Source organism: Paenibacillus sp. BT-177 (assembly GCF_025846815.2).
Lineage (GTDB): Bacteria > Bacillota > Bacilli > Paenibacillales > Paenibacillaceae > Paenibacillus > Paenibacillus polymyxa_C.
The window spans coordinates 1-56,654 of record NZ_JAOYTP010000017.1 but is presented as its reverse complement, the minus strand read 5'-3'; the positions used below and the strand labels follow the sequence as shown (position 1 = coordinate 56,654).

Annotated in this window: 69 protein-coding genes, 1 rRNA gene and 1 other annotated feature (1 of these 71 running past the window's edge); all 70 genes read right to left on the bottom strand. The window is 45.2% G+C overall.

The annotated features are described in order from the left end of the window. A protein-coding gene (sat, locus tag OIU26_RS25285; protein ID WP_264218360.1) for a sulfate adenylyltransferase crosses the window boundary here: on the bottom strand, positions 1-775 show its 5' portion. Its footprint begins 395 nt before the window's first position; the window shows 775 of its 1,170 coding nt (coding positions 1-775); it begins with the start codon at positions 773-775; its stop codon lies off the left edge, out of view. A gap of 56 nt (positions 776-831) precedes the next feature. Further along, entirely contained in the window at positions 832-1,524 is a 693-nt protein-coding gene (locus OIU26_RS25280) for a phosphoadenylyl-sulfate reductase (protein ID WP_264218359.1), read from the bottom strand. 1,240 nt (positions 1,525-2,764) lie between these two features. After that, positions 2,765-3,157 carry a 30S ribosomal protein S9 gene (gene rpsI / locus OIU26_RS25275; protein WP_013373250.1) on the bottom strand — a complete coding sequence of 131 codons (393 nt, stop codon included), beginning with the start codon at positions 3,155-3,157 and terminating at the stop codon, positions 2,765-2,767. 20 nt (positions 3,158-3,177) lie between these two features. Further along, positions 3,178-3,615 carry a 50S ribosomal protein L13 gene (rplM, locus tag OIU26_RS25270; protein ID WP_013373251.1) on the bottom strand — a complete coding sequence of 146 codons (438 nt, stop codon included), beginning with the start codon at positions 3,613-3,615 and terminating at the stop codon, positions 3,178-3,180. Positions 3,616-3,798: 183 nt separating this feature from the next. Beyond that, entirely contained in the window at positions 3,799-4,584 is a 786-nt protein-coding gene (truA, locus tag OIU26_RS25265; protein WP_025365929.1) for a tRNA pseudouridine(38-40) synthase TruA, read from the bottom strand. A gap of 151 nt (positions 4,585-4,735) precedes the next feature. Beyond that, the gene (rplQ, locus tag OIU26_RS25260) at positions 4,736-5,101 is read right to left on the bottom strand and encodes a 50S ribosomal protein L17 (RefSeq protein WP_013373253.1); all 366 of its coding nucleotides are present in this window, start codon (positions 5,099-5,101) and stop codon (positions 4,736-4,738) included. A 34-nt stretch (positions 5,102-5,135) separates the two neighbouring features. Then, positions 5,136-6,080 (bottom strand): DNA-directed RNA polymerase subunit alpha, encoded by a 945-nt coding sequence (locus OIU26_RS25255; RefSeq protein ID WP_013373254.1) that lies wholly within the window; start codon positions 6,078-6,080, stop codon positions 5,136-5,138. A gap of 135 nt (positions 6,081-6,215) precedes the next feature. Continuing rightward, positions 6,216-6,611 carry a 30S ribosomal protein S11 gene (rpsK, locus tag OIU26_RS25250; RefSeq protein ID WP_007432559.1) on the bottom strand — a complete coding sequence of 132 codons (396 nt, stop codon included), beginning with the start codon at positions 6,609-6,611 and terminating at the stop codon, positions 6,216-6,218. 19 nt (positions 6,612-6,630) lie between these two features. Next, on the bottom strand, positions 6,631-6,999 hold the full coding sequence (rpsM, locus tag OIU26_RS25245; protein WP_007432560.1) for a 30S ribosomal protein S13: 369 nt from the start codon (positions 6,997-6,999) through the stop codon (positions 6,631-6,633). A 21-nt stretch (positions 7,000-7,020) separates the two neighbouring features. Beyond that, a complete protein-coding gene (gene rpmJ / locus OIU26_RS25240) occupies positions 7,021-7,134 on the bottom strand; it encodes a 50S ribosomal protein L36 (protein WP_003333770.1) in 114 nt (37 codons plus the stop codon). A 118-nt stretch (positions 7,135-7,252) separates the two neighbouring features. Next, on the bottom strand, positions 7,253-7,468 hold the full coding sequence (infA, locus tag OIU26_RS25235) for a translation initiation factor IF-1 (protein ID WP_006212898.1): 216 nt from the start codon (positions 7,466-7,468) through the stop codon (positions 7,253-7,255). A 2-nt stretch (positions 7,469-7,470) separates the two neighbouring features. Then, positions 7,471-7,779, bottom strand: coding sequence for a KOW domain-containing RNA-binding protein (locus OIU26_RS25230; RefSeq protein ID WP_264218358.1), 309 nt, complete (start codon positions 7,777-7,779; stop codon positions 7,471-7,473). Positions 7,780-7,788: 9 nt separating this feature from the next. After that, complete coding sequence (locus OIU26_RS25225) at positions 7,789-8,328, bottom strand: M24 family metallopeptidase (RefSeq protein ID WP_040102792.1); 540 nt, start codon at positions 8,326-8,328, stop codon at positions 7,789-7,791. A gap of 5 nt (positions 8,329-8,333) precedes the next feature. Next, the gene (locus tag OIU26_RS25220; protein ID WP_013373258.1) at positions 8,334-8,978 is read right to left on the bottom strand and encodes an adenylate kinase; all 645 of its coding nucleotides are present in this window, start codon (positions 8,976-8,978) and stop codon (positions 8,334-8,336) included. A 90-nt stretch (positions 8,979-9,068) separates the two neighbouring features. After that, complete coding sequence (secY, locus tag OIU26_RS25215) at positions 9,069-10,367, bottom strand: preprotein translocase subunit SecY (RefSeq protein ID WP_013373259.1); 1,299 nt, start codon at positions 10,365-10,367, stop codon at positions 9,069-9,071. Further along, entirely contained in the window at positions 10,367-10,807 is a 441-nt protein-coding gene (rplO, locus tag OIU26_RS25210) for a 50S ribosomal protein L15 (protein ID WP_013312149.1), read from the bottom strand. Before rplO ends, secY begins: the two co-directional genes overlap by 1 nt. 43 nt (positions 10,808-10,850) lie before the next feature. Further along, a complete protein-coding gene (gene rpmD / locus OIU26_RS25205; protein ID WP_013373260.1) occupies positions 10,851-11,036 on the bottom strand; it encodes a 50S ribosomal protein L30 in 186 nt (61 codons plus the stop codon). Positions 11,037-11,048: 12 nt separating this feature from the next. Further along, a complete protein-coding gene (rpsE, locus tag OIU26_RS25200; protein WP_013373261.1) occupies positions 11,049-11,546 on the bottom strand; it encodes a 30S ribosomal protein S5 in 498 nt (165 codons plus the stop codon). Positions 11,547-11,573: 27 nt separating this feature from the next. Then, positions 11,574-11,942 carry a 50S ribosomal protein L18 gene (rplR, locus tag OIU26_RS25195; RefSeq protein ID WP_007432568.1) on the bottom strand — a complete coding sequence of 123 codons (369 nt, stop codon included), beginning with the start codon at positions 11,940-11,942 and terminating at the stop codon, positions 11,574-11,576. Between the two features lie 115 nt (positions 11,943-12,057). Further along, positions 12,058-12,600: a 50S ribosomal protein L6 gene (gene rplF / locus OIU26_RS25190; protein ID WP_165084284.1), complete on the bottom strand. Its 543-nt coding sequence runs from the start codon at positions 12,598-12,600 to the stop codon at positions 12,058-12,060. A gap of 33 nt (positions 12,601-12,633) precedes the next feature. Then, complete coding sequence (gene rpsH / locus OIU26_RS25185; RefSeq protein WP_007432570.1) at positions 12,634-13,032, bottom strand: 30S ribosomal protein S8; 399 nt, start codon at positions 13,030-13,032, stop codon at positions 12,634-12,636. A gap of 32 nt (positions 13,033-13,064) precedes the next feature. Continuing rightward, positions 13,065-13,250 carry a type Z 30S ribosomal protein S14 gene (locus OIU26_RS25180; RefSeq protein WP_010348808.1) on the bottom strand — a complete coding sequence of 62 codons (186 nt, stop codon included), beginning with the start codon at positions 13,248-13,250 and terminating at the stop codon, positions 13,065-13,067. 75 nt (positions 13,251-13,325) lie between these two features. Continuing rightward, on the bottom strand, positions 13,326-13,871 hold the full coding sequence (rplE, locus tag OIU26_RS25175; RefSeq protein WP_007432571.1) for a 50S ribosomal protein L5: 546 nt from the start codon (positions 13,869-13,871) through the stop codon (positions 13,326-13,328). A 31-nt stretch (positions 13,872-13,902) separates the two neighbouring features. Then, on the bottom strand, positions 13,903-14,256 hold the full coding sequence (gene rplX / locus OIU26_RS25170) for a 50S ribosomal protein L24 (protein ID WP_013312155.1): 354 nt from the start codon (positions 14,254-14,256) through the stop codon (positions 13,903-13,905). A 36-nt stretch (positions 14,257-14,292) separates the two neighbouring features. After that, a complete protein-coding gene (rplN, locus tag OIU26_RS25165) occupies positions 14,293-14,661 on the bottom strand; it encodes a 50S ribosomal protein L14 (protein WP_007432573.1) in 369 nt (122 codons plus the stop codon). Between the two features lie 34 nt (positions 14,662-14,695). Beyond that, positions 14,696-14,959 (bottom strand): 30S ribosomal protein S17, encoded by a 264-nt coding sequence (gene rpsQ, locus OIU26_RS25160; RefSeq protein ID WP_007432574.1) that lies wholly within the window; start codon positions 14,957-14,959, stop codon positions 14,696-14,698. Between the two features lie 50 nt (positions 14,960-15,009). Continuing rightward, a complete protein-coding gene (gene rpmC, locus OIU26_RS25155) occupies positions 15,010-15,207 on the bottom strand; it encodes a 50S ribosomal protein L29 (RefSeq protein WP_007432575.1) in 198 nt (65 codons plus the stop codon). Beyond that, positions 15,197-15,631: a 50S ribosomal protein L16 gene (rplP, locus tag OIU26_RS25150; RefSeq protein WP_007432576.1), complete on the bottom strand. Its 435-nt coding sequence runs from the start codon at positions 15,629-15,631 to the stop codon at positions 15,197-15,199. Before rplP ends, rpmC begins: the two co-directional genes overlap by 11 nt. Positions 15,632-15,633: 2 nt before the next feature. Continuing rightward, on the bottom strand, positions 15,634-16,299 hold the full coding sequence (gene rpsC / locus OIU26_RS25145) for a 30S ribosomal protein S3 (RefSeq protein ID WP_007432577.1): 666 nt from the start codon (positions 16,297-16,299) through the stop codon (positions 15,634-15,636). A 13-nt stretch (positions 16,300-16,312) separates the two neighbouring features. Beyond that, on the bottom strand, positions 16,313-16,645 hold the full coding sequence (gene rplV, locus OIU26_RS25140; protein ID WP_007432578.1) for a 50S ribosomal protein L22: 333 nt from the start codon (positions 16,643-16,645) through the stop codon (positions 16,313-16,315). Between the two features lie 35 nt (positions 16,646-16,680). Continuing rightward, a complete protein-coding gene (gene rpsS, locus OIU26_RS25135) occupies positions 16,681-16,959 on the bottom strand; it encodes a 30S ribosomal protein S19 (RefSeq protein WP_007432579.1) in 279 nt (92 codons plus the stop codon). A 72-nt stretch (positions 16,960-17,031) separates the two neighbouring features. Beyond that, positions 17,032-17,862: a 50S ribosomal protein L2 gene (gene rplB / locus OIU26_RS25130; protein WP_016818651.1), complete on the bottom strand. Its 831-nt coding sequence runs from the start codon at positions 17,860-17,862 to the stop codon at positions 17,032-17,034. Between the two features lie 30 nt (positions 17,863-17,892). Further along, a complete protein-coding gene (rplW, locus tag OIU26_RS25125; RefSeq protein ID WP_013373266.1) occupies positions 17,893-18,183 on the bottom strand; it encodes a 50S ribosomal protein L23 in 291 nt (96 codons plus the stop codon). Next, the gene (gene rplD, locus OIU26_RS25120) at positions 18,183-18,806 is read right to left on the bottom strand and encodes a 50S ribosomal protein L4 (protein ID WP_013312160.1); all 624 of its coding nucleotides are present in this window, start codon (positions 18,804-18,806) and stop codon (positions 18,183-18,185) included. Before rplD ends, rplW begins: the two co-directional genes overlap by 1 nt. A 26-nt stretch (positions 18,807-18,832) precedes the next feature. Continuing rightward, positions 18,833-19,456 carry a 50S ribosomal protein L3 gene (rplC, locus tag OIU26_RS25115; protein ID WP_013312161.1) on the bottom strand — a complete coding sequence of 208 codons (624 nt, stop codon included), beginning with the start codon at positions 19,454-19,456 and terminating at the stop codon, positions 18,833-18,835. Between the two features lie 32 nt (positions 19,457-19,488). Beyond that, the gene (rpsJ, locus tag OIU26_RS25110; protein ID WP_005544556.1) at positions 19,489-19,797 is read right to left on the bottom strand and encodes a 30S ribosomal protein S10; all 309 of its coding nucleotides are present in this window, start codon (positions 19,795-19,797) and stop codon (positions 19,489-19,491) included. Positions 19,798-20,138: 341 nt separating this feature from the next. Beyond that, positions 20,139-21,329, bottom strand: a complete 1,191-nt coding sequence (gene tuf, locus OIU26_RS25105; protein ID WP_013373267.1) for an elongation factor Tu — start codon at positions 21,327-21,329, stop codon at positions 20,139-20,141. Positions 21,330-21,422: 93 nt separating this feature from the next. Then, positions 21,423-23,501 (bottom strand): elongation factor G, encoded by a 2,079-nt coding sequence (fusA, locus tag OIU26_RS25100; RefSeq protein WP_165084286.1) that lies wholly within the window; start codon positions 23,499-23,501, stop codon positions 21,423-21,425. Between the two features lie 48 nt (positions 23,502-23,549). Beyond that, positions 23,550-24,020 (bottom strand): 30S ribosomal protein S7, encoded by a 471-nt coding sequence (gene rpsG, locus OIU26_RS25095; protein ID WP_007432586.1) that lies wholly within the window; start codon positions 24,018-24,020, stop codon positions 23,550-23,552. A gap of 50 nt (positions 24,021-24,070) precedes the next feature. After that, positions 24,071-24,493 (bottom strand): 30S ribosomal protein S12, encoded by a 423-nt coding sequence (rpsL, locus tag OIU26_RS25090; RefSeq protein ID WP_007432587.1) that lies wholly within the window; start codon positions 24,491-24,493, stop codon positions 24,071-24,073. Positions 24,494-24,637: 144 nt separating this feature from the next. Continuing rightward, entirely contained in the window at positions 24,638-24,889 is a 252-nt protein-coding gene (locus tag OIU26_RS25085; RefSeq protein WP_264218357.1) for a ribosomal L7Ae/L30e/S12e/Gadd45 family protein, read from the bottom strand. Positions 24,890-25,109: 220 nt separating this feature from the next. Continuing rightward, the gene (gene rpoC, locus OIU26_RS25080) at positions 25,110-28,724 is read right to left on the bottom strand and encodes a DNA-directed RNA polymerase subunit beta' (protein ID WP_013373272.1); all 3,615 of its coding nucleotides are present in this window, start codon (positions 28,722-28,724) and stop codon (positions 25,110-25,112) included. A gap of 140 nt (positions 28,725-28,864) precedes the next feature. Next, positions 28,865-32,410: a DNA-directed RNA polymerase subunit beta gene (rpoB, locus tag OIU26_RS25075; RefSeq protein ID WP_058831477.1), complete on the bottom strand. Its 3,546-nt coding sequence runs from the start codon at positions 32,408-32,410 to the stop codon at positions 28,865-28,867. 343 nt (positions 32,411-32,753) lie between these two features. Then, the gene (locus tag OIU26_RS25070) at positions 32,754-33,368 is read right to left on the bottom strand and encodes a class I SAM-dependent methyltransferase (protein WP_264218356.1); all 615 of its coding nucleotides are present in this window, start codon (positions 33,366-33,368) and stop codon (positions 32,754-32,756) included. 156 nt (positions 33,369-33,524) lie between these two features. Continuing rightward, positions 33,525-33,890, bottom strand: a complete 366-nt coding sequence (gene rplL, locus OIU26_RS25065; RefSeq protein ID WP_013373275.1) for a 50S ribosomal protein L7/L12 — start codon at positions 33,888-33,890, stop codon at positions 33,525-33,527. Between the two features lie 68 nt (positions 33,891-33,958). Next, positions 33,959-34,462, bottom strand: coding sequence for a 50S ribosomal protein L10 (rplJ, locus tag OIU26_RS25060; RefSeq protein ID WP_058831478.1), 504 nt, complete (start codon positions 34,460-34,462; stop codon positions 33,959-33,961). Between the two features lie 73 nt (positions 34,463-34,535). Beyond that, positions 34,536-34,687: a sequence feature (ribosomal protein L10 leader region), on the bottom strand. Between the two features lie 68 nt (positions 34,688-34,755). Beyond that, positions 34,756-35,448 (bottom strand): 50S ribosomal protein L1, encoded by a 693-nt coding sequence (gene rplA, locus OIU26_RS25055; RefSeq protein WP_007432594.1) that lies wholly within the window; start codon positions 35,446-35,448, stop codon positions 34,756-34,758. Positions 35,449-35,535: 87 nt separating this feature from the next. Continuing rightward, on the bottom strand, positions 35,536-35,961 hold the full coding sequence (gene rplK / locus OIU26_RS25050; RefSeq protein ID WP_007432595.1) for a 50S ribosomal protein L11: 426 nt from the start codon (positions 35,959-35,961) through the stop codon (positions 35,536-35,538). 73 nt (positions 35,962-36,034) lie between these two features. After that, entirely contained in the window at positions 36,035-36,568 is a 534-nt protein-coding gene (gene nusG / locus OIU26_RS25045; protein ID WP_007432596.1) for a transcription termination/antitermination protein NusG, read from the bottom strand. Positions 36,569-36,590: 22 nt separating this feature from the next. Beyond that, entirely contained in the window at positions 36,591-36,782 is a 192-nt protein-coding gene (secE, locus tag OIU26_RS25040) for a preprotein translocase subunit SecE (RefSeq protein ID WP_013312170.1), read from the bottom strand. A 20-nt stretch (positions 36,783-36,802) separates the two neighbouring features. Beyond that, positions 36,803-36,952, bottom strand: coding sequence for a 50S ribosomal protein L33 (gene rpmG / locus OIU26_RS25035; RefSeq protein ID WP_013373278.1), 150 nt, complete (start codon positions 36,950-36,952; stop codon positions 36,803-36,805). A 333-nt stretch (positions 36,953-37,285) separates the two neighbouring features. Further along, entirely contained in the window at positions 37,286-37,930 is a 645-nt protein-coding gene (sigH, locus tag OIU26_RS25030) for an RNA polymerase sporulation sigma factor SigH (protein ID WP_016324748.1), read from the bottom strand. Positions 37,931-38,092: 162 nt separating this feature from the next. Beyond that, entirely contained in the window at positions 38,093-38,614 is a 522-nt protein-coding gene (locus OIU26_RS25025; RefSeq protein ID WP_013373280.1) for an NYN domain-containing protein, read from the bottom strand. Between the two features lie 4 nt (positions 38,615-38,618). Beyond that, positions 38,619-39,365, bottom strand: a complete 747-nt coding sequence (gene rlmB / locus OIU26_RS25020; protein WP_013373281.1) for a 23S rRNA (guanosine(2251)-2'-O)-methyltransferase RlmB — start codon at positions 39,363-39,365, stop codon at positions 38,619-38,621. 56 nt (positions 39,366-39,421) lie between these two features. Continuing rightward, positions 39,422-39,880, bottom strand: coding sequence for a Mini-ribonuclease 3 (locus OIU26_RS25015; protein WP_064795936.1), 459 nt, complete (start codon positions 39,878-39,880; stop codon positions 39,422-39,424). Beyond that, positions 39,877-41,280 carry a cysteine--tRNA ligase gene (gene cysS, locus OIU26_RS25010; RefSeq protein ID WP_264218355.1) on the bottom strand — a complete coding sequence of 468 codons (1,404 nt, stop codon included), beginning with the start codon at positions 41,278-41,280 and terminating at the stop codon, positions 39,877-39,879. Before cysS ends, OIU26_RS25015 begins: the two co-directional genes overlap by 4 nt. A gap of 24 nt (positions 41,281-41,304) precedes the next feature. Continuing rightward, positions 41,305-41,985: a serine O-acetyltransferase gene (gene cysE / locus OIU26_RS25005; protein WP_013373284.1), complete on the bottom strand. Its 681-nt coding sequence runs from the start codon at positions 41,983-41,985 to the stop codon at positions 41,305-41,307. A gap of 481 nt (positions 41,986-42,466) precedes the next feature. Further along, positions 42,467-43,927, bottom strand: coding sequence for a glutamate--tRNA ligase (gltX, locus tag OIU26_RS25000; protein WP_264218354.1), 1,461 nt, complete (start codon positions 43,925-43,927; stop codon positions 42,467-42,469). A gap of 39 nt (positions 43,928-43,966) precedes the next feature. Beyond that, the gene (gene ispF / locus OIU26_RS24995) at positions 43,967-44,443 is read right to left on the bottom strand and encodes a 2-C-methyl-D-erythritol 2,4-cyclodiphosphate synthase (protein WP_013373286.1); all 477 of its coding nucleotides are present in this window, start codon (positions 44,441-44,443) and stop codon (positions 43,967-43,969) included. Then, the gene (gene ispD, locus OIU26_RS24990; RefSeq protein ID WP_025680007.1) at positions 44,440-45,138 is read right to left on the bottom strand and encodes a 2-C-methyl-D-erythritol 4-phosphate cytidylyltransferase; all 699 of its coding nucleotides are present in this window, start codon (positions 45,136-45,138) and stop codon (positions 44,440-44,442) included. The genes ispF and ispD overlap by 4 nt, the downstream gene beginning before the upstream one ends. A gap of 70 nt (positions 45,139-45,208) precedes the next feature. Then, positions 45,209-46,294 carry a PIN/TRAM domain-containing protein gene (locus OIU26_RS24985; protein ID WP_058712142.1) on the bottom strand — a complete coding sequence of 362 codons (1,086 nt, stop codon included), beginning with the start codon at positions 46,292-46,294 and terminating at the stop codon, positions 45,209-45,211. 190 nt (positions 46,295-46,484) lie between these two features. Further along, positions 46,485-47,231, bottom strand: a complete 747-nt coding sequence (gene pssA / locus OIU26_RS24980) for a CDP-diacylglycerol--serine O-phosphatidyltransferase (protein WP_013373289.1) — start codon at positions 47,229-47,231, stop codon at positions 46,485-46,487. Between the two features lie 54 nt (positions 47,232-47,285). Continuing rightward, the gene (gene disA, locus OIU26_RS24975) at positions 47,286-48,362 is read right to left on the bottom strand and encodes a DNA integrity scanning diadenylate cyclase DisA (RefSeq protein WP_013373290.1); all 1,077 of its coding nucleotides are present in this window, start codon (positions 48,360-48,362) and stop codon (positions 47,286-47,288) included. A gap of 12 nt (positions 48,363-48,374) precedes the next feature. Beyond that, positions 48,375-49,748, bottom strand: coding sequence for a DNA repair protein RadA (gene radA, locus OIU26_RS24970; RefSeq protein WP_013373291.1), 1,374 nt, complete (start codon positions 49,746-49,748; stop codon positions 48,375-48,377). Positions 49,749-49,990: 242 nt separating this feature from the next. Further along, positions 49,991-52,435, bottom strand: coding sequence for an ATP-dependent protease ATP-binding subunit ClpC (gene clpC, locus OIU26_RS24965; protein WP_016818634.1), 2,445 nt, complete (start codon positions 52,433-52,435; stop codon positions 49,991-49,993). Positions 52,436-52,479: 44 nt separating this feature from the next. Further along, a complete protein-coding gene (locus OIU26_RS24960) occupies positions 52,480-53,544 on the bottom strand; it encodes a protein arginine kinase (protein ID WP_264218353.1) in 1,065 nt (354 codons plus the stop codon). A 29-nt stretch (positions 53,545-53,573) separates the two neighbouring features. Continuing rightward, a complete protein-coding gene (locus OIU26_RS24955; protein WP_013373294.1) occupies positions 53,574-54,098 on the bottom strand; it encodes a UvrB/UvrC motif-containing protein in 525 nt (174 codons plus the stop codon). An 84-nt stretch (positions 54,099-54,182) separates the two neighbouring features. After that, complete coding sequence (locus tag OIU26_RS24950; RefSeq protein ID WP_013373295.1) at positions 54,183-54,647, bottom strand: CtsR family transcriptional regulator; 465 nt, start codon at positions 54,645-54,647, stop codon at positions 54,183-54,185. 539 nt (positions 54,648-55,186) lie between these two features. Continuing rightward, positions 55,187-56,374, bottom strand: coding sequence for a GNAT family N-acetyltransferase (locus tag OIU26_RS24945; RefSeq protein ID WP_264218352.1), 1,188 nt, complete (start codon positions 56,372-56,374; stop codon positions 55,187-55,189). 163 nt (positions 56,375-56,537) lie between these two features. Next, positions 56,538-56,654: ribosomal RNA gene (gene rrf / locus OIU26_RS24940) — 5S ribosomal RNA — on the bottom strand.

Sequence of the window (56,654 nt, the reverse complement as noted above, 5' to 3'; positions counted from 1 at the left end):
AGACCCCCAGTAAGGCTCGATCAGCCGGATAATAGTTGTCCAGCAACACCAGATAGCTCTTCATACGCACATTTGCTGGAACGTCATCTGACTTGGTCTCTCCAACGAGAGGATTTAGAAATAAAGCATCCACAATTTCCATCGCGCTTTTTTGGATGTACTCATGTGCCCGGTGTACCGGATTTCGTGTTTGAAAACCGACCACTGTCTTCCATCCCTTTTCAGCAAAAAGGCTACGTGTCTGTGCTGGCGTGTAATAAAATTCGCTAAATTGTGTAGGTTCTGGTGGATTCAGCACTTGCACCGTTCCACCTACATAGGTAGCAGGTCGATCTAACAATTTGTTTACGCCAGGATGGGCCGGGTCATCCGTCTTGAATACACATCTGGCTTCCTCTGCCTGGTCAACCTGATAAATACTCTCAATATCAAGTACAGCATAGATGATACCATCTGTTTCCCCCACCAAAGCCACCTGTTGACCTAGTTTCAGTTCACTGGCTATGGTTTCTACTACTGCAAGAGTAATGGGAATACTCCAGACTGTACCATCAGCAAGACGCATATCCGTTACCACCGAACGATAATCCGACTCATTCATAAATCCAGTCAATGGAGAGAAGGCACCTACTCCAATCAAATCCAGATCAGAAATCGTCCATGGGTTTACAGGGATAGGAAACAATTCACCTGCAGCCTGCAAGAGTGCTTCTTGCTCCGGTCCTCTAATATTTCTGTCAACGAGCGTTCCGCCATGCGGAAGAATTGCAGTCATAATGCACTTCCTTTCTATATCATAAATAAAGTCTCAGCGCTACCTATATACCAATTTTATTGATGGAGCCCACACTCCGTTTTCTCATTCCCTGACCAACGACCAGCACGTGGATCTTCACCTGGCAGGACTTCACGTGTGCATTGCTCACAGCCAATACTGGGGAAATTACGGTCATGCAATGGATTATACAATACTTCATGAGTACGAATATAGTTCCATACGTCCTCGGAAGTCCAGCTCGCCAAGGGGTTAAATTTAACGAGACCAAACTTTTCATCATACTCTACCTTTTTTGCATTCGCACGCGTAGGAGCCTGATCGCGGCGAATACCGGTAATCCATGCATCGTATTGAGACAGAATGCGTGTCAGCGGCTCAACTTTGCGTATACCACAGCATGCATTAGGATTTGATTTCCACAGCTCCTCTCCATGCTCCGCAGCTTGCTCTTCTGGAGTGATTAAGGGAGAGACTCTAACAAAATCCAAATTGTATCTAGCTTTCATCTGATCTCGTGTATCGTAAGTTTCTTGAAAATGAAAGTCGGTATCTAAATAAAAAATATCGGTAGAAGGGCTAATTCTTTGAAGCATATCTACTAGTACTACATCTTCTGCTCCGAAGCTACAAGCAAAGGTAAGGTTGGGAAATGTATGAACTGCATACTTGATAATTTCTTCAGGCGTAGCCTCTTCCAGTTCACTTGCCTTGACTCTAATCAACGCTTCTTTCTCCAATAAATTCATTATCAATGCGCCTCCATATGAAGATTCATAAATAAGTGATGCTTCAAAGCCAACTAAACTAATAAGATTAAGTACAGTATAAAACTTTCATATCCATTGTCAATCCAAGCAAAATCGTCATACTGTAAACATTTATTCTCTCGCATGATGCAGGAACGTTGTTCTGTCAGCATTCTTTAACGCTCTCCTGCATATCCAATCAAGTTCATTGGCTTTATATAAAATATTCTTATATCATACGTTTGAAAATTGTCCTTAGGTTGCTTCATAACTAAAAGTAACTATTTATAGCAGAGGGTATGCCTGGACGTAAATATTTTAGGTCAATGAAGATGCTTTCTCTACTCCACCAGTGCCAAAGATATATCCGCTACGCGGTTGCCATCGTATTCCTGACTAGATTTGATTATTATGATCAGATGAAAATAGCTGAGGATAAAAGCGTCGTTCCATAGATCCATGATTATCCTTGAATTTGTACGAGGAGATATATTTAGGGATCGAACATCTTATTTCCATTTTCATTCAAAGATGAAGCGTACGTGGCCGGCATCAGCTCAAGGTAAACCAGCTCTGACACTAATCGTACTTTTATTAAGGAATATTAAAAAGAAATGGCACCCAAATCGCTAATAAGCCTCTATCCACTCCTATAGCGCTCACAGCAGCCCTTGAAGAGGAATTAATACATTGGGGCACAAATAAGCCCTTAACGTAACTGGAGCCCTATTATAGGCTCGTTCTCAATGGTTAGAAAAACTCCTCATCATCGCTGCAATACGGTAGCCGAGGAGATGGGCAGTAGTAGGCTAGAGATTGCTTTACAGCTAGTACGCATAAGCTAAACGATGTATCCCTTGCTGTATCCTGGACGTCACCAAAAAAGCTACACAGGATAGAATAGCCATTGCTCAACCAGAAGATATATAAGCTTTTATCAAATTGGGAAAACAAAAAAAATTCTCTAATCTTTTTAATTAGTCACAGGTTGTGAACATTACAGGATAAACCGTGTTAAAATAGCAAACTATATTTGTGCATAACTATACCTACTTTAGTAACATCGTGGATAACTTACGTATTCCAGACAGTATATGCGCTTATTTATGTATCGCAGAGCAGATGAAGCCATAAAACTCTAGTGCAGATCCATTTATCCACATGTGGTTAATGAGCAGCAAATAATCTAAATAAAAAAGAACCCTTTCCATAAGGAAAAGGTTCTTCTGTATTCGAAATATTAACGTTTCGAGAACTGTGGAGCACGACGAGCGGCTTTGAGGCCGTATTTTTTACGTTCTTTCATACGTGGGTCACGAGTCAAGAATCCTGCTTTTTTCAAAGCTGGACGGAATTCTGGGTCTGCTTTCAACAGAGCACGGGAAATACCGTGGCGGATTGCGCCTGCTTGACCAGAGATACCACCACCATGAGCGATAACGAGTACGTCATAGCTGCCAAGTGTTTCTGTCAGATTCAGTGGTTGTTTTACGATCAGTTTGAGAGTTTCCAAACCGAAATATTCATTAATATCACGCTTATTGATGACAATGCGTCCTTCACCCGGTACGAGACGAACACGAGCTACCGAATGTTTACGACGACCTGTCCCATAGTATTGTACTTGTGCCATGAAACTGTCCTCCCTTTTAATTATCCGCGAAGTTCGTAAACTTCAGGTTTTTGTGCTGCATGTGGATGTTCTGTACCTCTGTAAGCTTTAAGTCTCAGCTTCATTTTGTCGCCTTGACGAGTTTTAGGAAGCATACCGTGAACAGCCAATTCCAACATACGTTCAGGTTTGTTCTTAACCATATCTTGTGCAACTGTTACTTTCAGACCACCTGGGTGCAGGGAGTGACGATAGTATTTCTTGTTCTCCATTTTTTTACCGGTCAATACGATTTTCTCCGCATTGATTACAACAACAAAATCACCTGTGTCCACATGTGGTGTAAACTGTGGCTTGTGTTTGCCGCGAATCAACGCAGCCGCTTCGCTTGCCAGACGGCCGAGCGTTTTGCCTTCGGCATCAATGATGTGCCAGTTGCGCTCAACTTCATTTGGCTTCGCCATATACGTAGTACGCATGAAAAGTATCCTCCTTAAGTTCGTTAACAGAAATCATCATTTATCTTCGTTCGTTAAGTTGCTGCATTATTGATGGATTAGATGTTGCTATAAGGTGATTATCTTAATTGGGGCTGTGGGAAAGCCATTAAGAAAACACAACTTTTATATTACAGGATAACCATCAATTCTGCAAGGGAAAAATCAATGTTTTTTGATGTTTTCTTCGTACTCTACATTCCAGAGCGTTAAAGCGTGTCCAACGGCAGTAGGTCCGGCCTTTGAACGGTTTTTTGCTTCCAAAATGGAAGGAATATCATCCGGCGATTTTTTGCCTTCTCCCACTTCCAGCAAAGTCCCCATTATAATCCGAACCATGTGCTGCAAAAATCCGCTACCTGTAATATACGTATGAATAATTCCCTGATCATCCGACCCTGGACGCGAAAAGGAATGGTCTACCGTTATATAGGCTTCGTAAATAGTGCGAACATGGTTCGTCTTTTGGGAACGTCGAGATGCGAACGAAGTATAGTCAAAGGTGCCCACTAAATGAGCCAACCCCTTTTCCATCGCTCTTACATCCAGACTCGTTGGATGATGGGCCTGTGTACGACGGTGAAAGATGTCTGGAAACCGGTTCGCATTAATACTGTACCGATACGTCTTCCGCTTCGCCATGCGGCGTGCATGAAAGGACAGTGGCACCTCTCTCGCATCCGTAACGATGATATCACGAGGCAGCCAGGCATTAAGTGCCAGACACCAGCGATGTATCGGAATCGGCGATTCAGTATGAAAATTGAATACCTGCCCGTATGCATGCACACCTGCATCTGTCCGTCCTGAGCCCGTAATTTTCAGACGTTCGCCCGTCAATGAGTATATAGCATTTTCAAGGCAGTCCTGAATAGTGTTGCCACTAGGCTGCGTCTGAAAGCCATCATAGTGGGTTCCATCATAGTTCACCTTCATGCACAAGTTCCGCATGCTTCTCACACCTTTGTAGGGGTATTCTCTGGTCTTACAGGAAATAACCGAACATAACAAAGGAGAAGCCCCTCAAGGACTCCTCCAAGAGAAAAAAAGGGTTGTTCAGAATCAAGCCGATTCTGTCCACCCTTCCCTCATCTTCGCCTGTTTACGCGCGGTCAACCAATTCCAGATATACCATTGGAGCGGCGTCGCCACGACGAGGTCCCAGTTTCAGGATACGAGTGTATCCACCTGGACGCTCATTGTAACGTGTAGCCAATTCGCTAAACAGCTTTTGGATTGCATCCTGCTCACCATCCAAAGTTTCACGGCGAACGAACGCAGCCACTTGACGACGTGCGTGCAGATCTCCTTTTTTCGCTTTGGTGATCAGTTTTTCAGCAATAGAACGAACTTCTTTCGCTTTAGCCTCAGTAGTTTGGATACGCTCATACAAGAACAGATCGGTTACCAAATCACGAAACAAAGCTTTACGGGCACTAGAATTACGGCCCAATTTTTGGTATGCCATGTAGTTTCCCCTCCTTCACAAAAACGTTGCTGTGCTATTCTTCCGTACGAAGTCCTAAACCAAGTTCCTCGAGCTTCTCTTGTACTTCTTCCAAAGATTTGCGACCCAAGTTACGGACCTTCATCATATCTTCTTCAGATTTAGTCGTGAGTTCTTGTACCGTATTGATACCAGCGCGCTTAAGGCAGTTATAGGAACGGACGGAGAGATCCAGCTCTTCGATCGTCATTTCAAGAACTTTTTCTTTTTTGTCTTCTTCTTTTTCGACCATAATTTCTGCATCTTTTGCTTCATCCGTGAGACCCACGAATAGCATCACATGCTCGGTCAAAATTTTGGCTCCAAGGCTCACAGCTTCTTCAGGACGAATAGTTCCGTCAGTCCAAACCTCAAGTGTCAGCTTGTCATAATTCGTAACCTGGCCGACACGCGTATTTTCTACGCCGTAGTTCACGCGTGCAATCGGAGTGTAGATGGAGTCGACGGGAATGACGCCGATCGGCTGGTCATCACGTTTATTCCGATCCTGCTTAACGTAACCGCGACCGCGATTGGCAAAAATACGCATGTGAAGTCTCGAACCCGGTCCGAGCGTTGCAATGTGAAGATCCGGATTAAGAATTTCCACATCACTATCCGCACGGATATCACCTGCCGTTACAACTCCTTCGCCTTCCGCATCGATTTCGAGTACTTTCTCTTCATCTGAGTGGATTTTAAGCGATAAAGCTTTCAAGTTCAGAATGATCTCCGTTACGTCTTCCTTCACACCGGGAACCGTTGCAAACTCGTGCAGAACCCCATCGATCTGAACCGATGTGACTGCTGCCCCCGGTAACGAGGATAACAGAATACGGCGAAGCGAGTTCCCAAGCGTCGTACCGTATCCGCGTTCCAGCGGTTCTACTACGAATTTTCCATAGGTGCCATCATCATTGACGTCAACCGTCTCAATTTTCGGCTTTTCGATTTCTATCACTGCAATATCCCTCCTTCAAAACGTCGCTCCTATATGAAACATTCACCTTATCCATAGTCTATCATGCAGTATACCTAAACATCCATTCTTGGCAGTTTGTGCCGGATCTATACTACACGCAGAGGAGAAATCTCATTAGACGCGACGACGTTTTGGAGGACGGCATCCGTTATGAGGTACCGGAGTTACATCTTTGATCAGGTTAACTTCCAGACCAGCAGCTTGCAAAGAGCGGATTGCTGCTTCGCGACCTGCACCAGGTCCTTTAACCATGACTTCGACTGTCTTCATGCCGTGTTCCATAGCAGCTTTAGCAGCAGTTTCTGCGGCCATTTGCGCTGCGAATGGAGTAGATTTACGGGAACCACGGAATCCCATGCCGCCTGAGCTGGCCCAAGAGATTGCGTTACCGTGTGGATCTGTGATCGTAACGATCGTGTTGTTGAACGTGGAACGGATGTGTGCCACGCCACTCTCGATATTTTTACGGTCACGGCGTTTTGTGCGTACAACTTTTTTCGGTTTAGCCATTGAATGTTATCCTCCCTTCTTATTTCTTCTTGTTCGCTACAGTCCGACGAGGACCTTTACGGGTACGAGCATTAGTTTTAGTACGTTGTCCGCGAACAGGCAATCCACGACGGTGACGAACACCACGGTAGCAGCCAATCTCAGTCAGACGTTTAATATTCAAGGAAATTTCACGACGCAGATCGCCTTCTACTTTAACTTCTTTGTCGATCGTTTCACGTAATTTGCTCACTTCATCTTCAGTCAAATCACGAACACGCGTGTTTGCACTGATGCCTGTTTCCTTCAAAATTTTCTGAGAAGTCGTCTTACCGATTCCGAAAATGTAAGTCAAGGCGATCTCAACGCGTTTGTCACGTGGCAAATCCACACCAGCTATACGAGCCATTTTACGCTACACCCCCTTCTATTAACCTTGTTTTTGTTTGTGTTTCGGATTTTCGCAAATAACCATTACATTCCCTTTGCGGCGAATGACTTTGCATTTCTCGCAAATAGGTTTTACAGAAGGTCTTACCTTCATGTTGATTACCTCCTCCAAGCTTTACCCTGGTAAAACTCGCTTCGTGAACATTCACATCGTTTTGCCGAGCAAAACAAGTTTTTTTAAATGACATACGTTTAATAAAAACCTGCATGAATTACTTGCGGTACGTTATACGGCCTTTGGTTAAATCGTAAGGCGATAACTGTACAACCACCTTGTCGCCTGTCAAAATACGGATAAAGTGCATCCGCAGCTTTCCGGAAACATGAGCAAGAATTTGATGACCGTTCTCCAGCTCTACCTTGAACGTAGCGTTCGGCAGTGGCTCGATTACCGTACCTTCAACCTCAATGACATCTTCTTTGGCCAAAGTCAGTCTCCTTTCTCTTCAGCTTGGTATTCGGACGAGTCCAGGAAAGTTTTCACTACATGCCGCAGTTTTCCGTTCGTCACCCGACCGCTTTCGTTTAAACTATTTACAATCTCGCTACTAATCTTTGGCTGAGGCACCAAATGAAGAACATTTTTCTTCTTCGCTTGATCAAACTTTCGTTTATCCCCATCCGCAATATACACAAACCTGCTATCTGCTATTGAAACGACAACCGCAATCTGTCCGGCACCTCTGCCTTTCAGAATCTTCACCAGCTGACCGATTTGCAGGTTTCCTTGCTGATTCATTCCAATCACCTACGCACTCAGTTTCGTGAAAATGTCCATGTCGTCCGCTTCGTCCGTCACCAATTGCTCATAAGGAGCACAAGAGATTACGTTCATCGTAACGACCGTCCAGTTGTCTTCTAGCGTCCCTACAAGGTGAGTACCTATTGGAATCATTGATTCAATAGCCAGCACAATGCCGGTTTTCAGCCTCGGTCCCTGCTCGGAAATACCACGGTTTGGATTCTCAATATATTGCCGAATGGCATGCGACATTGTAAACTGGCGAGTTTTAGTAAGGACATCGCCTTTGTTTAACTTGCGTTTGCCGGGAAATCCGTGCACCAGTTGTTCGTTGACTGAAGCGCAAATGCTAGCAGGAAAACCGTTATAACCTTTAAAAGACGGCACAGCTCCCTGACTGCGAATATACCGATCAGCTAAATGATCAAGTTCACCGGTCGTAATACCGGGCTCGATGTGTCCTGCTAAGAAATGACTCGTTGCCGAATTCATTTTCCTAGCTTTCCTCATAAAGCTTGATTCCGTCCCCGACTTGCAAATGATCATTACAGCTAACCCCGCAACAAGGACACGATATTTTGGGAAACCACATCAATATCCTGTTCTCCGTCAATATGACGCAGAAGATTCTGGTTCTCATAAAACGTGAGGAGTGGTGCTGTTTTATTACTATATTCGTCAAGTCGTGTTCTTACGCTATCTTCGTTATCGTCAGGACGCTGATAGAGTTCACCACCGTCTTTATCGCAAATGCCTTCAACCTTAGGAGGATTAAAGACAATATGATAGCTAGCTCCGCAGCTTTTACAAACTCGCCGTCCTGTGATTCGTGCCAACAAGTTGTCACGATCCACTTTCAGGTTGATGACATCATCCAGCTTCGTGTTCAAACGACCCAAAATTTGATCCAAGGCTTCAGCTTGAGCTAAAGTTCTTGGAAAACCGTCTAGCAAGAAACCTTTCTTGCAATCCGGCTGCTGTAGTCGTTCTTCAACGATACCGATTGTTACATCATCCGGAACAAGTTCACCCTTGTCAATATACTCTTTGGCTTTAATGCCAATAGGTGTTCCCTGTTTCATCGCTAGGCGAAACGCATCACCTGTCGAGATATGAGGAATGCCGAACTCCTTCACAATGACATCTGCTTGTGTACCTTTACCAGCCCCCGGAGGGCCCATGATCAAAATATTCACAATCTGTCACTCCTCAAGACGACCCCTACACAAGAAACAGCACAAAAGGTGCCGGTAAGCATGCGAACATCCTATGCCGGTACCTATTGCCTATTTGTTGATGAAGCCTTTGTAATGGCGTTTGATCAGTTGGCTTTCGATTTGCTTCATCGTATCCAATGCTACACCAATAATGATGAGCAATGAAGTACCGCCAATTTGCACGGAACGAGGCAAGCCCGAAAGCGAACCGAAGAATACCGGCAAAACGGATATGACTGCTAGGAACAAAGCACCTGTCATTGTCAAACGTGACATTACTCGTGTCAAGTATTTCTCCGTAGCTTTACCTGGACGAATACCCGGGATATAACCGCCGTTTTTCTTCATGTTGTCGGCCATTTGCTGCGGATTCATCTGTACAAAGGTATAGAAGAATGTGAAACCGATAATCATTACGACATACAAAACCATGCCCAGCGGCTTGTCATAATACAAGTAAGTGGTAATCCACTTAGCCCAAGCATGATCTGCCCAGAAACTCGCAATAATTGTCGGGAATTGCAGCAATGATACCGCAAAGATTACCGGAATAACGCCTGCCGCATTTATTTTCATCGGAATATGCGTATTCTGGCCACCGTACATCTTGTTGCCAACTACACGTTTTGCGTATTGTACTGGAATTTTCCGAATACCTTGTTGGATGTAGATAACACCCACAATAATCAGAACAACCACCAAGGCAATGATAATTGCCTTCAGGATATTCATAAACAGCTGATCTGCTTGAATAAACTGAGATTCTACAATCGTCCGAATATGTCTTGGAATACCTGCCGCGATCCCTGCAAAGATTACAATAGAGATACCATTACCGATTCCCTTTTCGGTAATTTGCTCACCGAGCCACATAAGGAACGTAGTCCCTGCTGTAAGCACAATGGCAATAACCAGATAATCGGCAAAAGTAGCACCTGGAATCATCGCTGCACCGTACAGTCGATTGAAACCAATCGACGTTCCGAATGCTTGGATTAAGCCTAGTATTACAGTACCATACCGTGTAATTTGAGCCAATTTCTTTTTACCATGCTCTCCTTGTTTAGCCCATTCCGCAAGTTTCGGAATCACGTCCATTGACAGCAACTGTACAATGATGGACGCTGTAATATATGGCATAATCCCGAGGGCGAAGATCGAAAACTGATACAATGCGCCCCCTGAGAAGGTGTTAAGGAGTCCAAACAACTCGCTTCCTGCCTGATCCTGAGAAGTAAAGACTTGCTTATTCACACCGGGAACCGGCACGAAGGAGCCAATACGATATACAAAGAGTATAAACAGGGTAAACAGGATTCGGGTTCTAAGATCCTCAACCCGCCATATATTTTTCAGGGTCTTGAACATTAGATCACCTCGGTTTTACCGCCGGCAGCTTCAATTTTCTCTACCGCAGATTGAGAGAACTTGTTCGCTTTAACTGTCAATTTCACAGTGATTTCACCGTTACCCAGAATTTTAATTCCGGATTTCGCGTTCTTCACAATACCATTGTTCAGCAAAAACTCAGGGCTTACTTCTGTACCCGCTGCAAAACTGTTCAAATCTTCGATATTCAAAACCGCATACTCTTTACGAGTAGGATTTACGAAACCGCGTTTAGGCAAGCGACGATACAGTGGGTTTTGACCACCCTCGAAGCCCGGACGTACACCACCGCCGGAACGAGCGTTTTGACCCTTATGACCACGACCAGAAGTTTTACCCGTACCGCTACTAGGACCACGACCCAAACGTTTACGTTCTTTGCGGGAGCCTGGAGCTGGGGAAAGCTCATGTAACTTCATCGTTCGTTGCACCTCCTTGATTATTGTTAAAATACTTTATTTCTTAAGCCTCGATTTCTTTAACAGAAACCAAATGGCTAACTTGATTAATCATCCCGCGAATCGCTGCATTGTCGGGTTGAACTACTTTATGGTTGATTTTACGCAAGCCGAGCGTTTTAACAGTCGTTCTCTGAGTACCAGGACGGCCGATCAACGAACGAACGAGGGTAATTTCTAATTTCGCCATGATATTCCCTCCTTAGCCCAGCAGCTCTTCGATGGATTTGCCGCGCAATTTAGCAACATCTTCAGCGCGTTTCAAGCGGGACAAACCTTCCAAAGTCGCATTGACCATATTCATGGAATTCGAAGAACCCAAAGATTTTGTCAAGATATCACCTACACCAGCAAGTTCCAGAACAGCACGAACTGGACCACCAGCGATAACCCCAGTACCTTCCGATGCCGGTTTCAACAGAACCCGGCCAGCACCGAACTTACCTGTGACAAGGTGAGGAATTGTTGTGCCTACGAGTGGAACGTGAACCAGGTTTTTCTTAGCATCTTCAATACCTTTGCGAATCGCATCAGGTACTTCGCCCGCTTTACCGATTCCAGCGCCTACCCAGCCGTTGCCGTCGCCCACTACTACCAGAGCACTGAAGCTAAAACGGCGTCCGCCTTTGACAACTTTAGCTACACGATTAATATTTACTACTCTTTCAGTCAGTTCCAAAGTATTCGGATCTACACGCAAGTCGTTAACCTCCTTTTGAGAAATGTCTTAGAATTCAAGGCCTGCTTCGCGAGCTGCATCAGCCAAAGCTTGAATCCGTCCATGATACAAGTATCCACCACGATCAAATACGATGTTAGCATGGCCTTTTTCTTTCGCACGTTTAGCAACGAGTTCGCCAACCTTACGAGCTGCTTCTACACTACCACCGTTTTTGATTTCGCTGCTCAGCTCTTTATCCATAGTGGATGCAGAAACCAATGTTACACCAGCAACATCATCAATCAGTTGTGCGTAGATATGCTTGGAAGAGCGGAATACGTTCAAACGAGGACGTACAGCCGTACCTTCGATTTTCTTACGTACACGCAGATGTCTTCTGACACGCGCTTTATTTTTATCTTGTTTTGTAATCATCTCAAGTTTTCACTCCCTTCAGTTTGCCTTTTAAAACTTTATACTAAGACGCACTGGGTAAAAAAGAAGTACAAGTCTTTCCAGTAGAAAGACCGCACAAAAGTCGGTAAGAAACTTATTTCTTCTTACCGGCTTTACCTTCTTTACGGATGATGCGCTCGCCTTCGTATTTAATCCCTTTACCTTTGTACGGTTCAGGTTCACGAACAGAACGGATTTTAGCAGCATAGGCACCTACACGCTCTTTATCAATTCCGTGGACGATGATTTTAGTGTTCGAAGGAACTTCGAACTCGATGCCCGCTTCCGGTGAAATTTCAACCGGATGAGAGTATCCAACGTTCAGAACGATTTTATCTCCGGATTTGCTTGCACGATATCCGACCCCAACCAGCTCCAGAGATTTTGAAAAGCCTTCAGTTACACCACTTACCATGTTATTGACAACGCTGCGGGTTGTTCCATGCAAAGAGCGGTGAAGTTTGTTGTCCGAAGGACGAACTACATTAATTTCATTATTTTCCACAGTAACGGACATGTCTTTATGAAGCTCACGAGTCAATGTTCCTTTAGGACCTTTAACTGTGATCACTGTGTTGTTCAAAGTCACGTCAACACCACTTGGTACTGTGATTGGTTTACGACCAATACGGGACATATCTGTTGCACCTCCTATCTTTTAAACGTTAAATTACCAAACGTAGCAAACCACTTCTCCGCCGGCTTTGGACTGACGTGCTTCTTTGTCGGTCATGATACCTTTGGATGTTGAAATGATTGCGATCCCGAGTCCACCCAGTACGCGTGGAATCTCATTGCTCTTCGTGTAAACGCGAAGACCTGGTTTACTGATTCTTTTCAAACCTGTGATAACACGCTCGTTGTTCGCACCGTATTTCAAGAAAATACGGATGATCCCTTGTTTGCTATCTTCAACAAATTCCGCATCACGAATGAATCCTTCACGTTTCAGGATGTCGGCGATTTGTTTTTTCATTGTAGATGCAGGCATTTCTACTGTTTCGTGGCGAACAGTGTTCGCGTTACGAATACGAGTAAGCATATCTGCAATTGGATCAGACATAGTCATTGTGTATAAACCTCCTTCCCAAACAGGACTTTTTACCAGCTTGCTTTTTTCACGCCAGGAATCTGGCCTTTATAAGCTAATTCACGGAAGCAAATTCTGCAGATCTTAAACTTTTGCAGCACCGAATGTGGACGACCACAACGTTCGCAACGAGTATAAGCACGAACTTTAAACTTTGGTGCGCGTTGTTGTTTGACTTTCATTGAAGTTTTTGCCACTTAGCCTGACACCTCCTAAATAGTTTCGGAGAACAGGGTGTCTTTAAATCAGACGCCCGAAACGTTATGCCAACATTATTTCGCGAAAGGCATGCCCAGCTGAGTCAGAAGCTCACGGGACTCTTCGTCAGTCTTGGCAGTCGTTACGATAACGATATCCATACCACGAACTTTATCAACTTGATCGTACTCGATTTCCGGGAAGATCAACTGTTCTTTCAAACCAAGCGTGTAGTTACCACGTCCGTCGAAAGCTTTTGTTGATACGCCATGGAAGTCACGTACGCGAGGGAGTGTGATGTTGAACAATTTGTCCAAGAAATAATACATACGCTCGCCACGAAGTGTTACCTTTACACCGATCGGCATGTTTTCACGCAATTTAAAACCTGCAATAGATTTTTTTGCGCGAGTGATAACTGGTTTTTGACCAGCGATCAGCTGCATGTCGTTAAGAGCCGAATCAAGTACTTTGGAGTTTTGGACTGCGTCGCCAACACCCATGTTGATTACAACTTTCTCGATTTTAGGCACTTGCATCACTGTTGTATAGTTGAACTTCTGCATCAAAGCAGGAGTGATTTCTTTCAAGAAACGTTCTTTCATTCTTGTTGTTGCCATGAATCATAGTCCTCCTTTCTTCAAAAAATAATTAGTCGATCACTTCGCCTGAACGTTTTGCAATACGCACTTTTTTTCCGTTGTCCAAAACCTTGTAACCCACACGAGTTACTTTTCCGCTCTTCGGATCAATGTGCATAACGTTGGAAACGTGAATCGGAGCTTCTTTCTCGATGATGCCGCCTTGTGGATTCAGCTGATTAGGCTTTTGGTGTTTTTTAATCATGTTAACACCTTCCACAAGCACACGGTTTTGACGAGGATAAGCAGCGATAACGCGACCTTTTTTACCTTTATCTTTACCTGTAATCACCAGAACAGTGTCGTCTTTTTTGACGTGCAGCTTGTTGTTATGGGATTCCAGAACTTTTTTCACTTTTGGCATTTCGTACACCTCCTACGGGCACATTTTAAGGTGAATTTAGATCACTTCCGGAGCCAAGGAAACGATTTTCATGAAGTCTTTATCACGAAGTTCGCGAGCAACTGGTCCGAAAATACGAGTACCGCGTGGGCTCTTGTCTTCTTTAACGACCACTGCTGCGTTCTCATCAAATCCGATGTAGGAACCGTCTTTACGGCGGATAGAACGTTTAGTACGAACGACAACCGCTCTTACTACATCACCCTTTTTGACAACGCCGCCTGGTGTTGCTTGTTTTACGGAACAAACGATCAGGTCACCAATTTGAGCTGTACGACGTCCCGTACCACCGAGCACACGGATACACATCAGTTCCTTCGCGCCGGAATTGTCAGCCACAGTCAAACGTGTAAATGGTTGAATCATTTATTTATCCTCCTTTCGGAAAAACTACACTACATTAGATTATAACAGCTTTTTCAACGATTTCGACCAGTCTCCAGTTTTTGTCTTTGGACAAAGGACGAGTTTCCATGATTTTAACAGTATCACCGATTTGTGCAGTGTTGTTTTCATCATGAGCTTTGAATTTTTTAGTCACTTTAATGCGTTTATGGTAGAGATCATGTTTTTTGTAAGTTTCTACAGCAATCACAATCGTTTTATCCATTTTGTCGCTGACTACTTTACCGACTAATACTTTACGGGCATTACGTTCGCTCATTGTTGGCCTCCTTCCTAATTACAGGCGGAATTTCCACCCGGTCTAATATCTTAGCTAATCCCAAGTTCTCTTTCACGGATCACAGTTTTAGCACGAGCAATTTCCTTACGCACAGCACCGATCCGAGTCGGGTTATCAAGCTGACCGGTAGCGAGTTGAAAACGAAGGTTGAAAAGTTCTTCTTTAAAACCAGAGATCTTTTGTTCGATTTCAGCAGTGGTAAGGTTGCGGAATTCACTAGCCTTCATTTGCTTCACCACCCAATTCTTCACGTTTCACAAACTTAGTTTTGATTGGCAGTTTGTGAGCGGCAAGACGCATTGCTTCACGAGCAATCTCTTCCGGTACACCAGCAAGTTCAAACATGATCTTACCTGGTTTCACTACTGCAACCCATTTTTCTACGTTACCTTTACCACTACCCATACGAACCTCAAGAGGCTTTTGAGTAATTGGTTTGTCAGGGAAAATTTTAATCCAAACCTTACCACCACGTTTGATGTAACGAGTCATCGCAATACGAGCAGCTTCGATTTGACGGTTAGTGATCCATGCTGGTTCAGTAGCTTGCAAACCGTACTCACCAAAATTCAGTGTAGTACCGCCTTTTGCACGACCCTTCATGTGACCACGTTGTTGTTTACGATGTTTTACGCGTTTAGGTACCAACATGATTAGTTGCCTCCTTCCTGAGGAGCTTGTTTCTTAGCTGGAGGAAGAACCTCTCCACGATAGATCCATACTTTTACGCCAAGACGGCCATAAGTAGTATGAGCTTCTGCTGTACCGTAGTCGATGTCAGCACGAAGTGTATGCAGTGGAACAGTTCCTTCGCTGTATCCTTCGGAACGAGCGATTTCGGCACCGCCAAGACGTCCGCCTACTTGAGTTTTAATTCCTTTTGCACCGGAACGCATAGTTCTTTGAATTGCTTGTTTCAACGCACGACGGAAAGAAACACGACGTTCCAATTGTTGTGCAATGCTTTCAGCAACAAGAATTGCATCCAGTTCAGGATTTTTAATTTCAGAGATATTGATGTGTACCTTTTTACCGCCTGCGATTTTAGTGATTTCATTACGCAGATTTTCAACTTCGGAACCACCCTTACCGATAACCATACCTGGTTTCGCAGTGTGAATCGTTACGTTGACACGGTTAGCTGCTCTCTCGATTTCAACACGGGATACAGCGGAGTCTTTCAATCTTTTCTTCAGATGCTCACGAATCTTAACGTCTTCCAGCAAAAGATCACCGAAATCTTTGCCTGCATACCATTTGGATTCCCAATCACGGATAATACCGATTCGGAGTCCGACGGGATTTACCTTTTGGCCCACACGTTTTCCCTCCTTATTTTTCAGATACCACCAGAGTAATATGACTGGTGCGTTTATTGATGCGGCTTGCACGACCCATTGCACGCGGGCGGAACCGTTTCATTGTAGGACCTTGGTTTACAAAAACCTCAGACACTACCAATTTATTTACGTCCATAGAGTAGTTGTGATCTGCGTTCGCGATAGCAGAATTCAACAATTTCTCAACGACTGGAGAAGCGGATTTCGGAGTGTGACGAAGAATTGCAATCGCCTCACCTACCTGCTTGCCACGAATCAAATCGATAACAAGTTTCACTTTGCGAGCGGAAATCCGCACGGATTTAGCATGTGCTTTTGCTTCCATTGAGTTACCTCCTCTCAAACACTACGCTGTGTTGATTATCTTCTTGTTTTCTTATCGTCATCCGTATGGCCTTTGTACGTACGCGTTGGAGCGAATTCGCCCAATTTGTGTCCAACCATATCTTCCGTTACGTATACAGGCACGTGTTTACGACCATCATATACACCAAACGTGTGTCCGATAAATTGCGGGAAAATCGTAGAGCGACGGGACCAAGTTTTGATCACGACTTTTTTGTCAGACTCGTTCAAAACCTCTACTTTTTTCAACAGGTAACCATCAATAAATGGTCCTTTTTTGAGACTGCGACCCATTTGTGAATCCTCCCTTCGTTAAAACGTAGTCGTTCTTTAATATGTTAACGTGCGACTTAAGCGCACGTTTTATTACTTAGTACGACGACGAACGATGTACTTATCAGATGCTTTGCCTTTTTTACGTGTCTTGTAACCAAGGGTTGGTTTACCCCATGGAGACATTGGAGATTTACGTCCGATTGGAGCGCGACCTTCACCACCACCGTGTGGGTGATCGTTAGGGTTCATAACAACACCGCGAACTTCAGGGCGTTGTCCCAACCAACGACTACGACCAGCTTTACCGATCTTAACAAGTTCGTGGTCTTCGTTACCTACAGATCCGATTGTAGCACGGCAAACTTTCAGAATGCGACGCACTTCACCAGAAGTCAAACGAATTGTAACATACTTCTCTTCTTTACCAAGAAGTTGGGCTTCCGTACCAGCAGCACGAACAAGTTGGCCACCTTTACCCGGTTTCAATTCGATATTGTGGATAACCGTACCTACTGGAATGTTTTCCAATGGCAAGGAGTTACCGATTTTAATATCGGAGTCCGGACCGGATACCACTACATCTCCTACTTTCAGACCTTTAGGAGCGATGATGTAACGTTTTTCACCATCCACATAGTGGATAAGTGCGATGTTGGACGTACGGTTTGGATCATATTCGATCGTAGCAACGCGGCCCGGTATTCCATCTTTGTTACGTTTGAAGTCAATAATACGGTATTTACGTTTGTGTCCGCCGCCATGATGACGAACTGTAATTTTACCTTGGTTATTACGTCCAGCTTGCTTGCTCAGAGGTGCCAGCAACGATTTCTCGGGCTGATTTGTTGTGATCTCCTCGAAAGTAGATACAGACATTGCACGTCTGGCCGGGGACGTCGGTTTATACTTTTTAATTGGCACTGAGTTTCCCTCCTTACTTTACAGATTCAATTATACTGTTTCAAAAAACTCAAGCGGCTTACTGTCTTTGCTCAGCGTTACGAACGCTTTTTTCCACTCGCTCGTATAGCCGGAATGACGACCGTAGCGTTTTGGTTTCGCAGGCACACGAAGTGTATTAACGTTACTTACTTTCACGTTAAAAATTGCTTCGATTGCTTTTTTAACTTCGACTTTATTGGAACGAATGTCAACTTCGAAAACATATTTCAAGTCATTCATCATACCAGCCGTACGTTCGGTGATAATCGGACGTTTGATAATATCACGAGGATCCTTCATTACGCGAGCACCTCCTCTACCTTCTGAACTGCTTCCTTCGTAATGATCAGTTTGTCGTGTCCGAGCACATCAAGAACATTAATGCCGTCTGCGGCTACAAACTTCACACCAGGAATATTACGAGCGGACAGTGCTACATTGTCATCATAGCTAGGAGCTACAATCAATGCTTTACGATCAGCTTTAAGGTTATTCAAAATGGCTGCGAATTCTTTCGTTTTAGGTCCGTTCAGTGTAAGAGCGTCCAATACGATGATTTCATTCTCAATCACTTTGGATGACAGTGCCGATTTGATCGCCAGACGACGAACTTTTTTAGGCAATTTGTAAGCATAGCTGCGTGGAGTCGGACCGAATACAGTACCGCCACCAACCCATTGTGGTGCACGAATTGAACCTTGACGAGCGCGACCAGTACCTTTTTGTTTCCAAGGTTTACGTCCGCCGCCACGTACTTCAGAACGTCCTTTTACTTTGTGAGTACCTTGACGCAGGGAAGCCAATTGCATAACAACAGCGTCATGAAGAACGTGTTTATTCGGTTCGATACCGAACACTGCATCGTTCAATTCAATTTCGCCAACTTGGCTGCCGCTAATATTAAATAGTGCTACTTTTGGCATTTTATGTTCCTCCTTTCCTCAGTTGATTATTTTTTCACCGTTTCTAATACTTTAACGAAGCTGTTTTTAGGTCCTGGAATGGAACCTTTCACGAGCAATACATTACGTTCTGTATCGATCTTAACAACTTCAAGGCGTTGAATCGTTACCGTTTCATGCCCCATGTGTCCTGGCAAGTGTTTACCTTTAGGAACGCGGTTAGCTTGAATGGAACCCATAGAACCTGGACCTCTGTGGTAACGCGAGCCGTGTGCCATTGGTCCGCGGCTTTGTCCCCAACGTTTGATAACGCCGGCAAAACCTTTACCTTTAGAAATACCTGTTACGTCAACGAATTCGCCTTCTGTGAAGACATCAGCCTTCAGTTCTTGGCCAACCTCGTACGCAGCAAGGTCGATGCCACGAAGTTCACGAACGTAGCGCTTAGGTGCAGTATTTGCTTTTTTGGCATGCCCTGCTTCAGGTTTGTTGGATCTTTTTTCTTTTTTATCAGAGAATCCGAGTTGGATAGCTTCGTATCCATCGTTTTCCAGATCTTTCTTTTGCAGAACAACACAAGGACCAGCTTCGATAACCGTAACAGCAAGTACGTTACCTTCAGGGGTAAACACTTGAGTCATTCCGAGTTTTTTTCCTAAGATACCTTTCATGTTGACACCTCTTTTCTTTTCCTGATTACATATTACAATTTAATTTCGATATCTACACCGGACGGCAGGTCCAAGCGCATCAAGGCATCCACAGTTTGTGGAGTCGGATTAACAATGTCGATCAAACGCTTGTGTGTGCGCATTTCGAATTGTTCCCGAGAATCCTTGTACTTGTGTACCGCACGGAGAATAGTAATGATTTGTTTTTCAGTTGGCAGCGGAATTGGTCCGGAAACACCTGCACCCGAACGTTTAGCTGTTTCAACAATTTTCTCAGCGGATTGATCAAGAATTCTGTGATCGTAAGCTTTCAAACGAATACGAATTTTTTGCTTTGCCATTTTAGTCCCTCCTTCTATCGCCCAATTTGGTATCGGACATACTCCGTGAAAATTTTCCGACAGCCCTCCCATGGCAAAGGGGCCGGGTGTGTCAGTAACCTCTCACATCATCGCACAGTCACAAACAACATTAGTTATTATATCGAATACTTCTGCCTATTGCAAGCAAAAACGTAAAAAAACAATGCATCTTATTTTCAAAGATAACAATTGTGCTCGTAGCTTGCAATTTTCCTCAAGAGAAAAGCCCCCGCACCATGGCAGGGGCTCGTTTTACTTCATTCCAATACGATGTTACTCGTTCCAGTACAATGTTGCTATATTCAAGGCTCGTAGCCTTATTATTTGGAGATTGTTGCTACAGCGCCTGCACCAACTGTACGTCCACCTTCACGAATGGAGAACTTAGTTCCTTCTTCAATCGCGATTGGGCTGATCAGTTGAACAGTAACCGTAATGTTATCACCAGGCATTACCATTTCGGAACCTTCTGGCAGAGTAATGATACCAGTTACGTCAGTTGTACGGAAGTAGAACTGTGGACGGTAACCAGTGAAGAAAGGTTTGTGACGTCCGCCTTCTTCTTTAGTCAAAACGTAGATTTGAGCAGAGAATTCTGTATGTGGGTTAACAGAACCTGGTTTAGCCAATACTTGGCCACGCTCGATTTGTGCACGATCTACACCGCGAAGCAGTGCGCCGATGTTGTCACCAGCTTGAGCGGAGTCAAGCAATTTACGGAACATTTCTACGCCTGTTACTACGGATTTACGGGATTCTTCTTGAATACCGATGATTTCGATTTCGTCGCCCACTTTAACAGTACCACGCTCTACACGGCCTGTAGCAACTGTACCACGACCAGTGATGGAGAATACGTCCTCGACAGGCATAAGGAAAGGCTTGTCAGTGTCGCGTTCTGGAGTTGGGATGTAAGTGTCGATTGTTTCGAACATTTCAACGATTTTCTTAGCCCAGTCGCCATCTGGGTTTTGCAGTGCTTCACGAGCGGAACCACGAGTGATTGGAGTGTCGTCGCCTGGGAAGTCATACTCGCTCAGCAAGTCGCGAACTTCCATTTCAACCAATTCCAGCAACTCTTCGTCTTCAACCATGTCGCATTTGTTCAGGAATACAACGATGTATGGAACACCTACTTGACGGGACAAGAGGATGTGTTCGCGAGTTTGCGGCATAGGACCGTCAGCTGCGGATACAACCAGAATCGCTCCGTCCATTTGTGCAGCCCCAGTGATCATGTTTTTAACATAGTCGGCGTGACCTGGGCAGTCAACGTGTGCATAGTGACGGTTAGGTGTTTCGTATTCCACGTGTGCAGTGGAGATTGTGATACCGCGTTCGCGCTCTTCTGGAGCTTTATCGATTTGATCGAATGCTACAGCAGCACCACCGTAAGTTTTGGAAAGTACAGTTGTGATTGCAGCAGTCAAAGTTGTTTTACCATGATCGACGTGACCAATTGTACCGATATTAACGTGCGGTTTGTTACGTTCAAACTTAGCCTTTGCCATTTGAACAATTCCTCCTCAATAACATGTTTTATTTTTAGGCTGTCGGAAACCTCTTGGAAAAACCTAGAGTATCCGATCAGCTAATACACTGTATTACTCGCCGCCTTTGGTTTTGGCAACGATCTCTTCAGCAATGCTCTTCGGAACTTCTTCATAGTGATGAAGCTCCATGGAGAACACACCGCGTCCTTGTGTACCGGAGCGAAGTGTAGTGGAATATCCAAACATTTCGGACAATGGAACCATTGCACGAATAATTTGGGCACCACCACGGGAATCCATACCTTCAATCCGACCACGACGGGAGTTCAGCATACCCATTACGTCACCCATGTATTCCTCTGGAACCGTTACTTCAACTTTCATAATCGGCTCAAGCAATACAGGTTTACATTTGTCTTTCGCTGCTTTCAGCGCCATTGAACCGGCAATTTTAAATGCCATTTCATTGGAATCGACATCATGGTATGATCCATCCACAATTGTAGCTTTAACGTCCACAAGCGGGAAGCCTGCAAGGACACCGTTTTTCATTTGCTCTTCAATACCAGCAAGTGCAGGTCCGATGTATTCTCTTGGAACAGAGCCACCGACAACCTTGCTTTCAAACTGGCTACCAGTACCTGCTTCGAGTGGTTCGAACTCAACCCATACGTGACCATATTGACCACGACCACCGGATTGACGAACAAACTTACCTTCAACACGTGCTGGAGCACGGAATGTTTCACGGTATGCTACCTGTGGTTTACCAACATTGGTTTCCACTTTGAACTCACGACGCATACGGTCAATGATAATGTCCAAGTGAAGCTCACCCATACCTGCCAAGATAGTTTGGCCAGTTTCTTCGTTAGTAGAAGCACGAAGAGTTGGATCTTCTTCGGTCAACTTACCGAGTGCAACTGCCATCTTGTCTTGGTCAGCTTTGGTTTTAGGCTCAACCGCGATTTCGATAACCGGATCAGGGAAGTTCATGGATTCGAGAATAACAGGATTCTTCTCATCACACAGTGTATCACCTGTACCTGTATCTTTCAAACCTACGGCTGCCGCAATGTCACCGGAGTAAACTTCAGTGATTTCTTGACGGCTATTCGCGTGCATTTGAAGAATACGTCCGATACGTTCACGTTTGCCTTTTGTTGCATTCAATACGTAAGAACCGGATTGAAGAACACCAGAATATACGCGGAAGAATGTCAATTTACCAACGTAAGGGTCCGTCATAATTTTGAAGGCCAATGCGGAGAAAGGCTCTTCATCAGAAGAATGACGTTCAACTTCCGTTCCATCTTCCAGATGACCTTGAATACTTGGTACATCAATAGGAGCTGGCAGGTAATCAACAACAGCGTCCAGCATCAACTGAACACCTTTGTTACGGTAAGAAGATCCACAGATAACTGGGAAGATCTTAACTTCTACAACACCTCTGCGGAGAGCGGCTTTAATTTCCTCAACCGTGATCTCTTCGCCTTCAAGGTATTTCATAGTCAAATCTTCATCCAGTTCAGCAACCTTCTCAATCAATTCGTTGCGGAGCTCTTCGACTTTGTCTTTGTATTCCGCAGGAATTTCGGCTTCTTCGATATTTTGACCAAGGTCATCTTTGTACATATAAGCCTTTTGTCCAACGATATCGATGATACCTAAAAAGTCATTTTCCGCACCGATTGGAAGTTGAATCGCAACTGCGTTCGCTTGAAGGCGATCACGCATATCTGCTACAACGTTCAAGAAGTCAGCACCAATAATGTCCATTTTGTTTACATATGCGATCCGTGGAACGCCATAGCGATCAGCCTGTCTCCATACAGTTTCAGACTGAGGCTCAACGCCTTCTTTCGCACTGAAAACACCAACTGCTCCGTCCAATACACGAAGGGAACGTTCAACTTCAACAGTGAAGTCAACGTGCCCCGGGGTGTCGATGATATTGACGCGGTGACCTTTCCAGGCAGCGGTCGTCGCAGCGGAAGTAATCGTGATTCCGCGCTCTTGTTCTTGTTCCATCCAGTCCATTGTCGCAGCACCTTCGTGAACTTCACCGATTTTGTGCGTACGGCCTGTGTAGAACAAGATCCGCTCTGTTGTTGTGGTTTTACCCGCGTCAATATGAGCCATGATCCCGATATTACGTGTATTTTTCAAGGAGAACTCTCTTGCCATGAAATGGGTCTCCCTTCAAAATTGAAGTTATTTTTTTTGAGCTGAATCCTACCAACGATAGTGAGCAAACGCTTTGTTCGCTTCAGCCATTTTGTGCGTGTCTTCACGTTTCTTCACGGAAGCGCCTGTGTTGTTGGAAGCATCGATAATCTCAGCCGCCAAACGCTCTTCCATAGTTTTCTCGCCGCGGTTGCGGGAGTAGTTTACGAGCCAACGTAATCCCAGGGACGTACGTCTTTCTGGTTTTACCTCGATTGGTACTTGGTAGTTGGCACCGCCGACACGGCGTGCTTTAACTTCCAGGACTGGCATGATATTCTTGATAGCTGCTTCAAATACTTCCATCGGGTCATTACCCGTACGTTCTTGGATAAGCTTGAACGCATTATACAGAATGCTTTGAGCAACGCCTCGTTTTCCGTCGAGCATGATGCGGTTGATCAAGCGAGTAACCAACTTACTGTTGTATACCGGATCTGGCAACACGTCTCTTTTGGTAACTGGACCTTTGCGTGGCATGGATATCCCCCTTTCTTACATGTTAAACCTGCATATGCGGTTTATATTCATTAGGATTTTTTAGCTTTAGGGCGTTTTGCGCCGTATTTGGAACGAGCTTGCATGCGGTTGTTTACGCCTGCAGTATCCAAAGCACCGCGAACGATGTGGTAACGTACACCCGGAAGGTCTTTTACACGACCACCGCGAATCAGCACTACGCTGTGTTCTTGAAGGTTATGTCCAATACCTGGAATGTAAGCAGTCACCTCTACACGGTTCGTCAAGCGAACACGGGCATATTTACGAAGTGCGGAGTTCGGTTTTTTCGGAGTCATAGTACCTACACGAGTGCACACTCCGCGTTTTTGCGGGGCACTGATGTCGGTAGCTTCACGTTTCAAGGCATTAAAACCTTTTTGCAAAGCCGGTGATTTCGATTTCTCGATTTTGGCTTGACGTCCTTTACGAACCAGTTGGTTAATAGTTGGCATGTTGGTTGCCACCCCCTTCCTCAATTTTTGCTGTTACTTTACAAACCTTATCTAAGCCCACAGACCCAGGCGGTTCATAAAAGAACAAATGAAAAGTCTTTGCCGCCAAGAATAACGATTCCCTAGACAAAAACGTTCCTTACCCTATTGTTTTACGATAGCAGCCATCGCGGCTCCCACTTCAATCCCGCATGCAGCTCCGAGATTTTTCATTGTGTCTACAAGAGTCACTTTGACCCCGTGCTTATCGCATAAATCAATGATGTTGGAAGTGAGACGCTGATCTGCGTCTTCTGCCACATATACTTCCGAGGCGAAGCCCAATTCTACCATACGAATGGTTTGTTTGGTACCGATTTTGACATGAGCATCTTGCAGTCCCTGTTCTTTAGACATATCTCATTCCTCCGAAAAGACCCAATAGCATATAGGCTGCTCACGCACCTTTGCTATATTAGCATTGACTATGAACAATGTCAAGACAATTATCAACTATAATCTATTAAACAAAGTAATACGTTACATTTTTATATGAAGCACCGGAGCACCGTTGCTACAGCCTTTACCAAAGCTTATATCTACGGTGTTCCGGGCTTATCATAATATTTTTGTATTACTACTCAGCTGAAATGGGTTCGAGTTCCTCAGATGAGGATTGCCCCTCTTCAGGCTGGGCAAATTTCACGCTACGGTAACGGTTCATACCTGTTCCCGCAGGGATCAATTTACCGATAATTACATTCTCTTTCAATCCAAGCAACTGATCGACTTTTCCTTTGATAGCTGCATCTGTCAGGACACGAGTAGTTTCCTGGAAGGAAGCTGCTGACAAGAAGGAGTCAGTTTCCAGAGACGCCTTGGTGATACCAAGAAGAACTGGTTTGGCCACCGCTGGTTCTTGACCGCTGAGAATCGCTATCTTGTTTGCATTTTCATACTCATGCACATCAACAAATGAACCTGGAAGCAGTGTCGTGTCGCCCGCATCAATGATACGAATTTTACGCAACATTTGACGAATCATAACTTCTACGTGCTTGTCATTGATTTCTACACCCTGGTTCCGGTATACACGTTGAACTTCCTGAAGGATATAGTTCTGCACCCCGCGAATACCTTTAATACGCAGCATTTCTTTAGGGTCAATCGAACCATCCGTCAGTTCGTCCCCGGCTTCCACAGTCATGCCTTCGCTTACGCGCAGACGTGAACCATAAGTGACCGAATAGGTTTTTGTTTCAGCTTCACCCTGAATGTCGATTTCGCGACGGTCTTTCCCTTCACGAACCTCTTTAACTACACCGTCAATTTCACTGATGGTTGCCTGACCTTTAGGATTACGCGCTTCAAAAAGCTCCTGGATACGAGGCAAACCTTGGGTGATATCGTCGCCCGCTACACCACCTGTGTGGAACGTACGCATGGTGAGCTGTGTCCCTGGTTCACCGATGGATTGAGCCGCGATAATACCAACCGCTTCACCAATCTCAACGTGCTTGCCAGTAGCCAGATTACGGCCGTAACATTTTTTGCAGACGCCATGTTTAGCACGGCAGCTTAGTACGGAACGAATTTGAACTTTATCCACACCAGCTTTAACGATCGCTTCAGCTTTGTTGGAGTCAATCAGTTCGTTGCGTCTAGCCAAGATTTCACCCGTTTCAGGATGACGTACGGTTTCGAAGCAATAGCGACCTTCCAGACGATCGTATAGGTCCTCAATGACTTCTTTACCATCCTGGATGCGACTTACTGTAAAGCCTTTATCCGTTCCGCAGTCATCTTCGCGCACGATAACATCCTGCGCCACATCAACGAGACGACGAGTTAGGTAACCAGAGTCAGCCGTACGTAAGGCTGTATCCGCCAAACCTTTACGCGCTCCGTGAGTGGAGATAAAGTACTCGAGTACTGTCAGACCTTCACGGAAGTTCGATTTGATTGGGAGCTCGATAATACGACCAGATGGATTCGCCATCAGTCCACGCATACCGCCAAGCTGGGTAATCTGTGATTTGTTACCACGCGCTTTAGAGTCAACCATCATCATGATAGAGTTGTAGCGATCCATGGATTTCATCAAAATGTCTGTGATATCGTCTTTAGCCTTAGACCAAATATCAATAATCCGGTCATAGCGTTCCTCGTTCGTAATCAGACCACGACGGTACTGATTGGTCACGACTTGTGCTTTATCATCAGATGCCTTAAGAATATCCTGTTTCTCTTGAGGTACAACTACGTCTGCCACAGCAACCGTCACACCTGCACGAGTAGAATACGTAAAGCCGAGCTGTTTGATCTTATCCAAAATCACGGCGGTTTCTGTCGTATGGTAAATCTCAAAGCAACGGGCGATGATATTACCAAGGTAATCCTTGCCCACTCCACCAGCTTGCGGAGCGTTCTGGATGGCTTCAGTAAGATTTACACCTTTCTCGTAAACAAAGAACTCTTCAGCAGTACCATAGAGCAGGTTGGCACGAGTAGCGTCATTGATATACGGGAAGCTTGCTGGGAAAATCTCATTAAAGATAATTTTACCCACGGTTGTAATCAACATCGCATCCTGCTGCTTCTCTGTAAAGCTCGTTTTATTCAAAGCTTTAACCGGAATAGCTACGCGAGCATGTAGACCCGCTGTTCCGCGTTGGTAAGCCGAGATAGCCTCATTCGGGTTGCGAAGGATCATGTTGCTTCCTTCTTCTTCCTTGTTGTCCATAGTCAAATAGAATGAGCCGAGGACCATATCCTGGGAAGGAGTAACAACAGGCTTGCCGTCTTTTGGATTCAAAATGTTGCCGGATGCCAGCATGAGCAAACGAGCTTCCGCTTGAGCCTCTGCAGACAGCGGAACGTGAACCGCCATTTGGTCACCGTCAAAGTCGGCATTGTATGCCGTACATACGAGCGGATGCAAACGAATCGCACGACCTTCAACCAAGATTGGTTCAAACGCTTGAATACCTAGTCTATGCAGCGTAGGGGCACGGTTTAGAAGAACCGGATGCTCCTTGATTACTTCTTCGAGTACATCCCACACTTCAGCACTCACACGCTCTACTTTCCGCTTCGCGCTCTTAATGTTGTGTGCCAAACCTTTGTTAACAAGCTCTTTCATAACAAAAGGCTTGAACAGCTCCAGCGCCATTTCTTTCGGCAGACCGCATTGGTACATCTTCAAGTACGGGCCTACTACGATAACGGAACGACCGGAATAGTCAACACGTTTCCCGAGCAAGTTTTGACGGAAACGTCCTTGTTTACCTTTCAGCATGTGGCTGAGGGATTTCAAAGGACGATTACCCGGACCTGTAACAGGACGACCACGACGACCATTATCAATCAGAGCGTCAACAGCTTCCTGCAGCATCCGTTTTTCATTTTGCACGATAATATCTGGCGCACCCAGATCTAACAAGCGTTTCAGACGGTTATTACGGTTAATAACACGACGATACAGATCATTAAGGTCAGAAGTAGCAAAACGTCCACCATCCAGCTGTACCATTGGACGAAGCTCAGGAGGAATAACAGGCAGTACGTCCATGATCATCCAATCCGGTTGGTTACCAGAGTTACGGAATGCCTCAATAACTTCAAGGCGTTTGATCGCACGGTTTCGACGTTGCCCTTGAGCTGTACGTAGCTCTTCTTTCAAGAATTCCAATTCTTTGTCTATATCTAAATCTTGAAGAAGCTTTTTAACCGCTTCAGCACCCATTCCCGCCTGGAATCCGTAGCCATATTTCTCACGGTAGCTGCGGTATTCTTTCTCGGACAGGAGTTGCTTTTTCTCCAAAGGCGTATCTCCTGGATCGGTTACAACATAAGATGCGAAGTAAATGATCTCTTCCAAAGATCTTGGAGACATATCAAGAGCAAGACCCATACGACTCGGAATGCCTTTGAAGTACCAAATGTGCGATACAGGAGCAGCCAACTCAATGTGGCCCATACGCTCACGGCGAACCTTAGCGCGAGTAACTTCTACTCCACAGCGGTCACAGACAACACCTTTATAGCGTACACGTTTGTACTTACCACAGTGACATTCCCAATCTTTCGTAGGTCCGAAAATTTTCTCGCAAAATAGTCCTTCTTTTTCCGGTTTAAGCGTACGATAGTTAATCGTCTCCGGTTTTTTGACTTCTCCGCGGGACCAAGAACGAATCTTTTCGGGGGAAGCAAGCCCGATTTTCATATATTCGAAATTGTTAACGTCCAACAAGGAGCAACCCTCCTTAACCAAATCCTGAGTTTTTAGGTTTGATACCGCCCGGCAGCACCGGGCGGTATCAAGAAGCCTGATCCATCCAAAAATGGATCAAAGCATATAACAAAGCTGATATGAGTCAGTCAGCAGTCACACTACTCTACGCCAACCTCAGAGCCTTCCAGATTCAAACTCAGCTTATCGCCAGTTGTGTCATCTTCATCATCAAGCTCTCTCATTTCGATCTCTTGTTCGTCTTCAGACAGAATCTTCACGTCCATACCCAAGCTTTGCAGCTCTTTGATCAAGACCTTGAATGATTCAGGAACACCTGGTTCAGGGACATTTTCACCTTTGACGATGGATTCGTAAGTTTTAACACGTCCAACCACATCATCGGATTTCACAGTCAAAATTTCCTGAAGCGTGTACGCTGCACCGTAAGCTTCCAGTGCCCATACTTCCATCTCCCCGAAGCGCTGACCACCGAATTGAGCTTTACCACCCAATGGCTGTTGCGTAACGAGAGAGTAAGGACCTGTAGAACGGGCATGGATTTTATCGTCTACCATGTGCGCCAGTTTGATCATGTGCATGACACCGACAGTAACTTCACGTTCAAAACGATCACCTGTACGTCCATCATACAACACCGTTTTACCATTGCGTTGCATACCCGCTTCTTCCATCGTATCAAATACGTCATACTCCTTGGCACCATCGAATACTGGAGTTGCCACATGAATACCAAGACGCATTGCAGCCATACCCAGATGCACTTCAAGCACCTGTCCGATGTTCATCCGGGAAGGTACGCCCAGCGGGTTCAGTACGACTTGTACTGGGGTGCCATCCGGCAAGAATGGCATATCTTCTTCAGGCAGAATACGGGCAACGACACCCTTGTTACCGTGACGTCCAGCCATTTTATCGCCTTCGGAAATTTTACGTTTTTGAGCAATGTATACGCGCACCAGCTGGTTTACACCCGGTGGCAGCTCATCGCCATTTTCACGTGTAAATACTTTAACATCTACAACGATCCCGTCGGTTCCGTGAGGAACTCTCAAGGAAGTATCACGAACCTCGCGCGCCTTCTCACCGAAGATCGCATGCAAGAGACGTTCTTCAGCTGTCAATTCAGTCACACCCTTAGGTGTTACTTTACCAACAAGAATGTCACCTGCGGCGATTTCCGCACCGATGCGAATGATGCCGCGTTCATCTAGATTACGAAGCGCTTCTTCACCAACATTCGGAATATCACGAGTGATTTCTTCTGGTCCAAGCTTCGTATCACGAGCTTCAGATTCGTATTCCTCGATATGGATCGAGGTGTATACATCCTCTTTAACCAGCTTCTCGCTCAGCAAGATCGCATCCTCGTAGTTATAACCTTCCCAAGTCATGAACGCTACGACAACGTTACGTCCCAGTGCCAACTCACCCATCTCGGTGGAAGGACCATCGGCAAGAATATCGCCAGCCTTGACAATATCACCTCTGTTCACAATCGGACGCTGGTTGATGCATGTTCCTTGGTTAGAACGCATAAATTTGTGTAATTTATACTTAACAATATCGCCTTTTACTTCAGTACCATCTACCGTTTCAATACGACGCAGCCAAATTTCGTTAGCCGAAGAACGTTCAATTACCCCGTTGTACTTGGAGACAACGCAAACACCAGAATCTTTTGCAGACTTATGTTCCATCCCTGTTCCTACCAAAGGCGCTTTCGGAATCAGCAGTGGGACAGCCTGCCGCTGCATGTTGGAACCCATCAGTGCGCGGTTCGAGTCATCATTCTCCAGGAACGGAATCAGTGCAGTTGCGACCGATACGACCTGTTTAGGCGATACGTCCATGTAATCAACACGGCTACTTGCCATTGGAATAATGTTATCAGACTGCTTGTTATAGCGGACAATAACGATTTCATCCTTAAAGGTGTTTTCTTCTGTTAGTTCCGCATTTGCCTGAGCAACGATGTAGTTATCTTCCTCATCAGCAGTCAGGTAATCAATCTGGTCTGTAACTTTTCCGGTTTTCGGATCTACCCAACGATAAGGAGCTTCGATAAATCCATACTCATTAATACGTGCGAAAGTGGACAGAGAGTTGATCAAACCAATGTTCGGTCCCTCTGGTGTCTCAATAGGACACATACGGCCGTAGTGACTTGGATGGACGTCACGTACTTCCATGCCCGCGCGTTCGCGCGTCAAACCGCCAGGTCCGAGCGCAGACAGACGACGTTTGTGCGTTAATTCAGCAAGCGGGTTTGTCTGATCCATAAACTGAGACAGCTGGGAGCTACCAAAGAACTCTTTAATCGACGCAATGACCGGACGTATGTTAATCAGCGCCTGTGGCGTGATTACATTAGCATCCTGAATCGACATTCTTTCGCGCACCACGCGTTCCATACGGGACAAACCGATCCGGAACTGATTTTGAAGCAACTCACCTACAGAACGCAAACGACGGTTACCCAAATGGTCAATGTCGTCCGTACTTCCGATTCCGTGAAGCAAGTTAATAAAATAACTGATGGAGGAAATAATATCGGCAGGCGTAATGTTCTTAACCGATTTATCGATATTCCCATTGGCAATCAGTTTTACCACTTTACCGTCTTCAATTGGCGAGAATACATCAATCGTTTGAAGCGGAATATCGTTGCTTTCTAAAACACCACTAGCAACATGATACGTACGATGTCCAACCGACTCTTCCAGTTGAGCCAAAATCTCGTCCAATAGGCGGCGGTCTACCATTTGCCCTGCTTCAGCAATGATTTCGCCAGTTGTCGTATCAATCAGGGTCTCAGCAAGCCGTTGATTGAACAGACGGTTTTTGATGTGAAGCTTTTTATTGATTTTGTAACGACCTACGTTGGCCAGATCATAACGTTTTGGATCAAAGAAGCGTGCAACAAGCAAGCTTTTTGCGTTATCTAATGTAGGCGGCTCACCCGGACGAAGACGCTCATAAATTTCGATCAGCGCTTTCTCCGTGGAATCCGTGTTGTCTTTATCAAGTGTGTTGCGGATATATTCGTCATTGCCGAGCAAATCCAGAATCTCAGCATCAGTGCCAAAGCCAAGCGCACGCAGCAACACCGTAACCGGAATTTTACGGGTACGGTCAATCCGGACATAGATAATATCCTTCGCATCCATCTCCAGTTCGAGCCAAGCCCCCCGGTTAGGAATTACCGTTGCGGTGTATGTTGTTTTCGCATTCTTGTCGACTTTTGTGCTGAAATAGACGCTGGGAGAGCGAACCAACTGGCTGACAATAACCCGTTCCGCACCGTTAATAATAAACGTACCCGTTTCAGTCATCAGCGGGAAGTCTCCCATGAATACTTCCTGCTCTTTCACTTCCCCGGTTTCTTTATTAATAAGCCGGACTTTTACCCGAAGCGGTGCTGCATACGTAACGTCGCGTTCCTTTGCGTCGTCAACGGTATATTTGGGTTCTCCGAGAGAGTAATCGATAAACTCCAGAATCAGATTTCCTGTGAAATCTTGAATTGGAGAAATATCCCGAAACATTTCCCGTAATCCTTCCTCCAAAAACCAATCATAGGATTTTTGTTGGATCTCAATCAGGTTGGGAACCTCGAGTACCTCATTAATACGTGCATAACTGCGCCGAGTGCGTCGACCATATTGAACAAGATGTCCTGCCAACTTAAACTCACCCCTCATGTCTACTCACTTTAAAAATACATTGCGAACCTCTGTTTGTGACCTTATAATAAGACACATACAGAAGATTCGATCTTACAAATACAGAAAAGCCCTTACTCGAATGCATTCGAAAAAAGAGCGACGTATCTGCGGAATCCTCTTGCCGGAAGATCTTCATCACTTGTAGATTTGCCCAAAATGGTTATATTATACGTAATAGGTATAAATACTATACCCTGTTACGCATAAATCTATTGACATTTCAACAAACTAAAGCCATGGAGGGCATCCTAATACTGACATTTTATAATGATATCACAGACCAGGATTCAAGTCAATGGTCCTATTGCATTTTTCTAAAAGTTTTTTCTGCCTTCAGAATCCGATAACCTTTATCCTTCGTAACTTCCTCCACATAACCAAAAAGGCTCTCTATTTTAGCGCTCGCCGAAGGAGCACCCTGTTTTTTCTGGATGACGACCCACAAAGCTCCACCCTCGTTTAAATGCTCATATGCAAGTTCAAAAATGGTGTGCACCGTTTCCTTCCCTGCACGTATAGGAGGATTCGTCAAGATCACGTCAAAACGTTCGTGTTGCACTTCTGCAAACAAATCACTTTGCTTAATGGTGACATTTTTAATCCCATTACGCTCCGCATTCTCTATCGCTAGTTGAACGGCTCGCTCGTTAATATCAACCATTGTAACGTGTCCGTCTGGGACAAGCATTGCCGCCGTCAAACCAATCGGTCCGTAACCACATCCTACATCCAATACCGAGGCATTTGTAGGAAGTTGCATAGCTTCGATCAGCACTCGACTCCCATAATCAATTCCCTGCTTTGAAAAAACGCCTGAATCGCTGGCAAATCGATAGGAACGTCCACGTAGCACTGTTTCTAAACTTCGTCGTTCATGCGCCGTCTCTGGCCGTTTGGAGTAATAATGATCAGCCATTCACGCCCACCTCTTTCGGTTGTACGGTCGTACTAACATCATAGCCTTTAGAATAATATCTCAGACCTGTTTATAATACCGTTTTACAGCAACAAACCCCTTGAAGATCACCTCAAGGGGTTTGTTTTAATTCATTGTCTGCTAGAGAGCAGTCAATTATTTTACTTCTACAGAAGCGCCTGCTTCTTCCAATTTTGCTTTAACGGATTCAGCTTCTTCTTTTGCAACTTTTTCTTTCAGTGGTTTTGGAGCGTTGTCAACCAGTTCTTTTGCTTCTTTCAGGCCAAGACCTGTGATTTCGCGAACTGCTTTGATAACGTTGATTTTGGAAGCGCCAGCGCTTGTCAAGATTACGTCGAACTCGGATTGCTCAGCTTCTGCTGCGCCACCTGCTGCGCCACCTGCTACAGCTACTGGAGCTGCTGCAGTTACGCCGAATTCTTCTTCGATTGCTTTCACGAGATCGTTCAGTTCCAATACGGACATACCTTTAATTGCTTCCAAGATTTGCTCTTTACTCATGGTTGAACCTCCATTTAAATTCGTATTTTTTTGTTCTTAACTGCTATACAGCAGGTTTAAATCCCAACTTATGCACTTTGCTCTTCTTTTTCTGCAACAGCTTTAACTGCAAGCGCGAAGTTGCGCATAGGAGCTTGAAGCACGCTGAGGAGCATGGAAAGGAGACCTTCGCGGGATGGCAGTTCTGCCAGCGCTTTGATTTCCTCAACACCGATCACACGACCTTCTACAACTGCACCTTTCAGTTCCAATGCATTGTTTTTCTTAGCGAAATCGTTCAAGATTTTAGCTGCAGACACTGCATCATCTTTACCGAACGCGATTGCAGTAGGACCTGTCAATACTGCGTCCAGTTCAGTCAATCCTGCTTCCGCAGTTGCACGGCGGAGCAGTGTGTTTTTCAGCACTTGAAATTCGATTCCGGCTTCGCGAAGCTGCTTACGCAGCTCAGTTACTTGGGCAACATTCAGACCGCGATAGTCTGCAACTACAGTTGTTACGCTCTCGCGCAATTTTGCAGCTACAACTTCAACAGCTTCTTGTTTTGCTTGAATCACCTTTGCATTTGCCAAACTGTACACCTCCTGATCAATTTATCTACTTTGTTCGAAACACCCATTCTGGTGATCTACCAAAGTCGTTTTCATGAGCATGAAAAAAGCCTCCGTAGAGTACGAAGGCTTGATAAATCTACATGGACGGGACAAGCCCGTCACATGAAACGTTCTATCATAACACCTCGGTAGGAAATTAAGCCCGAAGGCACCTACTGTCTACGGTAAGCATATTCAACTTTAACGGTCAGTCACAATGACTCACAACTTTTACAGAATAACAAATTCAATTGAACCTGTCAATAAAAATATTATCTGTAAACAGATGCGTTCACACGTGCACTTGGTCCCATAGTCGAAGAAATAGCGATGTTTTTCAGGTATACACCTTTAGCAGCCGCTGGCTTCGCACGGTTCAAGGCTTCAATCAAGGCTTTAAGGTTTTCGTTCAGTTGTTCAGCACTGAAAGATGCTTTGCCGATTGGTGCGTGAATTTGACCTGCTTTGTCGAGACGGTATTCGATTTTACCGGCTTTAATTTCTTGAACAGCCTTGGCAACATCGAAAGTAACTGTGCCTGCTTTAGGGTTAGGCATCAAACCTTTACCACCGAGCAAACGACCCAGTTTACCAACCTCACTCATCATATCAGGTGTCGCAACGCAGACGTCGAATTCGAACCAGCCTTGTTGGATTTTGTTGATCATATCTTGATCGCCAACAAAATCAGCGCCAGCCGCTTCCGCTTCTTTCACTTTGTCACCTTTTGCAAATACCAGAACACGTTGTGTTTTCCCCGTACCATGTGGCAGGACAACAACACCACGAACAGCCTGGTCTTGTTTACGGGAATCTACGCCCAGACGAACTGCAGCTTCAACGGTTTCGTCGAATTTAGCAGTTGCAGCCTTTTTCACCAATTCAACGGCTTCCAAAGGCTCATAAGTTGCTTCGCTGTCAATCAGCTTAGCAGCTTCCAGGTACTTCTTACCATGTTTAGCCATTATCTTTTCCTCCTTATGTGGTATTAGCGGATATTCCTCCCACACTTACCGGACAGTCAAACTGCCGGCACACGTAGATTAATAAAATTAATCTACGATGGTGATACCCATGCTGCGAGCAGTACCTTCAACCATACGCATTGCCGATTCTACGGAAGCTGCGTTAAGGTCAGGCATTTTTTGCTCTGCAATTTGACGAACAGCAGCGCGATTTACAGTTGCAACTTTCGTTTTATTCGGTTCACCGGAACCTTTTTCGATTTTAGCAGCAACTTTCAACAGAACAGCAGCCGGTGGAGTTTTGGTGATGAACGTAAAAGAACGATCCTCAAATACCGAAATTTCAACCGGAATAATCAGGCCTGCTTGATCAGCAGTACGAGCATTGAACTCTTTACAGAATGCCATAATGTTGACACCTGCTTGACCCAAAGCTGGACCTACTGGAGGCGCTGGATTAGCTTTCCCTGCAGGAATCTGCAGTTTTACCATTTTAATTACCTTTTTTGCCATGGATGACACCTCCTTGACTCAATAGTGGTAGACGGACCTATTGATCCTCCCACAAGAAACCTGTAAGAAAAATCTATATTTTCTCCACTTGAGTATAATCCAACTCAAGCGGGGTTTCCCGTCCAAACATGTTGACGTGAACCTTAAGCTTGCTCTTCTCAACCAAAATTTCTTCCACGGAGCCCACAAAATTCGCAAAAGGACCAACTTTAATTCGCACGGATTCCTTAACATCGAATTCAATCTTCGGTTTCGGCTCTACCATGCCCATATGCTTCAGAATCTGTTCAACTTCTTCCGGAAGCAATGGCGTCGGTTTGGAACCCGAGCCTGTCGACCCTACAAATCCCGTAACACCTGGTGTGTTGCGTACAACATACCAAGAATCATCGGTTTGGACCATTTCGACCAAGACATAACCAGGGTAGACTTTACGCATAACGGTTTTTTTCTTACCGTCCTTGGTTACCAGTTCTTCTTCCATAGGAACAAGAACACGGAATATCTTGTCTTCCATGCCCATGGACTCAACGCGTTTTTCCAAATTGGCTTTGACTTTGTTCTCATACCCTGAATAGGTATGAACGACGTACCATCTTTTTTCCATATCAAGCCACCTGGAACCCTTCCTAGATAATCGCTTCGATCACAGCGGAAATGCCGATATCGAGAACCCAAAAATAAATCGTGACGAACGCAATCGTCCCTATGACAATCAGCGTATAGTTGGTCAGTTCTTTACGATTGGGCCAGCGAACTTTCTTGAGTTCAGCCCAGCTTTCAGAGAAAAAGGAAAACAGAGACTTGAAACTGCGTTTCACGCCGACTACACCTCCAAAAACTATCTGGTTTCCCGATGAGAAGTCTGTTCGTTACAGGACTTACAGAATTTCTTCATCTCCATGCGGTCGGGGTGATTACGCTTGTTTTTCGTCGTTGTGTAATTTCTTTGTTTGCAATTTGTACAAGCCAAAGTAATAATTACCCGCATGATGTGCACCTCCCGAAGACATCCAACACCGGAAGTCTCATAATTGATCCTAAAAAAAACCGCGAATTTAGGCCTACCTAAAACACTTTATCACACGGGGTTTTCCATGTCAACGAATGTTTGCATACATTTCGCAGTCTCGGTTGTGGTGCATTTTTACATCTGTCCATCCTTTGGAGCTGTTCTCTGAAATACTGCTTCAAAATCAAAGCGATATCTATTATTCATCTTTTTTAGTATAAATCATTTACAACACTTATAAACCTGCACAGCTTACCCAAAACGAATAAAAAAAGACTCAAACTCGAGCCTTTTCCATGTCAGCCTCTACTTTCAACTATCCCTTACTTCCAGATACTTTTCAAGTTTACGCTTGACCCGTTGCAGCGCGTTATCAATGGATTTAACATGGCGGTCAAGATCCTCTGCAATCTCCTGATACGAACGTCCGTCCAGATACAACATAAGTACCTTGCGTTCTAGCTCGCTCAGAATCTCGGACATTTTGTCCTCAAGACCCACAAACTCTTCCTGATTGATAATCAGCTCTTCAGGGTCACTTACTTGTGTTCCACAAATCACATCGAGCAACGTCCGGTCTGACTCTTCATCATAGATGGGCTTGTCCAGAGATACGTAAGAGTTCAGAGGAATGTGCTTTTGTCGTGTAGCCGTCTTAATTGCCGTAATAATCTGTCGTGTAATGCACAACTCGGCGAAAGCCTTAAACGAAGCAAGCTTGTCTCCCTTAAAATCACGAATGGATTTGTAGAGACCAATCATGCCCTCCTGAATAATATCCTCGCGATCAGCACCAATCAGGAAGTAGGATCTGGCCTTGGCCCGCACAAAGTTCCGGTACTTGTTAATCAGAAACTCCAGCGCTTCCCCATCACCTTCATGGACTGCTCCGACAATGTCTTCATCATTTTTGTAATCAAACTTTGACAACATGATATCTTTGAGGTCCACACTCACTAACAATCCCTCCGGCTGCAACGCAAGGTACCCGTTACTCTCTCAAATATACGACAAGTATACGCGATGTAACCTGATACCGTCAACCACAACAACCTAAAAAAGAAGAGCGCTAACAAAATTGTCAATGGTTTCAAAATGGAGAGTGTACCAATTATTGGATCACTCTCTTCTCCATCGTTCGAACAGCTTTCGAAGCTCCGGACTCAGCTTGGCATCCAACGAGTTGCGGGACAATTTGGCGTTATCCTGCTGAATTCGCTTCTGGACTTCCCTTTCAGATTCCTCAATCTCGATCAGCAATTCTCGTGCCGATACTCTGAGTGCTCCTTGGCCAAAAGCAACATGCTGCTCTACCTGATCACTTGTCGCTACGTAAATGCTTCTTCTCTTGCTGCTCAGCTCCCGAACCAATCGTTCGATGCATTCGTCGGCCGTCTCTTTTTCTCTCGTAAAATAAATCTGGACTTTGCTCTGGGCAAAGGTTTTACCTAATCCTGGCACCCTGTAAGCATCAAACACGACGATGACTCTTCTGCCCGAATACGCCTGATGATCCGCCAGTCGTTCAAGAAGTCTGTCCCTCGCTTCCTGCATACCAGATTGTACCAGTGCGGAAAGTTCGGGCCAGGCTCCAATCATGTTGTAACCGTCCACAAGCAGAACATCCCGCGTGTCAGCCATATCGTTAGCTCCGTGCCTGTCGTCCGCGCAAGACTTCGTACATGACGACACCTGCAGCTACAGAAGCATTGAGAGAATTGATTTGTCCCGCCATTGGCAGCTTGACAAGTACATCACATTTCTCACGGATCAAACGGCCCATTCCTTTATTTTCGTTACCAATGACAATCGCTACAGGACCGGTGAATACCCCATTCCCAAAGACGGGATCGGTTGCTGTAACATCCGTGCCAACTACCCATACACCTTCTTCTTTAAGACGGTCAATGGTTTGTCCCAAATTGCTCACACGCGCCACCGGGACGTACTCCACAGCACCTGCCGATGTTTTAGACACCGTTACAGTTACAGCTGCTGAACGCCTTTTCGGCACGATAATACCGTGTGCTCCAGTGCAGTCCGCCGTACGAAGGATAGAGCCCAAGTTATGAGGGTCTTCAATCTCATCCAGCAAAATCAAAAACGGCTCTTCTCCCTTAGCGCGAGCACTAGCAAGCAAGTCCTCCACCTCAGCGTAGGCAAAAGGTGCAGCTTGCGCGACCACTCCCTGATGCTGAATGCCTGGAACCATTTGATCGAGCTTACGCTTGTCTACCTGCAAAACAATGATTCCTGCTTTTTTCGCCTCAGCTGTAATCGGCAGTGTCAAATGCTTTTGTGCATTATCCGCAATCCAAATTTTATTTATCGTCCTGCCTGAACGCAGCGCCTCTGTTACCGAATGCTTACCGGCAATCCATTCTTCTTCCATCTCTAGCTTCCTCCCGGAAAACGGTCGATACTCAACCTATCCAATCCGTTCCCAATTTATGATTTTTCGGTATTTTCCATTTGTGCAATTCCGTACGTAACCAACTCTCTCAATCTGTCCAAATGTCCATCACAATAAAGATAACCAATCAAGCCTTCCAGCGCCGTGGCATGCCGATACTCAAGCACATCAGCATTTTTGGGCAGGCTCCCTGATTTGGCATTTCTTCCTTGTCGGACAATATCACGTTCTTCATCCGTCAGCACCGTTTCTAGCAATCCCAACATACGGCTCTGTGCCTTGGCGGAGACAAGTTTTGTAGCTCGTCGATGTAAATGATTGGGACGCAGGTTGGGCTGTGCCAACAGATATTGCCGGACAGCCACCTCATACACTGCATCACCAATGTAAGCTAACGCAATGGGGGGCATCAAGCGAGCCGGCTTGGACGCAGGATACGGAAACCAGTTTCCCGCGCCTTCCACAGCTCCTGAGTTCAATGGATTATCACTCATTTCCGCCGCCACCGCATCCCCTGCGCCGTATCTTCAAGCACAATACCTTTAGCAGCCAATAGATCGCGAATTTCGTCCGCTCTACCCCAGTTTTTGGTTTTACGAGCTTCGACACGTTCTGCAATTAACTGCTCTATTTCGTCATCCAGCAGTTCTTCACTCGGTTCTGAATAAATGCGAAGTACACTATTCATCGAGTGGAAGGTTTGCAGCACAGCCTGTAGTTCCGCCTGATTGACAACATCACGCTGCAACAAAAGATTGGCTTCGCTGACCCACTCGAATACCGCAGTAATGGCATCAGGTGTATTGAAATCATCATTCATTTTTTCCTCGAATTGCCGTAATATCCCGTCAAGCTTCATTTGCAGCTCAGCCGACACTTCTCCATTACCTTCTAAAGCAATGGCTAAACGATGCTTTACGTTGGCGACGGCATTGGCAATCCGTTCGACACTATTCTCCGCCTGACTCATCGTCTCTTGGTTGTAGTTCAAAGGATTGCGGTAATGTGTCGACAGCATAAAATAACGCAAAGCCTCGGGCTTGTGACGAGCACGCAGATCTTTAACCAAAATACCGTTACCGAGTGATTTCGACATTTTTTCATTATCTATGCGAATATATCCGTTATGCATCCAGTAGCGAGATAATGGTTTACCCGTAATCACTTCAGATTGTGCACATTCACATTCATGATGCGGAAATTGCAGATCCTGTCCGCCTCCATGAATATCCAGCGTATCCCCCAAATAGTGACGAGCCATAGCAGAGCATTCGATATGCCAGCCTGGGCGTCCATCTCCCCAAGGACTTGACCAGTAAATTTCTCCCGGTTTCGCTGCTTTCCAGAGTACAAAATCCTCGGCATTCTCCTTGCGTTCATCCACATTGATGCGAATCCCAAACTGGAGCTCCTCCAAATTTTGGCCTGACAGCTGTCCGTAGTCTTTAAACTTTTTGGTTCGGTAGAAGACATCACCATCATTCTCATAGGCATAGCCTTTGTCTACCAGATCCTTGATAAAATCAATAATCAGATCCATGCTCTCAGTTACACGAGGATTTATGCTGGCAGCAGGAACATTCAATCCTGCCAGATCCTCATGATAGGCAGCAATAAACTTCTCAGCAACTGCCGGAACCTCCATATTAAGTTCCCGAGCTTTGCGGATCAACTTGTCATCGACATCCGTAAAATTCACCACATAGTTTACATCATAGCCCAAATACTCCAAGTAGCTGCGTACCACATCAAACACAATTACAGGCCGTGCATTACCAATATGAATGTAATCATACACTGTAGGACCACATACATACATTTTAACCTTTCCAGGCTCCAGTGGCACAAAAGGCTCCCGGCTCCTCGTCATTGTATTATAAATTTGAAGCGACATCGTTATGTTCCTCCCTCATGAAAATTATCCTTGTAATTTATTCTCTTGGGTCACCTGATGTTTCTGAGCAGATTGCTCCTCCTTCAAATCAGACAATTCTGCTCGCAATCGTTCTATTTCCATTTGAAGAGACCGTATAGAATCGACGACCGGATCAGGCAATTGGTGACTAAGTCGATCTGGACGTCTGCCATCCTGTCTGACCACTCGCCCTGGGATGCCCACTACCGTACTGTTTGGCGGAACTTCTTTTAGCACAACCGAGTTGGAGCCAATGTTGGATTGCGCCCCAATCGTAAATGAACCCAATATTTTTGCACCGGAGCCTATAACGACATTATTCCCAATGGTGGGGTGACGCTTCCCTTTCTCTTTTCCAGTCCCTCCAAGAGTAACCCCCTGATACAACACGACATCGTCGCCAATTTCACAGGTTTCGCCAATGACAACACCCATGCCGTGGTCAATGAACAGCCGATCTCCGATACGAGCGCCAGGATGAATTTCAATTCCTGTCATAAACCTCGATACCTGGGATATAACGCGGGCTAGAGTACACCATTTTCGCAAATAAAACCAATGTGCGATTCGGTGTGCCCAAAGGGCATGAACGCCAGAATACGTAAAAATGACTTCCAGCTTACTCCGGGCGGCCGGATCATTATCCAAAACAGTTTGAATATCGGATTTGAAATGCCTGAACATGTCGCCCTCCTCTTCCCTCCATATCCTCGCCGCATCACACTTCAGATTTCGCCAATTTTCGTAGTCACTAGCACGCTTCGACAATTTTCAATCTACAGCGAGTCTGAATCTGATAAAAATGAAAAAGCGCCTCCGCAGCCTAGGCTGCAGAGACGCATATACGTGGTCCCACTCTGCTTCGAACATATCTGCTACAAAAAAAGCAGAAAAGTCCGTCTTTGGCGTCCTGTAACGGGAACGAATCGGCAAGCCCTTGCCGCATTAGCATTGTAGGCTAACGAGGGTTCGGGCGCACGGCTCCCAGGCGCATTTCCTCCGCAGGTCATCTAGACGGTTCTCAGCCTGGGGTTTCCCCTCGACCGTCCTCTCTGGTAGATGCCCTTATGCAGTGTACTTCTCCTGTTCGCAGCCTTTACACGTAAGTATCAATCCATATCAATGGAGTCATTATAGCGAAAAGACAACAAATTGACAAGAAATATCAGCCTTTAATTTGTGCTTTAAGACGGTCCAACACCTTGTCACGTCCAAGTAAATAGATGGTCTCGTTCAGATCCCGTCCATGAGTTTGACCTGTAAGGGCCACACGAATCGGCATGAACAGCTGTTTCCCCTTAAAACCAGTTTCCTTTTGGACTTCCTTGATCAGCTTGGCCATTTGTGGAGCTGTAAATTCCTCGCTCGTTTCAACCTTGCCTGCAAAGGCTCTAAGTACATCAGGAACCTGCTCTTCGGCCAGAACAGCCGCCGCATCAGCATCCAACTCCAGATGCGAACGAAAAAACAACTCAGACAACGCCACAATATCAGACGCTGAAGTCATTTGTTCTTGGTATAAGCGGACAAGAGCTTTAGCCCAATCCTGTTGTTCCGTCGATAATTCATTTGGTAACAGCCCTGCTGCCTGCAAATGTGGAATGGCCATGCTGGCAATCCGCTCAGGATCAGCTTTTTTAATATAATGATTATTCAAATAAGCAAGCTTGTTTGTATCAAATACAGCTGGGCTTTTGGACAAACGATTAGGATCGAAAATCGAAATCAGTTGTTCCCGATCATAGATTTCTTCCTCGCCTTCCGGAGACCAGCCCAACAGTGCAATAAAGTTGAATATAGCTTCCGGCAGATAGCCCAGCTTATCGTACTGCTCCATGAACTGAATAATGGATTCATTTCGTTTGCTGAGCTTTTTGTGATCCTCGCCTACGATCAGCGTCATATGACCAAAGCGTGGAGGCTCCCAGCCGAGAGCTTCAAAAATCATCAACTGCCGCGGTGTATTGGATACATGATCTTCGCCCCGTAGTACATGCGATATTTTCATCAAATAGTCGTCAACCGCTACGGCGAAGTTATATGTCGGAATACCGTCTTTTTTGACGATAACAAAATCGCCGCTTTCCTTGGAATTGAACGTAATTTGACCTTTAACCATATCATCAAACGTATATTCACGATCTTCAGGTACGCGAAAACGAATACTTGGTACACGGCCCTCTGCTTCAAATGCTTGGCACTGTTCTTCTGTTAAATCACGGTGTTTTCCTGAGTAACGTGGTGTCTCCCCACGTTCCATCTGTTCTTCACGCTCGCGTTCAAGCTCCTCTTCCGTGCAATAACAGCGGTATGCCAGACCACGATCCAGCAAATCCTGCCAGTATGTTCTGTAGATGTCCAAGCGTTCGGTCTGGCGATAAGGTCCAAACTCGCCGCCCACGTCTATACTTTCATCCCAGTCCATGCCTAACCATTTCAAATATTTAAGCTGGCTTTCTTCTCCACCTTCAATATTGCGTTTCACATCTGTGTCTTCGATGCGAATAATAAATTTCCCGCCTTGATTGCGGGCAAACAAATAATTAAATAATGCTGTTCTGGCATTGCCAATATGCAGATGCCCTGTAGGACTTGGTGCATAGCGTACACGAACTTCCGTGCTCATATAATCTCCTCCAAATAGAATTACTCAAGATGATAGCATTTACTTGATTAGACAGACAACCGATTGAGCCGCAATTCCCTCGCCTCGCCCGGTAAACCCGAGTTGCTCCGTCGTTGTCGCCTTAACATTTACCTGGGACGACTCCTCTGCTTCCAGCACCCGGGCGATGATTTCATTCATCTGCGGGATGTACGATGCCATCTTGGGCTTCTGCGCAATAATCGTAGAATCAATGTTCCCCAATCGATATCCCCGCTCTTTAGCCAGCCCCCACACATGCTCCAGTAGCTTAAGACTATCCGCGTCCTTAAATTCAGGGTCGTTATCCGGAAAATGCTTTCCGATGTCTCCCAAACCAAGCGCACCCAGGATAGCATCGCTAATGGCATGCAGCAGCACGTCTGCATCGGAATGACCTAGCAAACCTTTTTCATACGGAATATGTACGCCTCCGATGATGCATGGCCTTCCTTCCACTAGCTGGTGGACGTCAAATCCTTGCCCTATTCTGATCATTTGATATCCTCTCCCTCTGTCTTTACCCATAACTCCGCCATCTCCAAATCCTCAGGCGTAGTAATTTTGATGTTTTTATAGCTGCCTTGGACGACAGTAACTGGAATGCCTAGCCGCTCCACCAGCATAGAATCATCTGTCCCCAAAAATCCTGACTGCTCCGCTTCCTCATAGGCCCGCAGCAGATCGGAAAGACGAAAAGTCTGTGGCGTTTGAATACTCCACAGACTTCGGCGATCCGGCGTTGCTGTAATGATACCATCCCCGTTCACTTGCTTGATTGTATCCTTTACAGGTACTGCCGCTACAGAAGCACCAGTACGCTGGGCAGCCTCCAGGCATGAACGTACAAGCTCAGGTTGAATCAGTGGACGCACACCATCATGCACCATCACCCAATCTGTTTGCAAGTGGCGCAAACCGCGATAAACCGAATGCTGGCGTTCACTGCCACCAGCCACCACTCGTACATTTTTACCAATCTTGTATTGATGAACCCAGTCTCTGCAACGTTCCACATCTCCAGCTCCAGTAACCATCACCATTTCATCCACTTCAGGCATTGCTGCGAATATTTCAAGTGTATGTATGAAGATGGGCTTGTCTCGCAAAAGCAGAAATTGCTTGCTCTCCTGCGTTCCCATACGGGAGCCGCGCCCGGCCGCCACAATCACGACTCCTACCTGATTGTTCATTCAAATAACTCCTGCCCTGATCGCACTTGGACGATCCGTATGATAACACATCTACTTCATCATACCTCGTTTATTGAGCTTTTTCCAATAATTTCGGTTTAGCAAAGATCATGCGCCCCGCAGAGGTCTGAAGTACACTTGTGACCAGCACTTCCATGAGAGAGCCAATATAGTCACGTCCACCCTCCACAACAATCATCGTACCATCATCCAGATAAGCTACCCCCTGCCCATGCTCCTTGCCGTCTTTGATAATCTGCACCATAATCTCCTCACCGGGCAGTACGACAGGCTTCACTGCATTCGCCAAATCATTAATGTTCAGCACAGACACACCTTGAAGTTCGCATACTTTATTCAGGTTAAAATCATTAGTTACAACTTTACCCTGCAACACCTTTGCAAGCTTAACCAGCTTACTGTCGACCTCTGAAATTTCCTCAAAATCCCCCTCATAAATGAGCACATTTACATCTAGCTCTTTTTGGATTTTATTCAAAATATCCAGACCCCGCCGTCCACGATTACGCTTAAGTAAATCTGAAGAATCTGCGATATGCTGAAGCTCCTCCAGCACAAATTCAGGAATCACAATGGTTCCTTCAATAAAACCTGTCTTGCAAATATCCGCAATACGCCCATCTATAATGACGCTGGTGTCCAAAATTTTATGTTCCTCCAGCTTGCGTTCTTCTACATCCGCTCCCCGACCAAAAAAACCTGAACTCCAAAAGGATGACAGCTCGTCTCGTTTTTCTAGCCCTACCATCAATCCCACATATCCGCATACCAAGGTAACCGCGGTCTGGATAAGTAGACCAGGTGCCCCCAATCCTGAAAAGAGTGGGTAAACTGCCAAGGAAAGGATCAGCCCCACTGCTAACCCCATCACACCTGCCATCATCTCATTCATCGGAATTCGTACCAAGCCTTCAATACCCTGCTGCAATCGATTCGCCACGGACGCCCCTGCGAATGAGCAGCCAGCCATAAATAGCACTGCTCCCGCTAACATCCATACAGCCATTCCTGGTAAAGAACCATCACTCAACCATTGTGGCATCCACGATACGATGCCTCCTATCCGCTGGTATAACGTATAGCCAAACCACGCGCCGCACAATCCTGTAAAAGTTAAAATAGCCTTTCTCCACATTGAGTCTCTATACCTCCTTTATTTTCTTTTCAATAGTCTGCTATTTATTCGATACATAGCACTTCCCTTACCAGTATGATCCATTTCTCACATAACTAACCCTGTGTTTTCACTTTTTATGCATAAAAAAAGCATTTATCTCCCTGAATGAATCAAGGAAATAAATGCTTCTTCTAGTTCTTGTCTGACACTAACGTTGCGAATGACGATATTGGTCGTCCTGTTCTTCTTGATTAGAACGATCTCGTTCCCGTCCACGTCTGCGTGATAGCTTCCGAATGTTCAGCTTCATACCGTACAATGCATATAGCACCAATGGTACAAAAATCAGCTTCGACAGCTGATCAGGAAATTTAACGGCCAGAAACACCGCTGCAATTACGACCCATGGAGCAATCCAGATCGCTTTTTTCGGAAGACCGACCTTTTTGAAATTCGGATATCTCATGGAGCTAACCATCAAATAAGAGACCAGCAACATGGCAATCGACATGTATAACAAAGAAATCTCGTTATGGAATAAGGACAAAGTGGCTAATACGCCACCTGCTGCCGGAATGGGCAAACCTGTGAAATAACCTGGTACACCGGGACGTACGTTAAAGCGAGCCAAACGCAATGCTCCGCACATCGGAAAAATGGCTGTAACCGTCCAAGCTAGAGCCGAATTCGCATCATGAAAAGCAACCATGTACATAATAACTGCGGGAGCAACACCAAAAGATATCATATCTGATAAGGAGTCCAGTTCTTTACCGAATTCGCTCTGGGCATTCAGAGCCCGGGCCATCCTTCCATCCAGTCCGTCCAACAACATGGCGACAATAACCATAATAGCGGCAAGGCTGTATTTTCCGTCTACGGCCAATAAAATGGCGATCATTCCGAGAAACAAGTTACCCAAGGTACACATGTTCGGAATTGATTTGGTAATCATCTCTTCACCTCAATGTATGAATTGTTCCATTATAATCCTTTCACTGTATTACATTTACATTTGTCTGTCAATGAAAACTTGTTCCTGCAAACGTTTAAGCCCTTCTTTAATCGTACGTGCACGAACCTCTCCTATGCCATCTACTTCATCTAGTTCTTCAATCGTTGCTGTCATGACATGTGGAAAACGCCCAAATCGCTCCACCAGATTATGAATAATCACATTTGGCAAACGAGGTATTTTGTTCAATACCCGATATCCGCGTGCAGCAATATATTCTTCTGATGTCGCTGCTGAAGAAGGATAGCCTAATAAACGTACAATATGATTCACATCCAGTAATTCGTCGTCCGTAGAACGTTTGAGTCCCAATATAATTTCACGAATCTTCTCGTCGCTGTCGTCTTTGGCATAATCCTTATACAGCAACCAAGCTTCTTCCTCGATATTGCTGACAAGCTCCTCCATCTGCATGCTAATCAGCCTGCCCTCATTTCCGAGCTCGTTAATAAATCGTTTGATCTCCATTTTGATGCGCAGCACCATTTCGATCCGTTGAATGACATTAACAACCTCTGGCATGGTAACCAGCTCTTCGAATTCAGATGCAGTTAAATTGGTTGAGGCTTGCCCCAATACGGATCTATATTTTTCCAGCGTCTGAATGGCCTGATTAGCTTTCGTTAAGATAACCCCGATTTCCTTGAGCGCATACCGTAAAGTCCCCTGATACAACGTAATAATATTACGACGCTGGGAAATAGACACAACCAGTTTGCCAGTCTGCTTCGCAACTCGTTCCGCCGTCCGATGCCGAATCCCTGTTTCTATGGACGAAATGGAGGAGTCAGGAATCAATTGCGTATTGGCATATAAAATTCGTTTTAAATCCTCGCTCAATATGATTGCGCCGTCCATTTTAGCCAGCTCATACAAATAGTTCGGTGAAAAATCACAATTAATAGAGAAACCGCCATCCACGACTTCCATTACTTCCGGGCTATAGCCAACGACCAGAAGAGCACCCGTTTTGGCACGCAAAACGTTTTCCAATCCGTCGCGAAAGGGAGTTCCCGGTGCCACAAGCCGCAGCAAATCGTTCATTTTATCCAGTTGGCTCGCTTCCTTCATTCTCAATGCCCCCTAATCTAATGCAGCTGCCAGTGCATCTGCCACCGTTCCAACTCCTATAATTTGTATCCCTTTCGGATGTGTCCAGCCCTTTAAGCTTTTCTCGGGCATGATCACCCGTTTGAAACCTAATTTCTCCGCTTCTCGCACTCGCTGTTCTGCTCGGGATACAGCCCGCACCTCGCCTGTCAGCCCTACTTCACCAAAAATCACATCGTACGGCTTGGTAGGAGCATCCCTAAAGCTGGAAGCAATGCTCACCGCTATAGCTAAATCCACCGCTGGTTCATCCAGCTTCACGCCTCCAGCAACGTTGAGATAAGCGTCCTGGTTTTGCAAAAACATGCCCATCCGCTTTTCTAGAACGGCAATGATTAATCCCATCCGATGATGGTCGATCCCCGTACCCATTCGGCGTGGAGATGGAAAATGTGTAGCTGCAATTAGTGCCTGCAGTTCAACCAATACAGGTCGGGTTCCCTCCATACTGGCAACGACAGTGGAACCAGCCACCCCCAGTGGCCGTTCGGACAGGAAGAGTTCAGAAGGATTCGCCACCTCACGCAAACCACTTTCGGCCATTTCAAAAATACCAATTTCATTCGTAGAACCAAAACGATTCTTAACCGCACGCAACAGCCGATACGTATGATGACGCTCTCCTTCAAAATAAAGTACACAATCAACCATATGCTCCAACAAACGCGGACCTGCAATAGCGCCTTCCTTGGTCACATGCCCTACCAGTACTGTAGCAATACCTAATCCTTTGGCAATCCGCATAAATCGTGAAGTACACTCGCGTACCTGAGCTACACTACCAGGCGCACTTGTCACCTCAGGCAAATATACAGTCTGTATCGAGTCGATGACCAAAAATTCTGGCTTCAAGCTGTCTACTGCTTCTTCAATCGTCTCCAAATTCGTCTCACATAATACGTACAGACTGGGAGACAAGGCACCGAGGCGATCTGCACGTAGCTTTGTTTGGCGGACGGATTCCTCACCAGACACGTACAGAACCTTTAAACCAGTTAAAGCCAGCTCATTAGAGGTTTGCAGCATAAGCGTAGACTTGCCGATCCCCGGATCACCACCCACCAGAACAAGTGAACCTGGCACCACACCTCCACCAAGTACACGATTTAATTCACCAATTCCCGTCAAGATTCGTGTTTCTTTGCCACTTTCCACTTCAATAATAGGAAGCGGTTTGTCTTTTGTGCTATGAGTAAGAAGGGAAGATCCCATTCCTTGAGTTTTTACAACGCTTTCCGTTTCTTCGACCATGGAATTCCATGCCTGGCATCCAGGACATTTTCCGTACCATTTAGGCGATTCATAGCCACATTCCGTACAGGAAAATTTAGTTTTCACTTTAGCCATACTTTATTCCCTGGCTCCTTCTTGACGACGATGATGTCGAATTTATCTTCACACAGCACCTGAAAGAGCTGTAACAATAAAAGTTTACCATTGAAGCTTGGCGGACGTAAAGCAATATCACAAACTTTCCCAAAGCTTTTAGCCTACCCTTTCAAGGTATTCAATACACAAAAAGGGTGCCTTCGCAATAGCTTTCCAGCCTGCGAGACACCCTTTTCTAATGTTTTATTTACTAAACTGCTTTAGGACTTCGCGGATACATTATCCTTTTTCGTTACTGTCAATGCACCGTTCTCTTCATCAATGTAGAGAGAGTCGCCTTTAGAAATGTTTCCAGTCAACAGTTCCTCGGACAGGCGATCTTCAATATGCTTCTGGATTGCACGACGCAATGGACGCGCACCATACGCTGGATCGAAGCCTTCCTTGGCAAGGAAATTCTTAGCCTTATCTGTCAACTCAAAGTCCACCTCATACTCATTCAGACGCTTACGCAGCTCCTCAGACATGAGTGAAACAATTTCGGCAATATGTTTTTCTTCGAGAGAATGGAAAACGATAATTTCATCTATCCGGTTCAAGAACTCAGGACGGAAACTTTTCTTCAGTTCATCCATCACTTTGCCCTTCATGTTATCGTAATCCGCCCCAGCGTCCACAACAGCTGTAAAGCCAAGCGTGGAGTTACGTTTGATTGCCTGCGCACCAACGTTGGAAGTTAGGATGATGAGTGTGTTACGGAAGTCAACAACACGACCTTTGGAATCCGTCAGACGTCCATCCTCCAACACTTGCAGCAGAATATTGAATACTTCTGGGTGTGCCTTTTCAATTTCATCCAGCAACACAACAGAGTAAGGCTTACGACGTACCTTCTCAGTCAGTTGACCGCCTTCTTCATATCCAACGTACCCTGGAGGCGCTCCTACCAGACGGGATGTGGAGTGCTTCTCCATATATTCGGACATATCAATACGGATAACCGCATTTTCATCACCAAACATAGATTCAGCCAAGGCGCGTGCCAGCTCTGTTTTACCAACCCCAGTTGGACCGAGGAAAATAAAGGAGCCGATTGGACGCTTCGGATCTTTCAGACCGGCGCGTGCCCGGCGAATCGCCCGGCTTACTGCCTTAACAGCTTCGTCCTGTCCAATCACGCGTTCATGCAACAGTTGCTCCATATTCAGCAAACGATGTGTTTCTTCTTCTTTTAGCTTGCTGACTGGGACACCAGTCCAGATGGCAACAACCTGAGCGATATCCTCTGGTGTAACTTCGGAATCTGTACGCCCCTGTTGTTCTTTCCATTGGTTTTTAGTGACATCCAGCTCTTCACGAATCTTTTGCTCTGTATCTCGCAGTGCAGCTGCCTTTTCAAACTCCTGACTTTGTACCGCTGAATCTTTTTCCTTGCGGATATCTTCCAGACGGTTTTCCAGCTGTTTCAGGTTTGGCGGTACTGTATAGGAATTCAGCCTTACCTTGGAACCTGCTTCATCAATAAGGTCAATAGCCTTATCCGGTAGGAAGCGATCAGTAATATAACGATCTGACAATCTTACTGCAGCTTCAATAGCCTCATCCGTGATTTTTACACGGTGATGCGCTTCGTAACGGTCGCGCAGACCATACAAGATTTGGATTGCTTCTTCTGGAGAAGGTTGATCCACTGTAATAGGTTGGAAACGACGCTCCAAAGCGGCATCTTTTTCAATATATTTGCGATATTCATCCAGCGTAGTAGCACCGATACATTGCAGCTCGCCACGTGCCAGAGCAGGTTTCAGGATGTTGGACGCATCAATTGCGCCTTCCGCTCCACCAGCACCAATCAGCGTATGCAGCTCATCAATGAACAGTACGATATTTCCGGCTTGACGAATCTCGTCCATAATCTTCTTCAAGCGATCCTCAAATTCACCACGATATTTAGTGCCTGCTACTACAGAGCCCATATCGAGTGTCATTACGCGTTTGTCGCGCAACGTTTCAGGAATCTCATTCGCTATGATTTTTTGTGCCAATCCTTCGGCAATCGCTGTTTTACCTACCCCAGGTTCACCAATCAAAACAGGATTGTTCTTTGTACGGCGGCTGAGCACTTGAATAACGCGCTCAATTTCCTTGCTGCGCCCAATAACGGGGTCCAAGTTGTTTTCCTTCGCAGAAGCTGTCAGATCGCGTGCCAGACTGTCCAAGGTTGGCGTGCTGACATTCGCTGGAGCACCGTGATGGCTGGAAACCGCCTCGCTGCTGCCGAGCAATTGAAGCACTTGCTGACGCGCTTTGTTCAGACTGATACCCAGGTTGTTCAGAACACGTGCTGCCACGCCTTCACCTTCACGAATAAGACCTAGCAAAATATGCTCGGTACCTACATAGGTATGACCCAATTTACGCGCTTCATCCATAGACAGCTCAATGACTTTTTTGGCACGTGGAGTATAGGCAATGTTCGTCGGTTGCTCTTGACCGCGTCCAATCAGTGTTTCCACTTCATCCTGGATTTTTTCCAGTCCCAGCCCTAAACCGATTAAGGCTTTCGCTGCTATTCCTTCGCCTTCACGAATGAGTCCTAGCAAAATGTGCTCTGTGCCAATGTTGTTGTGTCCCAATCGAACAGCTTCTTCCTGGGCCAAGGCAAGCACTTTCTGTGCACGTTCCGTAAATCTTCCAAACATCATATATCCTGCACCTCCACAATGTGTATTTCAGATCATTCTATATATTAAAGGGTTGTGCCTAATTTTTGCCGGATCAGCTTCGCCCGGTACATATCGCGCTCACCGGTATTCATTTTATCCCCAAAGCTTTTTTGCAGAAAGCCAGGTTGCGTCATCACATTAAGCTCATTCATCGCTGCAATGGAAGGACGCTCCAAAATCCCTAAATCTACACCGAGACGTACATCGGACAGCCGCTGTGCAGCCTCCTTGGAATCCAAAACTGCTGCATATGACAAAATACCGAATGAACGCATCACCCGATCTGTAATCCGCAGCATGGATTCATTCATCAATCGTTCTCTGGCAGAACGTTCGTGCTCTATAATTTGCAGCACCACGCCATGCAGATTTTCGATAATTTCCGCTTCGGTTTGTCCCAAGGTAATCTGATTAGATACCTGGAATAAATTTCCAACTGCTTCGCTGCCTTCACCATAAATGCCGCGAACCGTAAGACCTACCTGTGAAACAGCGGACAATATACGATTGATTTGGTGAGTCATAACTAATGCGGGTAAATGCATCATCACCGAAGCTCGCATACCTGTGCCGACATTCGTCGGACAACTGGTCAGAAAACCTCTCCGATCATCAAATGCATAATCAACATGCGCTTCAAATGCATCATCAATGACCATAGCGCGTTCCCAGGCTTCTCTCACCTGACATCCCGGATATAAGCACTGAATACGCAGATGATCCTCTTCATTTATCATAACACTAACTGATTCATCATCACTAATCAACACAGCACCGTTGCGAGATTCGTTCGCCAAATTAGGACTAATTAAGTGCTTCTCAACCAGTACCTGCTTGTCGATCTCATCCAACTCGGATATTTTCAAGGTATGAAAAGTACCAAAACGACGCAAATCATCATACTGAAGGATATCCGTTAAGCATTGAAGCACTTCTTCCGACTGCTGATTGGTAGCAAGCATGGGAAAAGGCAGATGCTGCAAGTTACGCGCAATTCTTACCCGGCTGCTAATGACAATCTCCGAATCCGCAGCATCACCACGCATCCAATCACTTAGCGGCTTTTCCGTAAATCGGATATTGGGCATCACGCATTCCCTCCTACTCTTCACAAACTTTACTCTTCAGTCATTTCTTTTTCAAGCTTTCTGATTTGATCCCTAAGCTCAGCAGCTGATTCGAATTCTTCCTGTACAATGTGTTGTTGCATCTCTTTTTTCAAATCATCAATTTGCCGTTTAACCTTTAATCGGCCTCCAGTACGGACCGGAACTTTTCCAACATGACTCGTACTACCATGCACACGCTTGAACAGAGGGTCCAGACGACTATCAAAATATTGATAGCATGATGGACATCCAAAACGTCCTAGCTTACTAAACTGTGTATAAGTCATACCGCAATCCTTGCATTGCAGATTTTGGGGAACAGTGTGACCTGAAGACTGGCTCTTTGTGCTGGAGTCAAAATCCAACATCCCCGACAACAAGCTATGAATCGAAAAGCCATTAGGTGTTCCAGGGATCATCTCCCCTTTTTCCTTCGCACATGTCTCACAAATATGAAACTCTGTCTTTTCGCCATTCACAATTTTGGTGAAATGCAAAGTTGCCGGCCGCATATTACATTCTTGGCACAGCATAAAAGCACCTCCTTCAACGTCAGGATTTTTACAAATCCCTACATCTGAATTGCAAATCTCTATTCACTGGTTAGTGGATACTAGCTATTTGGCCGCCAGCAACGAGATCAGCATAGCCTTAAGCAATCTTGCTCGCAGTTGGTCACGATAGGGAAGCTTTAGCAATAATGTATCTCTTGATAAAGCAGCCTTCATTAGACCAGCTTCCCTTTTGCTTAAAAAATGAGCTTCCTCTAACTGATAAATCAGTCCTTCTGCTGCCGATTGGCTAATTTCCTCCCCGATGCTCTGATGAAGGTGTGTATGGATCGCATGTTGTGCAGGTAATTGAATTCGCTGAATTCGAATATAGCCTCCACCACCGCGTTTACTTTCCACCACATAACCTTTTTCCAGCGTAAACCGGGTACTAATTACATAATTAATTTGCGACGGTACGCAGGAAAAGCGGTCAGCCAGATCATTGCGCTGAATCTCCACTAAGCCTTGGGGACTTTCCAGCAGCATGCTCTTCAAATATTGTTCAATAATGTCGGAAACATTGCGCATTTCATCATCCTCCACTAACGGAAACGCAAGTATTCAAGTACATTTCACGCTCCACAGAGTCCGCCGTATATTGAACTTAACCAAACGATATAGTCACGAATCTAAGCTGCATTCAGGCTATTGCCTGTTGTACATCCATTGGAATTGTACCGTTTCGTTTCTAGTGTGACCTTTATTTGCGATAAATCATACACTTCTCTTCTGTACATAAGAAGCAGCTCCTAACTATACGCAAATCAGGTCGTTATTTTTTACTTTTTTGCTGTCAAATTGTTATATACGGCCAATCCAACAACATAATACTTTTGTGGAATCACACTGATTCCAATTGACTTTGACTTTCTTTGACTATATTCGTATTATAGCACAAATTTCATTTTTGCCAAGGGGTCAATACCATTTTTCGCAATCTAATTATGTTTTATACCATATTACAAAAAACTCTTCCCATTATGGAAAGAGCTTTGAGTCATTATGATAAACCACATCCAATTTGGTTAAAAAAAGTTGGACATTAAGAAGAACCAATTGGAGCTTTATCAGAAAAAATCCAATAAGAACGTTTGTTTTATTGGTATTACACGTTTAAGTGCAGCCACAGACTTACTGCTTCCTTCAATACGCCCCCAATTAGACAGGTTATCAGCTTGCTGGTAGCCGAGCATTAAAGTTGTTAATGACTGAATCCCCAGTTTCAAGTCAGCTGATAAGGCGTTGTCAGATAAATTGCTTGTATCCACTCTTGCCAAATGCCCTTGCCCCTCCATAGTAATTGTTAATCTCCATACTCCTTCATTCCAAGGAGCATACCGATCTGTCAGATGTAAGGTCAAACTTGTTTCCTCTCCAATCTGCTCAAAAGGGTATCTCTCTACAAAAGCAACTGCATCCACAATACGCCCCATAAAATAAGGTACCGTTTCCTGTTGTATTCGCGGATCATCGAGTAAAAAGGGCAGGTTGTCATCTGCTGGAACGTAAATAAATTTACCTTGGGTTATCATTGAGTCATGATTTGCAAAATAAGTCCACAAAGCCCGACGTGCCGTCTCATTTTCATATACCAACTCATCACAATTTAACTGTTTATCTTCTATTTTGTATAGTGCATATCCCTGAGGATCGCCTGCATCCGTGTAATATACTACAGTTCGATAATTTTCATTTAAAATCCGTTCCTGCCACCATTCCTTATCTCGCACCAGCATACCATTGTAACGTGAAGCATACGATTGATACACTTGGTCCAATTCTGAAATATTTTTGATATCCCGTTTGACTATACCTTCTGTTTTAAGTTTAGCAGGGAATTTATCAATTGGAATGACGTACTTTTTGTACTCCGTATATGTTTCCCATCCAAATTTACGATAAAAGGCAAATGAGAATGGATGCAGAAAAGAAAGGCTTTGTCCTGCAGTCTTCATCTCTTCAAGCGCATGCGTCAACAAACGTGAAACCATACCCCCGCGACGCTTTTCCGGCCACGTTGCCACACCAGCAATGCCCCCCATATCAAAAACCTGACCATGTATGTATACTTGTAGCGGCAGCAAAGTCAGTTTAGCATTCAATTCGTGCCCGTCGAAGATTCCCCATGTTTGTACTGGTTTGAATTTCTTCTTAGCTTTCTCCAGATCCTCCGGGGGCATTGTAAACTGAAAAGCATACTGGGATAATTCAATAGCTGCTTCAAATTCCTCACGTTGTAATTGCCTGATCTTCATAACTTCGTCACCTCGCTCGTATACTTGGACCTTTTAAAAAAATACGCACTTAGAGTGTCGCAAAGCATCTTCTCTCTGTCAACCTTAGAAGCAGGTGTCCATCCACAAAATACATAAAAAAAAGGATGATAACCTGCTAAGGTTACCATCCTTTTTCACTTTTGCTTGGCAACGTCCTACTCTCCCAGGACCCTGCGGTCCAAGTACCATCGGCGCTGGAGGGCTTAACGGTCGTGTTCGGGATGGGTACGTGTGGAACCCCTCCGCTATCGCCACCAAA

Excerpts from the sequence above, each read along its gene's own strand:
- rpsH (WP_007432570.1), bottom strand. The coding sequence starts at position 13,032 with ATGACTATGTCTGATCCAATTGCAGATATGCTTACTCGTATTCGTAAC.
- disA (WP_013373290.1), bottom strand. The coding sequence starts at position 48,362 with ATGAAGGAAGCGAGCCAACTGGATAAAATGAACGATTTGCTGCGGCTT.
- rpsJ (WP_005544556.1), bottom strand. The coding sequence starts at position 19,797 with ATGGCAAAGCAAAAAATTCGTATTCGTTTGAAAGCTTACGATCACAGA.
- rplQ (WP_013373253.1), bottom strand. The coding sequence starts at position 5,101 with ATGGCATACCAAAAATTGGGCCGTAATTCTAGTGCCCGTAAAGCTTTG.
- rpsI (WP_013373250.1), bottom strand. The coding sequence starts at position 3,157 with ATGGCACAAGTACAATACTATGGGACAGGTCGTCGTAAACATTCGGTA.
- OIU26_RS25225 (WP_040102792.1), bottom strand. The coding sequence starts at position 8,328 with ATGATCATTTGCAAGTCGGGGACGGAATCAAGCTTTATGAGGAAAGCT.
- OIU26_RS24950 (WP_013373295.1), bottom strand. The coding sequence starts at position 54,647 with ATGCGCAATGTTTCCGACATTATTGAACAATATTTGAAGAGCATGCTG.
- OIU26_RS25230 (WP_264218358.1), bottom strand. The coding sequence starts at position 7,779 with ATGAATCAGCAAGGAAACCTGCAAATCGGTCAGCTGGTGAAGATTCTG.
- rplE (WP_007432571.1), bottom strand. The coding sequence starts at position 13,871 with ATGGCAACAACAAGAATGAAAGAACGTTTCTTGAAAGAAATCACTCCT.
- radA (WP_013373291.1), bottom strand. The coding sequence starts at position 49,748 with ATGGCTAAAGTGAAAACTAAATTTTCCTGTACGGAATGTGGCTATGAA.
- rplV (WP_007432578.1), bottom strand. The coding sequence starts at position 16,645 with ATGGAAGCAAAAGCACATGCTAAATCCGTGCGGATTTCCGCTCGCAAA.
- OIU26_RS25085 (WP_264218357.1), bottom strand. The coding sequence starts at position 24,889 with ATGTCTAAAGAACAGGGACTGCAAGATGCTCATGTCAAAATCGGTACC.
- rplW (WP_013373266.1), bottom strand. The coding sequence starts at position 18,183 with ATGAAGGATCCTCGTGATATTATCAAACGTCCGATTATCACCGAACGT.
- rpmC (WP_007432575.1), bottom strand. The coding sequence starts at position 15,207 with ATGAAGGCTAGTGAATTCCGCAACCTTACCACTGCTGAAATCGAACAA.
- rplF (WP_165084284.1), bottom strand. The coding sequence starts at position 12,600 with ATGTCCCGTATTGGTCGTAAACCAATCACAGTACCAAGTGGTGTTGAC.
- rplC (WP_013312161.1), bottom strand. The coding sequence starts at position 19,456 with ATGAAAGGTATCTTAGGAAAAAAACTCGGAATGACTCAAGTGTTTACC.
- rplA (WP_007432594.1), bottom strand. The coding sequence starts at position 35,448 with ATGGCTAAACATGGTAAGAAGTACCTGGAAGCTGCTAAGCTGATTGAC.
- OIU26_RS24945 (WP_264218352.1), bottom strand. The coding sequence starts at position 56,374 with ATGAAGATCAGGCAATTACAACGTGAGGAATTTGAAGCAGCTATTGAA.
- rpsG (WP_007432586.1), bottom strand. The coding sequence starts at position 24,020 with ATGCCACGCAAAGGTCCAGTTACCAAAAGAGACGTGTTGCCAGATCCG.
- pssA (WP_013373289.1), bottom strand. The coding sequence starts at position 47,231 with ATGATTACCAAATCAATTCCGAACATGTGTACCTTGGGTAACTTGTTT.
- OIU26_RS25015 (WP_064795936.1), bottom strand. The coding sequence starts at position 39,880 with ATGAGTGATAATCCATTGAACTCAGGAGCTGTGGAAGGCGCGGGAAAC.
- fusA (WP_165084286.1), bottom strand. The coding sequence starts at position 23,501 with ATGGCAAGAGAGTTCTCCTTGAAAAATACACGTAATATCGGGATCATG.
- cysE (WP_013373284.1), bottom strand. The coding sequence starts at position 41,985 with ATGTTCAGGCATTTCAAATCCGATATTCAAACTGTTTTGGATAATGAT.
- OIU26_RS25025 (WP_013373280.1), bottom strand. The coding sequence starts at position 38,614 with ATGGCTGACACGCGGGATGTTCTGCTTGTGGACGGTTACAACATGATT.
- rpsQ (WP_007432574.1), bottom strand. The coding sequence starts at position 14,959 with ATGAGCGAACGTAATGCCCGTAAAGTATTAGTCGGTAAAGTAGTCAGC.
- cysS (WP_264218355.1), bottom strand. The coding sequence starts at position 41,280 with ATGTCGCTTCAAATTTATAATACAATGACGAGGAGCCGGGAGCCTTTT.
- rplM (WP_013373251.1), bottom strand. The coding sequence starts at position 3,615 with ATGCGTACTACGTATATGGCGAAGCCAAATGAAGTTGAGCGCAACTGG.
- clpC (WP_016818634.1), bottom strand. The coding sequence starts at position 52,435 with ATGATGTTTGGAAGATTTACGGAACGTGCACAGAAAGTGCTTGCCTTG.
- rpsM (WP_007432560.1), bottom strand. The coding sequence starts at position 6,999 with ATGGCTCGTATAGCTGGTGTGGATTTGCCACGTGACAAACGCGTTGAG.
- rplD (WP_013312160.1), bottom strand. The coding sequence starts at position 18,806 with ATGCCAAAAGTAGCACTATTTAATATTAGCGGCAGCCAAGTTGGCGAA.
- rlmB (WP_013373281.1), bottom strand. The coding sequence starts at position 39,365 with ATGGAAGAAGAATGGATTGCCGGTAAGCATTCGGTAACAGAGGCGCTG.
- rplP (WP_007432576.1), bottom strand. The coding sequence starts at position 15,631 with ATGTTGGTACCTAAACGCGTAAAACATCGTAAACAACAACGTGGTCAC.
- OIU26_RS24955 (WP_013373294.1), bottom strand. The coding sequence starts at position 54,098 with ATGCTGTGCCAAGAATGTAATATGCGGCCGGCAACTTTGCATTTCACC.
- rplX (WP_013312155.1), bottom strand. The coding sequence starts at position 14,256 with ATGCCAAAAGTGAAAAAAGTTCTGGAATCCCATAACAACAAGCTGCAC.
- gltX (WP_264218354.1), bottom strand. The coding sequence starts at position 43,927 with ATGAGCACGGAAGTTCGTGTACGCTATGCACCAAGTCCTACAGGGCAT.
- rpmJ (WP_003333770.1), bottom strand. The coding sequence starts at position 7,134 with ATGAAGGTAAGACCTTCTGTAAAACCTATTTGCGAGAAATGCAAAGTC.
- OIU26_RS24960 (WP_264218353.1), bottom strand. The coding sequence starts at position 53,544 with ATGCCCAATATCCGATTTACGGAAAAGCCGCTAAGTGATTGGATGCGT.
- ispD (WP_025680007.1), bottom strand. The coding sequence starts at position 45,138 with ATGAACAATCAGGTAGGAGTCGTGATTGTGGCGGCCGGGCGCGGCTCC.
- rpmG (WP_013373278.1), bottom strand. The coding sequence starts at position 36,952 with ATGCGGGTAATTATTACTTTGGCTTGTACAAATTGCAAACAAAGAAAT.
- rplL (WP_013373275.1), bottom strand. The coding sequence starts at position 33,890 with ATGAGTAAAGAGCAAATCTTGGAAGCAATTAAAGGTATGTCCGTATTG.
- nusG (WP_007432596.1), bottom strand. The coding sequence starts at position 36,568 with ATGGAAAAAAGATGGTACGTCGTTCATACCTATTCAGGGTATGAGAAC.
- rpmD (WP_013373260.1), bottom strand. The coding sequence starts at position 11,036 with ATGGCGAAATTAGAAATTACCCTCGTTCGTTCGTTGATCGGCCGTCCT.
- OIU26_RS25280 (WP_264218359.1), bottom strand. The coding sequence starts at position 1,524 with ATGAATTTATTGGAGAAAGAAGCGTTGATTAGAGTCAAGGCAAGTGAA.
- OIU26_RS24985 (WP_058712142.1), bottom strand. The coding sequence starts at position 46,294 with ATGTGGAGAAAGGCTATTTTAACTTTTACAGGATTGTGCGGCGCGTGG.
- rpsS (WP_007432579.1), bottom strand. The coding sequence starts at position 16,959 with ATGGGTCGCAGTCTCAAAAAAGGACCATTTATTGATGGTTACCTGTTG.
- rplO (WP_013312149.1), bottom strand. The coding sequence starts at position 10,807 with ATGAAGTTACATGAGCTTTCCCCAGCTCCAGGCTCCCGCAAAGAACGT.
- OIU26_RS25070 (WP_264218356.1), bottom strand. The coding sequence starts at position 33,368 with ATGGCTGATCATTATTACTCCAAACGGCCAGAGACGGCGCATGAACGA.
- ispF (WP_013373286.1), bottom strand. The coding sequence starts at position 44,443 with ATGATCAGAATAGGGCAAGGATTTGACGTCCACCAGCTAGTGGAAGGA.
- rplK (WP_007432595.1), bottom strand. The coding sequence starts at position 35,961 with ATGGCAAAAAAGGTAATTAAAATGGTAAAACTGCAGATTCCTGCAGGG.
- truA (WP_025365929.1), bottom strand. The coding sequence starts at position 4,584 with ATGCGGAACTTGTGCATGAAGGTGAACTATGATGGAACCCACTATGAT.
- tuf (WP_013373267.1), bottom strand. The coding sequence starts at position 21,329 with ATGGCAAAGGCTAAGTTTGAACGTAACAAACCGCACGTTAATATCGGT.
- secY (WP_013373259.1), bottom strand. The coding sequence starts at position 10,367 with ATGTTCAAGACCCTGAAAAATATATGGCGGGTTGAGGATCTTAGAACC.
- rpsL (WP_007432587.1), bottom strand. The coding sequence starts at position 24,493 with ATGCCAACTATTAACCAACTGGTTCGTAAAGGACGTCAAGCCAAAATC.
- rplR (WP_007432568.1), bottom strand. The coding sequence starts at position 11,942 with ATGATTACAAAACAAGATAAAAATAAAGCGCGTGTCAGAAGACATCTG.
- rplN (WP_007432573.1), bottom strand. The coding sequence starts at position 14,661 with ATGATTCAACCATTTACACGTTTGACTGTGGCTGACAATTCCGGCGCG.
- rpsK (WP_007432559.1), bottom strand. The coding sequence starts at position 6,611 with ATGGCTAAACCGAAAAAAGTTGTACGCACAAAACGCCGTGACCGTAAA.